Source organism: Priestia sp. SRI_019 (genome assembly GCF_057586255.1).
On the sequence record NZ_JBYCZN010000001.1, the window covers coordinates 115,343 to 173,013 of the forward strand.

At 38.9% G+C, this 57,671-nt stretch carries 54 protein-coding genes and 3 other annotated features (2 of these 57 running past the window's edge); of the genes, 46 read left to right on the plus strand and 8 right to left on the minus strand.

Annotation, left to right across the window (positions count from 1 at the left end; genetic code table 11):
- The 4 genes from ald to AC2YJL_RS00595 form a co-directional block, all read left to right on the plus strand.
- Positions 1-603, plus strand: the 3' portion of a protein-coding gene (gene ald / locus AC2YJL_RS00580; RefSeq protein WP_487374611.1) for an alanine dehydrogenase. Its footprint begins 519 nt before the window's first position; 603 of the gene's 1,122 nt are visible here — the last part of the coding sequence; its start codon lies off the left edge, out of view; the stop codon is at positions 601-603.
- A gap of 113 nt (positions 604-716) precedes the next feature.
- The gene (locus tag AC2YJL_RS00585; RefSeq protein ID WP_195696999.1) at positions 717-1,394 is read left to right on the plus strand and encodes a metal-dependent hydrolase; all 678 of its coding nucleotides are present in this window, start codon (positions 717-719) and stop codon (positions 1,392-1,394) included.
- A 359-nt stretch (positions 1,395-1,753) separates the two neighbouring features.
- Positions 1,754-1,990 (plus strand): hypothetical protein, encoded by a 237-nt coding sequence (locus AC2YJL_RS00590; protein ID WP_195695813.1) that lies wholly within the window; start codon positions 1,754-1,756, stop codon positions 1,988-1,990.
- A gap of 81 nt (positions 1,991-2,071) precedes the next feature.
- Positions 2,072-3,388, plus strand: a complete 1,317-nt coding sequence (locus AC2YJL_RS00595) for a CBS domain-containing protein (protein WP_013059459.1) — start codon at positions 2,072-2,074, stop codon at positions 3,386-3,388.
- Positions 3,389-3,414: 26 nt separating this feature from the next.
- On the opposite strand, the gene AC2YJL_RS00600 is transcribed toward AC2YJL_RS00595, so the two are convergent.
- Entirely contained in the window at positions 3,415-3,711 is a 297-nt protein-coding gene (locus AC2YJL_RS00600) for a YtpI family protein (RefSeq protein WP_013059458.1), read from the minus strand.
- Positions 3,712-3,962: 251 nt separating this feature from the next.
- On the opposite strand from AC2YJL_RS00600, the gene AC2YJL_RS00605 reads away from it, so the two are divergent.
- A complete protein-coding gene (locus AC2YJL_RS00605) occupies positions 3,963-4,901 on the plus strand; it encodes a DHH family phosphoesterase (protein WP_028410518.1) in 939 nt (312 codons plus the stop codon).
- A 38-nt stretch (positions 4,902-4,939) separates the two neighbouring features.
- On the opposite strand, the gene ytrI is transcribed toward AC2YJL_RS00605, so the two are convergent.
- Positions 4,940-5,458: a sporulation membrane protein YtrI gene (ytrI, locus tag AC2YJL_RS00610; RefSeq protein WP_057233227.1), complete on the minus strand. Its 519-nt coding sequence runs from the start codon at positions 5,456-5,458 to the stop codon at positions 4,940-4,942.
- The gene (gene ytrH, locus AC2YJL_RS00615; protein ID WP_013059455.1) at positions 5,455-5,790 is read right to left on the minus strand and encodes a sporulation membrane protein YtrH; all 336 of its coding nucleotides are present in this window, start codon (positions 5,788-5,790) and stop codon (positions 5,455-5,457) included. The genes ytrI and ytrH overlap by 4 nt, the downstream gene beginning before the upstream one ends.
- Before the next feature lie 141 nt (positions 5,791-5,931).
- Here ytrH and dnaE point away from each other — a divergent pair, with 141 nt between their 5' ends.
- From dnaE to AC2YJL_RS00650, 7 genes are all read left to right on the plus strand, one after another.
- On the plus strand, positions 5,932-9,282 hold the full coding sequence (gene dnaE, locus AC2YJL_RS00620; RefSeq protein ID WP_230933674.1) for a DNA polymerase III subunit alpha: 3,351 nt from the start codon (positions 5,932-5,934) through the stop codon (positions 9,280-9,282).
- Between the two features lie 203 nt (positions 9,283-9,485).
- Positions 9,486-10,715, plus strand: coding sequence for an NADP-dependent malic enzyme (ystJ, locus tag AC2YJL_RS00625; RefSeq protein ID WP_013059453.1), 1,230 nt, complete (start codon positions 9,486-9,488; stop codon positions 10,713-10,715).
- A 79-nt stretch (positions 10,716-10,794) separates the two neighbouring features.
- On the plus strand, positions 10,795-11,397 hold the full coding sequence (locus AC2YJL_RS00630; RefSeq protein WP_029320009.1) for a FadR/GntR family transcriptional regulator: 603 nt from the start codon (positions 10,795-10,797) through the stop codon (positions 11,395-11,397).
- Positions 11,398-11,624: 227 nt separating this feature from the next.
- Positions 11,625-12,506 carry an acetyl-CoA carboxylase, carboxyltransferase subunit beta gene (accD, locus tag AC2YJL_RS00635; RefSeq protein ID WP_013059451.1) on the plus strand — a complete coding sequence of 294 codons (882 nt, stop codon included), beginning with the start codon at positions 11,625-11,627 and terminating at the stop codon, positions 12,504-12,506.
- Entirely contained in the window at positions 12,500-13,477 is a 978-nt protein-coding gene (gene accA, locus AC2YJL_RS00640; protein ID WP_195695816.1) for an acetyl-CoA carboxylase carboxyl transferase subunit alpha, read from the plus strand. The genes accD and accA overlap by 7 nt, the downstream gene beginning before the upstream one ends.
- Positions 13,478-13,942: 465 nt before the next feature.
- A complete protein-coding gene (pyk, locus tag AC2YJL_RS00645) occupies positions 13,943-15,703 on the plus strand; it encodes a pyruvate kinase (protein ID WP_195695817.1) in 1,761 nt (586 codons plus the stop codon).
- Between the two features lie 79 nt (positions 15,704-15,782).
- Entirely contained in the window at positions 15,783-16,175 is a 393-nt protein-coding gene (locus AC2YJL_RS00650) for an FxsA family protein (RefSeq protein ID WP_025750656.1), read from the plus strand.
- Positions 16,176-16,214: 39 nt separating this feature from the next.
- On the opposite strand, the gene ytvI is transcribed toward AC2YJL_RS00650, so the two are convergent.
- Complete coding sequence (gene ytvI / locus AC2YJL_RS00655) at positions 16,215-17,324, minus strand: sporulation integral membrane protein YtvI (RefSeq protein ID WP_195695818.1); 1,110 nt, start codon at positions 17,322-17,324, stop codon at positions 16,215-16,217.
- Positions 17,325-17,437: 113 nt separating this feature from the next.
- On the opposite strand from ytvI, the gene AC2YJL_RS00660 reads away from it, so the two are divergent.
- From AC2YJL_RS00660 to AC2YJL_RS00770, 23 genes are all read left to right on the plus strand, one after another.
- On the plus strand, positions 17,438-17,899 hold the full coding sequence (locus AC2YJL_RS00660) for a DUF441 domain-containing protein (protein ID WP_013059446.1): 462 nt from the start codon (positions 17,438-17,440) through the stop codon (positions 17,897-17,899).
- A gap of 360 nt (positions 17,900-18,259) precedes the next feature.
- Positions 18,260-19,378 (plus strand): citrate synthase, encoded by a 1,119-nt coding sequence (gene citZ, locus AC2YJL_RS00665; RefSeq protein WP_016765709.1) that lies wholly within the window; start codon positions 18,260-18,262, stop codon positions 19,376-19,378.
- A gap of 75 nt (positions 19,379-19,453) precedes the next feature.
- Complete coding sequence (icd, locus tag AC2YJL_RS00670) at positions 19,454-20,746, plus strand: NADP-dependent isocitrate dehydrogenase (RefSeq protein ID WP_255255780.1); 1,293 nt, start codon at positions 19,454-19,456, stop codon at positions 20,744-20,746.
- A 28-nt stretch (positions 20,747-20,774) separates the two neighbouring features.
- Positions 20,775-21,713, plus strand: coding sequence for a malate dehydrogenase (mdh, locus tag AC2YJL_RS00675; protein ID WP_195695820.1), 939 nt, complete (start codon positions 20,775-20,777; stop codon positions 21,711-21,713).
- 133 nt (positions 21,714-21,846) lie between these two features.
- A complete protein-coding gene (locus tag AC2YJL_RS00680; RefSeq protein ID WP_195695821.1) occupies positions 21,847-22,323 on the plus strand; it encodes a MaoC family dehydratase in 477 nt (158 codons plus the stop codon).
- Positions 22,324-22,501: 178 nt separating this feature from the next.
- Complete coding sequence (locus tag AC2YJL_RS00685) at positions 22,502-23,218, plus strand: response regulator transcription factor (RefSeq protein ID WP_230933671.1); 717 nt, start codon at positions 22,502-22,504, stop codon at positions 23,216-23,218.
- Positions 23,211-24,983: a two-component system histidine kinase PnpS gene (gene pnpS, locus AC2YJL_RS00690; protein WP_102813835.1), complete on the plus strand. Its 1,773-nt coding sequence runs from the start codon at positions 23,211-23,213 to the stop codon at positions 24,981-24,983. The genes AC2YJL_RS00685 and pnpS overlap by 8 nt, the downstream gene beginning before the upstream one ends.
- Positions 24,984-25,311: 328 nt before the next feature.
- The gene (gene polA / locus AC2YJL_RS00695; protein WP_251568882.1) at positions 25,312-27,939 is read left to right on the plus strand and encodes a DNA polymerase I; all 2,628 of its coding nucleotides are present in this window, start codon (positions 25,312-25,314) and stop codon (positions 27,937-27,939) included.
- Between the two features lie 21 nt (positions 27,940-27,960).
- The gene (gene mutM, locus AC2YJL_RS00700) at positions 27,961-28,794 is read left to right on the plus strand and encodes a DNA-formamidopyrimidine glycosylase (RefSeq protein ID WP_251568880.1); all 834 of its coding nucleotides are present in this window, start codon (positions 27,961-27,963) and stop codon (positions 28,792-28,794) included.
- 60 nt (positions 28,795-28,854) lie between these two features.
- Positions 28,855-29,484 (plus strand): sporulation membrane protein YtaF, encoded by a 630-nt coding sequence (ytaF, locus tag AC2YJL_RS00705; RefSeq protein WP_195695824.1) that lies wholly within the window; start codon positions 28,855-28,857, stop codon positions 29,482-29,484.
- 23 nt (positions 29,485-29,507) lie between these two features.
- A complete protein-coding gene (coaE, locus tag AC2YJL_RS00710) occupies positions 29,508-30,104 on the plus strand; it encodes a dephospho-CoA kinase (RefSeq protein WP_251568878.1) in 597 nt (198 codons plus the stop codon).
- Between the two features lie 218 nt (positions 30,105-30,322).
- Positions 30,323-31,354, plus strand: a complete 1,032-nt coding sequence (locus AC2YJL_RS00715) for a glyceraldehyde-3-phosphate dehydrogenase (protein WP_013059435.1) — start codon at positions 30,323-30,325, stop codon at positions 31,352-31,354.
- 423 nt (positions 31,355-31,777) lie between these two features.
- On the plus strand, positions 31,778-32,158 hold the full coding sequence (speD, locus tag AC2YJL_RS00720) for an adenosylmethionine decarboxylase (protein WP_013059434.1): 381 nt from the start codon (positions 31,778-31,780) through the stop codon (positions 32,156-32,158).
- 93 nt (positions 32,159-32,251) lie between these two features.
- Positions 32,252-32,638 carry a hypothetical protein gene (locus AC2YJL_RS00725; protein ID WP_013085185.1) on the plus strand — a complete coding sequence of 129 codons (387 nt, stop codon included), beginning with the start codon at positions 32,252-32,254 and terminating at the stop codon, positions 32,636-32,638.
- A gap of 243 nt (positions 32,639-32,881) precedes the next feature.
- Positions 32,882-33,343 (plus strand): transcriptional regulator NrdR, encoded by a 462-nt coding sequence (nrdR, locus tag AC2YJL_RS00730; protein ID WP_251568876.1) that lies wholly within the window; start codon positions 32,882-32,884, stop codon positions 33,341-33,343.
- 72 nt (positions 33,344-33,415) lie between these two features.
- Complete coding sequence (locus AC2YJL_RS00735) at positions 33,416-34,843, plus strand: replication initiation and membrane attachment family protein (RefSeq protein ID WP_251568874.1); 1,428 nt, start codon at positions 33,416-33,418, stop codon at positions 34,841-34,843.
- Between the two features lie 32 nt (positions 34,844-34,875).
- The gene (gene dnaI, locus AC2YJL_RS00740; RefSeq protein WP_195695826.1) at positions 34,876-35,808 is read left to right on the plus strand and encodes a primosomal protein DnaI; all 933 of its coding nucleotides are present in this window, start codon (positions 34,876-34,878) and stop codon (positions 35,806-35,808) included.
- 96 nt (positions 35,809-35,904) lie between these two features.
- On the plus strand, positions 35,905-36,762 hold the full coding sequence (ytxC, locus tag AC2YJL_RS00745; protein WP_195695827.1) for a sporulation protein YtxC: 858 nt from the start codon (positions 35,905-35,907) through the stop codon (positions 36,760-36,762).
- A 60-nt stretch (positions 36,763-36,822) separates the two neighbouring features.
- Positions 36,823-37,071 (plus strand) — a binding site (T-box leader).
- A gap of 43 nt (positions 37,072-37,114) precedes the next feature.
- Positions 37,115-39,073: a threonine--tRNA ligase gene (gene thrS / locus AC2YJL_RS00750; protein ID WP_372586386.1), complete on the plus strand. Its 1,959-nt coding sequence runs from the start codon at positions 37,115-37,117 to the stop codon at positions 39,071-39,073.
- Positions 39,074-39,245: 172 nt separating this feature from the next.
- Positions 39,246-39,368, plus strand: a sequence feature (ribosomal protein L20 leader region).
- A gap of 69 nt (positions 39,369-39,437) precedes the next feature.
- Positions 39,438-39,941: a translation initiation factor IF-3 gene (infC, locus tag AC2YJL_RS00755; RefSeq protein WP_013059427.1), complete on the plus strand. Its 504-nt coding sequence runs from the start codon at positions 39,438-39,440 to the stop codon at positions 39,939-39,941.
- A gap of 21 nt (positions 39,942-39,962) precedes the next feature.
- Complete coding sequence (gene rpmI / locus AC2YJL_RS00760; RefSeq protein WP_013059426.1) at positions 39,963-40,163, plus strand: 50S ribosomal protein L35; 201 nt, start codon at positions 39,963-39,965, stop codon at positions 40,161-40,163.
- A 39-nt stretch (positions 40,164-40,202) separates the two neighbouring features.
- Positions 40,203-40,562: a 50S ribosomal protein L20 gene (gene rplT, locus AC2YJL_RS00765; RefSeq protein ID WP_013059425.1), complete on the plus strand. Its 360-nt coding sequence runs from the start codon at positions 40,203-40,205 to the stop codon at positions 40,560-40,562.
- Positions 40,563-40,622: 60 nt separating this feature from the next.
- Complete coding sequence (locus AC2YJL_RS00770; protein WP_195695829.1) at positions 40,623-40,883, plus strand: DUF1294 domain-containing protein; 261 nt, start codon at positions 40,623-40,625, stop codon at positions 40,881-40,883.
- 18 nt (positions 40,884-40,901) lie between these two features.
- On the opposite strand, the gene AC2YJL_RS00775 is transcribed toward AC2YJL_RS00770, so the two are convergent.
- A complete protein-coding gene (locus tag AC2YJL_RS00775) occupies positions 40,902-41,279 on the minus strand; it encodes a hypothetical protein (RefSeq protein WP_016765696.1) in 378 nt (125 codons plus the stop codon).
- Between the two features lie 132 nt (positions 41,280-41,411).
- Between AC2YJL_RS00775 and AC2YJL_RS00780 the strand changes: the two genes are divergently transcribed.
- Together AC2YJL_RS00780 and AC2YJL_RS00785 are read left to right on the plus strand one after the other, a co-directional pair.
- Positions 41,412-41,900: a dUTP diphosphatase gene (locus AC2YJL_RS00780; RefSeq protein ID WP_230933668.1), complete on the plus strand. Its 489-nt coding sequence runs from the start codon at positions 41,412-41,414 to the stop codon at positions 41,898-41,900.
- A gap of 77 nt (positions 41,901-41,977) precedes the next feature.
- Entirely contained in the window at positions 41,978-43,063 is a 1,086-nt protein-coding gene (locus AC2YJL_RS00785) for a M42 family metallopeptidase (protein ID WP_028410532.1), read from the plus strand.
- 56 nt (positions 43,064-43,119) lie between these two features.
- Here the strand turns inward: AC2YJL_RS00785 and sspI are convergent, their stop codons facing one another.
- Complete coding sequence (sspI, locus tag AC2YJL_RS00790; RefSeq protein ID WP_013059420.1) at positions 43,120-43,326, minus strand: small acid-soluble spore protein SspI; 207 nt, start codon at positions 43,324-43,326, stop codon at positions 43,120-43,122.
- A 140-nt stretch (positions 43,327-43,466) separates the two neighbouring features.
- Here sspI and AC2YJL_RS00795 point away from each other — a divergent pair, with 140 nt between their 5' ends.
- From AC2YJL_RS00795 to pheT, 3 genes are all read left to right on the plus strand, one after another.
- Positions 43,467-44,231: a TrmH family RNA methyltransferase gene (locus tag AC2YJL_RS00795; protein ID WP_251568869.1), complete on the plus strand. Its 765-nt coding sequence runs from the start codon at positions 43,467-43,469 to the stop codon at positions 44,229-44,231.
- Positions 44,232-44,279: 48 nt separating this feature from the next.
- Positions 44,280-44,515: a binding site (T-box leader), on the plus strand.
- A 54-nt stretch (positions 44,516-44,569) separates the two neighbouring features.
- Entirely contained in the window at positions 44,570-45,604 is a 1,035-nt protein-coding gene (gene pheS, locus AC2YJL_RS00800) for a phenylalanine--tRNA ligase subunit alpha (RefSeq protein WP_014458064.1), read from the plus strand.
- A 13-nt stretch (positions 45,605-45,617) separates the two neighbouring features.
- Positions 45,618-48,032, plus strand: coding sequence for a phenylalanine--tRNA ligase subunit beta (pheT, locus tag AC2YJL_RS00805; protein WP_251568868.1), 2,415 nt, complete (start codon positions 45,618-45,620; stop codon positions 48,030-48,032).
- Positions 48,033-48,065: 33 nt separating this feature from the next.
- Here pheT and rnhC read toward each other — a convergent pair whose 3' ends face one another.
- Entirely contained in the window at positions 48,066-48,980 is a 915-nt protein-coding gene (gene rnhC / locus AC2YJL_RS00810) for a ribonuclease HIII (protein WP_251568867.1), read from the minus strand.
- 143 nt (positions 48,981-49,123) lie between these two features.
- Here rnhC and zapA point away from each other — a divergent pair, with 143 nt between their 5' ends.
- The 5 genes from zapA (at position 49,124) to AC2YJL_RS00835 (ending at position 54,820) form a co-directional block, all read left to right on the plus strand.
- A complete protein-coding gene (gene zapA / locus AC2YJL_RS00815; protein ID WP_013059415.1) occupies positions 49,124-49,384 on the plus strand; it encodes a cell division protein ZapA in 261 nt (86 codons plus the stop codon).
- Complete coding sequence (locus AC2YJL_RS00820; RefSeq protein ID WP_014458067.1) at positions 49,381-49,938, plus strand: CvpA family protein; 558 nt, start codon at positions 49,381-49,383, stop codon at positions 49,936-49,938. Before zapA ends, AC2YJL_RS00820 begins: the two co-directional genes overlap by 4 nt.
- Positions 49,939-50,136: 198 nt before the next feature.
- Entirely contained in the window at positions 50,137-51,849 is a 1,713-nt protein-coding gene (gene polX / locus AC2YJL_RS00825) for a DNA polymerase/3'-5' exonuclease PolX (protein ID WP_407818570.1), read from the plus strand.
- Between the two features lie 19 nt (positions 51,850-51,868).
- Positions 51,869-54,232, plus strand: coding sequence for an endonuclease MutS2 (locus AC2YJL_RS00830; protein WP_487374612.1), 2,364 nt, complete (start codon positions 51,869-51,871; stop codon positions 54,230-54,232).
- Positions 54,233-54,412: 180 nt separating this feature from the next.
- On the plus strand, positions 54,413-54,820 hold the full coding sequence (locus AC2YJL_RS00835; RefSeq protein ID WP_013059411.1) for a DUF350 domain-containing protein: 408 nt from the start codon (positions 54,413-54,415) through the stop codon (positions 54,818-54,820).
- 150 nt (positions 54,821-54,970) lie between these two features.
- On the opposite strand, the gene AC2YJL_RS00840 is transcribed toward AC2YJL_RS00835, so the two are convergent.
- Positions 54,971-56,077: a 5-methyltetrahydropteroyltriglutamate--homocysteine S-methyltransferase gene (locus AC2YJL_RS00840; protein ID WP_195695836.1), complete on the minus strand. Its 1,107-nt coding sequence runs from the start codon at positions 56,075-56,077 to the stop codon at positions 54,971-54,973.
- A gap of 213 nt (positions 56,078-56,290) precedes the next feature.
- On the opposite strand from AC2YJL_RS00840, the gene AC2YJL_RS00845 reads away from it, so the two are divergent.
- A protein-coding gene (locus AC2YJL_RS00845) for an AMP-binding protein (RefSeq protein WP_195695837.1) crosses the window boundary here: on the plus strand, positions 56,291-57,671 show its 5' portion. It continues 317 nt past the right edge of the window; 1,381 of the gene's 1,698 nt are visible here — the first part of the coding sequence; its start codon is at positions 56,291-56,293; its stop codon lies off the right edge, out of view.

Here is a 57,671-nt window from a genome sequence, read left to right on the forward strand (position 1 = left end):
GGAGGAGGAGTAGCAGGAACCAACGCAGCTAAAATTGCGGTCGGATTAGGGGCTGATGTTACAATGATTGATTTAAACGCTGATCGCCTTCGCCAGCTTGATGATTTATTTGGTAAAGAAGTGACGACATTAATGTCAAATCACTACAATATCGCACAATCTGTAAAAGAGTCAGATTTAGTGATAGGAGCGGTTCTCATACCGGGAGCTAAAGCGCCAAAGCTTGTCACAGAGGAAATGGTTCAAACGATGTCAAAAGGGTCCGTTGTAGTTGATATTGCTATTGATCAAGGGGGGATTTTTGAAACAACTGATCGCATTACCACTCACGATAACCCGACTTATTCGAAGCATGAGGTCTTGCATTATGCTGTTGCTAATATGCCAGGAGCTGTTCCACGTACGTCGACCTTAGCGCTGACCAATGTAACGGTTCCTTATGCTCTGCAAATAGCAAGTCAGGGATATAAAAAAGCGTGCTTAAAAAACCCTTCCCTTCTTCAAGGCATCAACACTCTAAATGGGTTTGTCACTTACGCGGCTGTGGCAGATGCACACGGTCTCACTTACGCTGATGCAACAACTTTATTAGAGCAAGCATAATAAGGCATGTTTTTGCGCAGTTTGTGATATGATAGCCGCGTATTCACTTGTTTTGTAACTAAAACGGACGGGTAGAATATAGAAAATGTTAGTGTAAAAGGAGAGAATAAATGATGCACGTTTCTTATCATGGACATTCTATTGTTAAAATTGAAACAAAAGGAAAAACAATTTTAATTGACCCGTTTATCACTGGAAATGAATTAACAGATTTAAATGCTGAAGATGTAAAAGCAGATGTGATTTTACTGACTCATGGCCATAATGATCATGTAGGCGACACGGTGGAAATTGCTAAGCGCAGCGGTGCACTTGTTGTGGCAGTAGCAGAATTAGCTACATATCTTAGCTGGCAAGGCTTAAACGTACATCCAATGAGCATAGGCGGAGCCTATACATTTGATTTTGGCACGGTGAAATTGACCCAAGCTTTCCACGGTTCAAGTTATACAGAAAATAATGAGAAAATTATTTATACAGGAATGCCGGCTGGTTTGCTTTTAACGATTGAAGGAAAGACAATTTATCATGCTGGAGATACGGCTTTATTTTCTGATTTGAAGTTAATTGGTCGCCATGAGCCTGACGTAGCATTTCTTCCAATTGGAGATAACTTTACAATGGGACCTGAAGATGCAGCTATCGCAGCGGAATGGGTGCAGGCAAAGCTTGTTGTGCCAATTCACTACAATACATTTCCTGTAATTAAGCAAGATCCTCATCAGTTTGTTGAGTCTTTATCTGGCATTGAAGGAAAAGTATTAAAAGCTGGAGAAGGATTGGATCTTTAATCATAGATAGAGGCTGGGACAAAACGATTTCAGTTAAAGTTAAAAAAGAACGAGTAATCGATAATATCGATCACTCGTTCTTTTTTTATTGTTATGGTGAACGTAGGTTTCATATATGTAGCGGCTTCTAGCTGTGGATTGGAGTGCAAGCGCCGAGGAGGCTCACCGGCCGCCCGCGGAAAGCGAAGTCTTGCACGGAAATCAACTGCGGTGTCACAAGCAGTTCAGCTCATGTCTCACATTTGTTCGTCTTTGGATTGAATCGATGCAGTTATGTCTTAATCTCTTTTTATTTGCAAAGAAACGTTCTGCTTTTTTTACTTCCCTGCATACGATAGTAATAATAAGGAGGGAGAGCTATGGAAAAAAATCGAGTTATTTTATCGCTTTTACTATGTGGAGTGATGCTTTACTATGCAATGCCGCACTTAGTGTTAACAACTTCGAGTTTGCAAGGGATTTTTAGTATAAGCTGGTTTACCTTTGCTCTTTTTGTAGCCGGAGGCAATTTGTCATCACTGCTTTATGCACCGCGCCGCAAGAAGGCAGGTATTCAAAAAAATAGTGCGAGAAAGCCTTTGCGTCAAAGAGGTTAGATTGAATCCATTTCACTTCCCCCGTATAATAAAAGAAAAGACATATGAAACGTAAAAACGTTTTAGAAGGGTGAAGTACACGTGGCGACAAAACATGAGCAAATTTTACAGTATATCGATTCGCTTCCAATTGGTGAAAAAATTTCAGTGCGCCAAATTGCCAAAGAACTGAATGTCAGTGAAGGCACGGCGTACCGAGCAATAAAAGACGCGGAAAATAAAGGATATGTTTCAACGATTGAACGAGTTGGGACCATTCGAATTGAACGAAAGAAAAAAGAAAACATTGAAAAGCTCACGTTTGCTGAAGTAGTAAACATCGTGGATGGACAAGTGCTGGGCGGACGTGAAGGCTTGCATAAAACGTTAAACAAGTTTGTTATTGGAGCGATGAAGCTTGATGCTATGATGAGATATACCGAGGCCGGAAACCTTCTTATCGTAGGGAATCGAGTAAACGCTCATGAATTAGCTCTTGAAGCAGGAGCAGCCGTGTTAATTACGGGCGGCTTTGATACGGAAGAATGGGTTAAGAAGCTTGCGGATGATCTTAAGCTTCCTATTATTTCAACGAGCTATGACACGTTTACAGTTGCAACGATGATTAACCGTGCTATTTATGATCAGCTGATAAAAAAAGAAATTGTGCTTGTAGAGGATATTTTAACACCTATCTCTGAAGCGGTTAGCTTGCAGTTAACCGATACGATTGAAAAATGGCATGAATGTAACGATAAGACTCACCACAGTCGTTTTCCTGTAGTGGATCAGCATATGAAAGTTCACGGTATGGTCACCTCAAAAGATGTTATTGGATATGACCTTTCTACTTCAATTGAAAAAGTAATGACGAAAAATCCGATGACGGTTCACGGGAAAACATCGGTCGCTTCTTCTGCGCATATGATGGTATGGGAAGGGATTGAAGTGCTGCCTGTAGTGGATGATTACCACCGGCTAGAGGGCATTATCAGCCGTCAAGATGTTTTAAAGGCGCTGCAAATGATTCAGCGTCAACCGCAGGTAGGAGAAACCATTGACGACATTGTAACCAATCAATTTATGGATGTACAAGAGACAAAAGAAGCACCAGTGTATCGCTGTGAAGTAACGCCGCAAATGACGAATTATATGGGGACTATTTCATACGGAGTTTTCACTACTATTGTAACGGAAGCCGCCAATCGTGTTCTTCGCTTATATAAAAAAGGTGATTTGGTTATTGAAAACATCACCGTTTATTTTATTAAGCCAGTTCAAATTGAAAGCGTAATTGAAATTCGTCCTAAGCTATTAGAACTTGGTCGGAAGTTTGCTAAATTAGATGTAGAAGTCTACAATGCCGGGGTTGTAGTAGGGAAAGCGATGATGATGGCTCAGTTATTGGAAAGAGTATAAAAAAAGAAGCTGCTCTGCAGCTTCTTTTACATTTGATCAGCTTCTTTTATTGCATAAGGCTGATAGTACTTGTAAGCTTTGATACCTGCTAATATGCTGCCTGAACCGAATAATACAAATAGTATGCCGATGATAAGCGAAAGGCTTGTTTCGTAAATAAACCATTGATTGATTCCAAAAAATAATACAAAAGAGCCAAGACAAATACTCGACTTAGCGGAAATCCACTTTCGTTCCATTGGGCGTTTCGAACGTACGTATTTTACTTTTAAATACATGTAGAAAACAAAGGACACAACGATTAAAATCATAAAAAATGGCACAGACGCCCCTCCAGTCCGGTGTATTTCTATCCGTAATGTTTCTAGATGCTAGTAAGCAGTAGTGTTGAAAGTGTTTACAGTAGTATCTATTATTTTACAGGTCGATGACAGAAAATTCTACTATTGATTGATTCTTCTTTTAAAAAAGAGAAGAGATATGATTTAATAAATAATATGGATACAGCGCTGTGGAAATGTAAGTGCACGTGGTGCGTACATAAAATAAGAACAGTCTTGACGGGAGAGAGAAAATGAAAGCACAAATATTAGAAGCTATTAAGCAGTTTGACACCATCATTATTCACCGGCACATTCGTCCAGATCCAGATGCATACGGATCTCAGTGCGGATTAGCGGAATTGTTAAAAACATCTTTTCCGGAGAAGAAGGTATACGTAACGGGAGAAGAAGCGGAGTCATTAAAATTTTTATACCGGATGGATGATATCGCTGATGAGACCTATGAGGGTGCGCTTGTCATTGTTTGTGATACGGCTAATGAAGCACGAGTATCAGATCAGCGCTACGTAAATGGAAAAATGGTCATTAAAATTGATCACCATCCAAACCAAACTCCTTACGGTGATTTGCTTTGGGTTGAGACGTCTGCTTCTTCAACAAGCGAAATGATTTATGAATTTTACTTGGAAGGAAAAGAAAAGGGTTTATCTCTGAATGATGAAGGAGCAAAGCTGATCTTCAGCGGTATCGTCGGAGATACGGGTCGATTTTTATTTCCAAATACAAAGCCGAAAACGTTTTGCTATGCAAGTGAATTGATTCAATATGGTTTCAATTTTAAAGATGTATATGATCAGTTATACAAAACAAAAGAAAACGTCGCTCACTTACACGGATATGTGCTGCAAAATTTTACGATGTCTCCAGCAGGAGTTGCTCATATGAAAATTCCAAATGAAATTCTTCGAAAATATGATGTGACACCAGCTGATGCTTCTCAGCTAGTCGGTTCGTTAGGGCAAATTGATGGAGTAAAAACGTGGGTGTTTTTTGTGGAGGAAGAAAATCAAATTCGTGTTCGCCTTCGTTCAAAAGAGCTTGTCATTAATACAATTGCTAGAAAATACAACGGAGGAGGCCATCCTCTTGCGTCCGGCGCTTCCATTTATTCATGGGAAGAAGTAGAGCCTTTACTACTTGATTTAGAAGAGCTCTGCAGTCAGCAGTAATCTGTAAAATAAGCCGTTGATTTTAAATCAGCGGCTTTTTATAGTACTTTTTCCATCTTTTTAATTCGAACTTCAATCGAAAGCGTTGTATAAAAATAAATTTGATGAACTTCAACTTCATAAATCGTTTTATCGAATTCGTATTTTTTATTTTCAATTGCTTTTTTTAAGATATCCCTGCTTCGATACGCACTTTCAATATCTTGGGCAATTAAGTGCTGTGCTTCTTCGTCGACGCTTTTTTGAATATTGTATTCAACCACAGAGTTTACTTTATAACGATTGCCATTTACTAATTTTACTTTCACATTCTGAATAATCAAATGCTGCTTCATTTCCTTGTTTAATGCTTTTACATCTTCTTGCCATGCGCTAATTTGCAAATTTGCTTTTTCTAGCTTATCATTAGCAATTCGAACTTCCTCTAGCTCTCTATCTCTTGAAACGCCATAAATCGTTAAAAACACCCCCCAGCTAACAATTGCTCCAATGACTATACCGGCAAAAAAACGCTGCCAGTCGGAGCGCTTGAACATTCGCTCGCTGGGTACCCTCATACAAAATGCTCCTGAGTTAACCACTTGATGATAAGAGCCCCGGTCTGAGCTCCTCCCATAGCGGATAGAATTAAAAGGATTTGTTTGAATACATCTTTTGTGGCTCCTTCAAAGAGTCCGCGCTCAAAGCTGTAAAACGTATCAAATGTTCCTCCAATTGCTCCGACAATTGCCCAGATTTTCAAACTATTGCTGAGGGTATGCATGACGTATAAAGGAGATTTTCCAATTAAAAACCCCGCAAATGCTCCAATTAATGAACCGCCTAAAATAATACCTAATGAAGTGAAATAACTCCAAATGAAAAGAGACATAAAAGGCTCTTTTGTCATGACGTGTCCTCCTTTACTAGTTTATCAATGAATCACGCTTCCTACATATATATGGACAAACGCTCAGAGTTATGTAATTTGTCTACGCCGGCAACAAAATTTATAATAAGAATAAAGAATTAAAGAAAGGTGGGAAGTCCTGTGCCTTTTGTTCACTTGCAGCTTCAAAGTTCTTATAGCTTATTAAGCAGTTCCGTTCGTATTCATGAACTTGTAGAAACAGCTAAGAAAATGAACTATGAAGCGATTGCTTTGACTGATGAAAACGTGATGTACGGAGTCATTCCTTTTTATAAAGCCTGCGTGAAAGCAGGGATCAAGCCAATTATTGGGCTCACATTATCAATCCTAGAACATGAAGAAAGCGAGCGAGCGTACCCTTTAGTTTTGTTAGCGGAAAATGATAAGGGATATGAAAATCTATTAAAACTAAGCAGTTTAGTTCAAACCAAGGAAAAACACGGTGTAAATAAAAAATGGCTCCATCATTATAGCGGCGGGTTGATTGCTATTACACCCGGTGTAACTGGAGAAGTTGAAACCCTGCTAGCAGAAAACAAACTTCAAGATGCTAAGCGAGTGCTTCAATTCTTTAAAAAAGTATATTCGCAGTCTTTGTATATATCGATACAGCGCCACGAACAGGATGAAGCTTTTATAAATCAGCAGTTAACGGAACTTGCTGCTGAAGAAAATATCCCGCTTGTTGCGACGAATCAAGTGAAATATTTAAAAAAAGAAGATCGGGATGCGTATGAGTGTTTAGCAGCTATTCGAGACGGAGAGAAATTACATAGCGATGAAGAGGTAAAAAGTAAGAGCAGCGAGTACTATTTCAAATCACCTGATGAAATGGAAGATCTCTTTCATGACCAGCATTTTTTAATAGAAGAAAGTATAAAAATCGCAAGTCGATGCGAGCTCGAAATTTCTCTAGGTGTAATGTCCATTCCAAAATATCCTGTTCCCCCGTCTGTTACATCATCAGCCTACTTGCGCACTCTCTGCGAAAAAGGATTGCAAGAAAGAGTTCAAGTGATCACGGAACAATATGAGGAACGCTTGGATTATGAGCTGAACATTATTGAAAATATGCGCTTTAGTGATTACTTTCTTATCGTATGGGATTTTATGAATTATGCTCATGAACACGGTATCCTAACGGGCCCAGGCCGTGGTTCAGCAGCAGGCTCACTGGTCTCATACGCCTTGCGAATTACAAATGTTGATCCAATTCAGCATCAGCTTTTATTTGAGCGCTTTTTAAACCCTGAACGTATTTCGATGCCTGATATTGATATTGATTTTCCTGATAACAAACGAGATCAAGTCATTCAGTATGTGGCTCAAAAATATGGAGCGCTGCACGTAGCTCAAATCATTACATTTGGAACATTAGCAGCTAAAGCAGCCGTACGTGATGTAGGGAGAGTGATGGGATTTGATCAAGACGCGCTAAACAAAATGTCCAAAGCGATTCCAACTAAACCAGGTACAACGTTGAAAAGCGCTCTTCGTGATTCAAGAGTTCTTCAAGACTATTTATCCGAAAATGAAGCCAGAAAACAATGGTACAACATTGCCATGAAGATAGAAGGACTGCCAAGGCATACTTCTACGCATGCAGCAGGCGTTGTGATTAGTGAGAAGCCGCTGACGCAATCTGTAGCTGTACAAGAAGGACATGATGATGTATATCTGACTCAATATCCAATGGAAGCTCTGCAAGACGTTGGGCTTTTGAAAATGGACTTTTTAGGTTTGCGCAACTTAACCATTTTAGATCATATTTTAAAGAAAATTGAGCGGGACATGAATCGAAAGCTGGCACTGTCTCATATACCGTTTAACGATCAAAAAACTTTTGAACTGCTGAGTAAAGGAGATACGACCGGTATTTTTCAGCTAGAGTCAGATGGAATGAGAAGAGTTCTTCAGCAATTAAAACCTACAGAGCTAGAAGATATTGTAGCAGTTAACGCGCTGTATAGACCTGGTCCGATGGAAAATATTCCAACCTATATTAAGCGCAAGCATGGAGTGGTGAAGGTAATATATGATCATCCTACGCTTAAAGACATTTTACAATCCACGCACGGCGTTATCGTGTATCAAGAGCAAATTATGCAGATTGCTTCAAAAATGGCCGGTTTTTCTCTTGGAGAAGCAGATTTGTTGAGAAGAGCAGTTAGTAAAAAAGAACGGTCAGTGTTGGATCGTGAACGAGCTCATTTTATCCAAGGAAGCAAGAAGAAAGGATATGACCTATCCGTTGCTAATCGAGTGTATGACCTTATTGTGCGTTTTGCTGATTATGGCTTCAACCGAAGTCATGCCGTTGCTTACAGTATGGTAGCCTATCAGTTAGCTTATTTGAAAGCACATTACCCGCTGCAGTTCTTTTCAGCTTTACTAACGAGCGTTATTGGAAACGAAGGGAAAATTGCTCAATATATTAATGAACTAAAAAGAAAAAAAATACAAGTTCTCCCACCTTCTATTAACAAGAGCATGTATTCGTTTAACGTAGAAGGTGAAAGTATAAGGTATAGCCTTGCAGCGATTAAACATATTGGCGCAGCAGCTATGCAGGAAATAACAGAAGAGCGAAAGAAAAAAAGATTTGAAGACTTATTTGATTTTTGTGCCCGTGTTTCACAAAAAGCCGTGAATAAAAAGGCGCTTGAAGCCTTGATTCTGTCTGGAGGCTTTGATGAGTTTGGAGAAAATCGAGCTACTTTATTAGCAACGATTGATGTAGCGTTTGAACATGCAAGCTTGGTACTGCCAGATGATGACTTTGGATTTGGAGATGAATTTTCGTTAAAGCCTAAATATATGGAAAAAGAGGAACTGAAAATAGAAGATCGGCTTCAGTATGAAAAAGATATGCTAGGTTTTTATTTATCAAGCCACCCTGCTTCTCAGTATGAAGCGCTGAATTCCTTTTATTCTGTTGTTTCTCTTCACGATATGAAAGAATACGCTTCAGGAAAAGCGGTCTCTCTTTTAGTATTTGTGTTGGAAATTCGCGTCATTCGAACGAAAAAAGGAGAGCAAATGGCTTTTTTACGCATCACGGATGAAAGTGGAGAAGGAGAAGTTGTTGCGTTTCCCCGCGTATTTGAGCAGAATCGTCTGCTGTTTGAACAAGGTAAGGTTTTACTGATACAAGGAAAGATAGATGAAAGAAATGGGCAGCAGCAAATTGTTTGTCAACGTGCTGAAGCTGCTAGCGAAGCGGTTCAAAAACTACCGTCAGAAGAATTATACTTACGTATAGAAACAAAGCAAGGTACAGAAAAGCTGCTTCATACTATTTACCAGCATTTTCAGTCTCATAGAGGGAAAATCCCCGTAAAAATTTATTATGAGGCAGAACGTCAATTGGTCAAGCTTCCCGTTCACTATTCTATTGAACGAAGCGACGAGTTAATAAACACTTTAAAAGCAATGCTGGGAGAGAAGCACGTTGTGTTCAAGAAGATATAGTCTTTACAGATTTCATGTGATGTTATATGGTAAAATAGTTAAAAAAGTGGTCTGACCACCGTTTTTTATGAAATATACGAATTAGATGCGTTTTTCTTGAAATGAAATGCAATTGGATTTATAACATCATATGAGTAGTGTGGGAAAGAACATGGTTCAGGCGCAGTATTTGTTATCATTTTGTTTATTGGGAGTGAAATTCATTGTCTTTACGTGAAGAAGCATTGCATATGCACCGCATTAACAAAGGTAAACTAGAATCAAAGTCCAAAATTCCTGTTCGAAACGCAGAGGATTTAAGCCTTGCTTATTCCCCTGGTGTAGCAGAACCTTGCAAAGAAATATATGATGATGTAAACAATGTATATGAATATACGATGAAAGGAAATATGGTAGCTGTTGTATCTGATGGCACTGCCGTATTGGGCTTAGGCAATATAGGTCCCGAGGCTGCTCTGCCAGTAATGGAAGGGAAAGCTGTCCTTTTTAAAAGTTTTGCCGGCGTAGATGCATTCCCAATTTGTTTAAACACGACAGATGTGGACAAAATTATAGAAACTGTTAAATTGCTAGAACCTACTTTTGGAGGCGTTAATTTAGAAGATATTGCGGCTCCTAACTGTTTTGAAATTGAAGAGCGGTTGAAAAAGGAAACAAATATCCCGGTTTTTCATGATGATCAGCATGGGACGGCTATTGTTACGGTAGCGGGTCTTCTTAATGCCCTGAAGCTGACAGGAAGAAAAATGTCACAAATCAAAGTGGTAGCGAATGGAGCAGGAGCTGCTGGCATTGCTATTATTAAATTATTATACAGCTATGGAGTGCGCGATATCATTATGTGTGATTCCAAAGGAACGATTTATGACAAGCGTCCTCACGGCATGAACCGTATAAAAGATGAAGTTGCAGCCTATACAAATCGAAGCAAAGTAGAAGGTACGTTAGCTGATGCGTTAGAAGAAGCTGACGTATTTATTGGAGTTTCGGTTGAAGGAGCACTCACACCGGAGATGATTGGAAAGATGAATCCAGACCCAATCATTTTTGCAATGGCAAATCCGGTGCCTGAAATTATGCCAGAAGAAGCTAAAAAAGCTGGCGCGAAAGTAATCGGCACCGGACGTTCTGATTTTCCTAATCAAGTGAACAATGTCCTAGCGTTTCCGGGGATATTCCGAGGTGCACTAGATGTACGTGCTACTCATATTAATGAAAAAATGAAAATGGCTGCAGTTGAGGCCATTGCTAATTTAATTACGGAAGAGGACTTGAATACAGACTATGTGATTCCAGGTCCATTTGATGCACGAGTGGCTCCGGCAGTAGCCGCCGCTGTTGCAAAAGCAGCTATGGAAACAGGCGTTGCCCGAATAAAAGTAAAGCCAGAAGCCGTAGCTGAAAACACACGTCGCTTAGCGATTATTGAATAAGGTTACATCAACTGTTCTTTGACAGGCATGATGCTTCAAGCATGCCTGTTAAAGTAATGTAAAGTGAGTGGTAGTAAACTTGAAGAATGAACGTTCAAAAGTATATGTAGAAATTCTAAAACAAATTCGCCAGCTAATGGAAGACGATCGTTTAACTACGGGGGATAAAATCCCGTCAGAACGAGAGCTTTCTGAACGGTTAGGCGCAGGACGTTCTTCCGTTCGAGAAGCGCTCAGAGCGTTAGAGCTAATTGGGTTGATTGAAACTAGAAGAGGTGAAGGTACGTTTATTAAAGAAGTAGGGGATCATCAATTTATTGATTTATTAGCTACTTTTTTAGTACAAGACGGTAAAACAAAATCAGATTTAATTCAGACGAGATATATTCTTGAAAAGAGCTGTTTGTATTTTGTTTTAGCGGAACAGGACGAAATCAATGTTTCGAAAGCAATTCAAAAGCAGAATGACGATTGTTTGAAGAACTTGTTTGACTATTTGTTTTCTTTGCAGCCTAATCGGCTATTACACCGAATCTGGTTGATTATTTGCCGTTTTTCTCAAACTTTTCAACAAAACTCAGCGCCAAGCGACACTCTGATAAGTGAATTAGTAGAGGCGTTAGCTAAAAAAGATGAAGCAGCTGTATTAAATCTTCACCATCAGTGCTACAAACAAGTGTGAAAGAAGGAATTTGTCGAAAGAGACATGCCATCTTTCTACACAAAATCAAACAGTCATCTAGTAAAGTAAATAGCAACTAATAAAGTGAAGCGAACAATTCGTCCAATTTTTGTCTATCCGTCACTTGATTTGTATTTGAGGCGGATTTTCACAACTTGTAAATAGTAGAAGAAGAGGAAGAATAAAGGTTCTTATGATAAAGAAAAGAACCAAAAGGAGGTTACACCTTGTTACGAGATTTATTTACAAAAAACACAAAAACTCCAAAAAAACGAAAATATGCTACGATTCCTTCTGAGCATATGAGACAAGATGTACCTGAAGGAATTATGACCAAGTGTAAAAAGTGTAAAAAAATAATGTATACGAAAGAGTTAAATAAAAACTTAAAAGTATGCTTAAACTGTGGATATCATCATCAAATGACAGCACCAGAGCGTATCGAAAGCTTAATCGACAGCGGAACGTTTGTTGAATACGACAAAGATATGACGTCAGAAAATCCTCTTGGGTTCCCTGATTATCTCGAAAAGCTCGAAAAAGATCGTGAGAAAACTAATTTGAGTGAAGCGATTGTTACGGGTGAAGGAGATATTGAAGGCATTAAAGTAGTAGTTGCTGTTATGGATTCACACTTCCGTATGGGAAGCATGGGCTCTGTAGTCGGCGAGAAAATTACTCGCGCCATTGAAAAAGCGAAGGAAATGCATGTTCCATTCCTTATTTTTACAGCTTCAGGCGGTGCACGTATGCAAGAAGGTGTTCTGAGCTTGATGCAAATGGCTAAAACTAGCGCAGCTCTTAAAATGTTCAGTGATGAAGGCGGCTTAATCATTTCGATTATGACACATCCTACTACAGGGGGCGTGTCAGCAAGCTTTGCTTCGTTAGGGGATTATAATTTAGCCGAGCCGGGCGCGTTAATTGGCTTTGCTGGAAGACGTATTATTGAACAAACAATTAGAGAAGAGCTTCCAGAAGATTTTCAGACGTCGGAATTTCTGTTGAAGCATGGTCAGCTAGACGGAGTTATTGACCGTCATGATTTAAAAGAAACGTTAACAACTATTTTAGATATACACGTAGCAGGAGGTGACATCGAGTGGTAAGCGAATTAGAATTTGAACGTCCAATTGTCGAGTTGCGAAACAAGATTGCAGAGCTTAAAGAGTTTGCTAAAAACACAGAAGTGGATTTATCTAGCGAAATTGATAAGTTAGAAAATCGCTTAGAAAAAGTAGAAAACGATATTTACAATCATCTAAGCCCATGGAACCGTGTTCAAATTGCTCGTCATCCTGAGCGTCCTACAACACTCGATTATATTTCGCGCTTGTTTACAAACTTTTTAGAGTGTCATGGAGATCGCTTTTATGGAGATGATGAAGCAATCGTAGGAGGAATTGCCAAGTTTAATGGCGTGCCTGTTACCGTGATTGGACATCAGAGAGGTAAAGATACGAAAGAAAATATTCGCCGTAATTTTGGTATGCCTCACCCTGAAGGCTACCGTAAAGCACTGCGTCTAATGAAGCAAGCGGAGAAATTTAACCGCCCAATTGTTTGCTTTATTGATACAAAAGGAGCTTATCCAGGAAAAGCGGCAGAAGAGCGCGGACAAAGCGAAGCTATTGCGAAAAACCTTTTCGAAATGGCTGGCTTAACTGTACCTGTTATTTGCATTGTAATTGGAGAAGGAGGAAGCGGGGGAGCCTTGGCATTAGGTTTAGGAAATCACCTTCATATGCTTGAGAACTCCACGTATTCAGTTATTTCTCCAGAAGGAGCGGCAGCCATTCTTTGGAAAGATTCTTCTCTTGCGAAAAAAGCTGCTGAAACGATGAAGATTACAGCACCAGATTTGAAAGAACTGGGTATTGTAGATGAAATGGTTTCAGAGGTAAAAGGCGGAGCTCACCGAGATATCGATGCACAAGCTGGATACATGGAGGGCATTATCAAGAAATCATTAAAAGAGCTGATGAATTTATCAAAAGAAGAGCTAGTGGAAGAGCGTTATTTAAAATACAAAAAAATCGGACAATTTGCAGCTGAAAACGATGCCATTACTATAAAATAAAGAAACGTGCACTCTTGAAAAATAAGGGTGCGCGTTTTTGTGCGGTTTGTATAGCCCTTCTCTATTGTGTTTACAAGTTCTTCGTGGTATTTTATAGACAGCAAAAACCTTTAAGTAAAAGTAGAAAAAGAGTGTTTTTAAAAAATTTCCTATGGTTATTAGCAGCTGTGCGAGCGTTTGTCTTTTCTCTAAAAGACAAATCAGGCAGCAAGTATTGCTGTATGAATTGCAGGGAATAGTAAAACAAGAAGCAAACGATGAAGAAATTCATCGTTAAAGTGCTGTGTATTTGTTTGCTATTTGATTCAGCGCTACGTAGGTATTTCATAAGTTACACGTAAAGCAAGGTGAACAAGTCAGGGCAACAAAATATTTGTTCATAGCCTGCTAGTACAAGGTTAGTAAAAGAAATAGCTATTTGCCCTATCTAAAGAGTAAATAGTAAATATATAGGAGGAAATTTGAATGCGTAAAACTAAAATTGTATGTACTATTGGACCAGCGAGTGAAAGTGTAGAAAAATTAGTTGAACTAATTAACTCAGGCTTAAACGTTTGTCGTCTAAACTTCTCTCACGGTGACTTTGAAGAGCACGGTGCACGTATTGTTAACATTCGTGAAGCTGCGAAACAAACAGGTAAAACAGTAGGTATCTTACTTGATACAAAAGGACCTGAAATTCGTACAAACACAATGGAAAATGGTGCAATTGAGTTACAAGAAGGCTCTGAAATCATTGTTTCTATGACAGAAGTAGTGGGAACAACTGAAAAATTCTCAATTACATATCCAGGTCTAATTGAAGACGTACACGTAGGATCAAAAATCCTTTTAGATGACGGTTTAATCGGTCTTGAAGTACTAGAAATCAATAAAACTGACGGTGAAATCAAAACAAAAGTACTTAACCCAGGTACATTAAAAAATAAAAAAGGTGTAAACGTGCCAAACGTAAGTGTAAACCTTCCTGGTATCACTGAAAAAGATGCAAGCGATATTGTATTCGGTATCGAACAAGGCATTGATTTTATCGCTGCTTCTTTTGTGCGTCGCGCATCTGATGTATTAGAAATTCGTGAACTACTAGAAAAACACAATGCAGCTCACATTCAAATCATCTCAAAAATTGAAAACCAAGAAGGCGTAGATAACATCAAGGAAATTCTTGAAGTTTCAGACGGTTTAATGGTTGCTCGTGGTGACTTAGGAGTAGAAATTCCTGCTGAAGAAGTACCATTAGTACAAAAAGATCTAATCAAACAATGTAATGCGCTTGGCAAACCAGTTATTACAGCTACACAAATGCTTGATTCAATGCAACGCAACCCGCGCCCAACTCGTGCGGAAGCAAGTGACGTTGCCAATGCTATCTTTGATGGTACGGATGCAATTATGTTATCTGGTGAAACAGCTGCAGGTTCTTACCCAGTTGAAGCTGTACAAACAATGCATTCAATCGCTTCTCGTGCTGAGCAAGCTCTAAACTACTCTGAGATTTTACAACAGCGCAGCAAGCAAGTTGGCCCATCTATTACAGATGCAATTGGACAATCTGTTGTACACACAGCGCTTAACTTAAACGCTAGTGCAATCGTAGCGCCAACAGAAAGTGGTTATACAGCGAAAATCGTTTCTAAATATCGTCCGCAATCTCCAATCGTAGCTGTTGCAGCAAACGATTCTGTTGCACGTCGTCTGTCTCTAGTATGGGGTGTTACACCAGTTGTTGGTGAGCGCGTAAATACAATTGACGATATGTTAGATCACGCTGTAAATGACGCAGTAAAAACAGGCGTTGTAGCACACGGCGACTTAGTGGTTATTACAGCTGGTGTTCCAGTTGGAGAATCAGGTGCAACGAACTTAATGAAAGTTCAAGTTGTAGGTGACGTTCTTGCTAAAGGACAAGGAATTGGTCGTAAAGCAGCAGTTGGTAAAGTAGTTATTGCTAAAACTGCTGAAGAAGCAAATGCAAAAATGACTGAAGGTGCTATCCTTGTTACAAACAGCACAGATCGCGATATGATCGGTGCAATTGAAAAAGCAGGAGCTCTTATTACAGAAGAAGGCGGTCTAACAAGCCATGCAGCTGTAGTAGGGTTAAACTTAAGCATTCCTGTCATTGTAGGCGTAGAAAACGCAACAAGCGTATTCTCGGAAGATCAAGATATTACAGTTGATGCTTCACGCGGTGTTGTATACAACGGACACGCAAGCGTACTGTAAGAACACGTAGATGATAGAAAAAAGAGAAGGGGAACCCTTCTCTTTTTGTTTAGGCAATTCAATAAGCGAAGAGGTGATGATGGTGAGGAAGCTCCTTCCGCTCCTTCTTATTGTACCTGCTGTTGAGGTAATGATTTTGATTTATTCAAGTCATCTCATTGGTGTCATGTCAACATTTTTACTGATTATTGCTACCAGTTTTATTGGTGCGTTTCTAGCGAAAAAACAAGGAACATCTCTTTTTCAAAAAGCACAGCGTCAGATGAGCCAGGGACATGTTCCGAGCGGTGAAATCCTTGATGGTATGTGTGTACTATTTGGCGGACTGTTTCTGCTGTTTCCAGGCTTCTTGACAGATGTTGTAGGCTTTATCTTTTTACTGCCGTTTACACGCAGAATCGTTAAGCCTTTTCTTTTAACGTGGCTAAGAAGATTTTTTCAAGGACGTAATCGAATGACGATTATTCGTTAATTAGAAAGTGTGTGAAAGAAGCTTCTTTCACACACTTTTTCATTTTCCTATAATAAACTGCCACGTTTCTTTAAAAACCCCCGTTGTATGAAGAGTTTTTAGAATAACAAGAATAACAGGGCCAACTATTAATCCGAAAAATCCAATCAGTTGATATCCTACAAATAAAGCAATTAATGTAGCGAGAGGATCAAGACCAATGCTTGATGACAAAATTTTTGGTTCCATAATTTGTCGCTGCACAAGTACTACAGCATATAGTACCGAGAGCCCTACAGCAAATGACACGTTATCTGTTGCAAAGGCATAAATCATCCAAGGAACAAAAACCAGTCCTGTTCCGAGGTAAGGAAGAATATCTACTAAGCCAATTAATAAAGCGACTGTAATAGCATAATCAACCCTAAGAACAAGTAAACCAAAAAGAACGATGATTGTGGTAATCGAAATAAGCGTAAGCTGAGCTTTAATAAAACCAAACAGTGCATTTTTAAGCTCCACAACAACTGTCTGTCCATTTTCTCTTACTTTTTTAGGAATAAACAAGCTGCTTTTAGCCATCAGCTTGTACCAATCTTTACTAATAAAAAAAGTAGCCAGCAATGAAAAAATAATCACAGTCGCTGCATTAGGCAATACGGATAAAAGTACTGGGATGCTTTGCAATACATTTTGCAAAAAATCGCCCACGGTTTGAGCGATATGGTTGCCTACCCCTTTAATGTTCGATAAAATAGTTGCTTGCTGACCGGTATTTAAGTTATTAAACATAGAAGTAATGCGTTCATAAAACGGAAGTATTTGTTCTGTAGCAATATTTTCAATAAATATGACCACTTCTTTGAAATTTGTGGGAACAACTTTCGCTAAATACGTACTTCCTGCAATGATTTCTGTGATAAGTAACGTAATAAGTCCGGCCAAAAGAGAGAAGATAAGAACCATTGACAGTAAAACAGCTAAGTAGCGGGGTAAGCGCAGCTTCAATTCAAATAGATTAACCATAGGGTTTATAAAAAAAGCGATGCAGCAGGCGATAATAAATGGATATATGAGAGAAGAGACATAATAACTAAGAAATATAGATGCTGCAATAATTGCCAACACACAAGCTAAGCGAAATAGTCGGTGTAAATGAAGCTTGTACACAATAAATAGAGGCCTCCTTGTAAACCATAGTTAACAAAAGAAAAAGCTACTCATAAAATATTTACGTCATACGCTTTAGATTTATCACAATAAAAAAAGAAAGGATGAGTAAAATGTTCTCACAACCCATGCTTTTTTTAGCTGTTTTACTCGTAATTGGATTAGTGGCTAAAAATCAATCATTAATCATTGCAGTTGCATTTTTACTTATTTTAAAATTAATCGGGTTAGACGGTAAGGTTTTTCCGTTTCTACAATCAAAAGGAATTAATATTGGAGTAACGGTTATTACAATTGCCGTTCTTGTGCCGATTGCAACAGGAGACATAGGATTCAAACAATTAGGAGAGGCTGTGAAATCTTCTTATGCCTGGATTGCTCTAGGAGCGGGAATTGCTGTAGCAATTATTGCCAAATATGGACTTACACTCTTGGAAGATGATCCGCATATTACGACCGCTTTAGTTTTTGGCACAATTCTTGCTGTGGCGCTGTTTCAAGGGGTGGCAGTAGGTCCGTTAATCGGTGCTGGAATTGCTTATTTATTTATGAAATTAACCGAACTTTTTTCGTAGAAATTTTTGTATAATAATAATTTTTTTAAAATTTCTTCTCTCTTTTGATTCACAAAAGTCAGATAATTGTTTATAATATATTTTGAGGCCGCATCTTTTTACATACAATTGTATGTTTTACCTATAGGGCTGTAACAAAGCAATGACACATGCAGATGTTTTGATTTTGTGTGTTATTGAAACAAATGGAAATGTAAGCATTTTCTTTACGTGGGGTAAAGGAATGTTCTTCCAAGATATATATTCAAAAGAGGCGCTTCGTATATCATTTAATGTCTAGTTGAGCAGAGGCTCAATTTTGTTTTTCACGTTTTACACAGAAAGGTATGGGGAATTTTTTCTGTAAAGGAGTGGAGATTTATGACAGCAACTCGAGGTCTAGAAGGGGTAGTCGCTACAACGTCAGCAGTGAGTTCAATTATTGATGACACTTTAACATATCAAGGCTACAATATTGATGATTTAGCGAATTATGCAACATTTGAAGAAGTGGTGTATTTACTATGGCACGGAAAATTACCTAACAAAGAAGAATTATCTGTGTTTTCTAGATTACTAGCAGAAAACGCTAAATTACCCCAAGAAGTCTTAGATCATTTCAAAACTTATCCAATTAAAGATGTTCATCCAATGGCAGCTTTAAGAACAGTCGTATCACTATTGGGGTTGTACGATCCTGAAGCTGATTTAATGGATGAAGAAGCAAATTATCGCAAAGCTGTTCGTTTGCAAGCACAATTACCAACGGTGGTAACGGCTTTTTCAAGAGTCCGTAACGGATTAGAGCCAATTGAACCAAACGAAAACTATAGCATTGCCGCTAACTTTTTATATATGTTAACCGGCGAAGAGCCAACTGATATCCAAGTAGAGGCATTTGATAAAGCACTTGTCTTACACGCTGACCATGAGCTAAATGCTTCAACTTTTACAGCTCGTGTCTGTGTGGCAACGTTATCCGATATTTATTCAGGAATTACAGCCGCTATTGGAGCGTTAAAGGGTCCTCTTCACGGGGGAGCGAATGAAGCTGTTATGAAAATGTTGTCTGACATTCAAACAGTTGAAAACGCAGAACCTTACATTCGCGAAAAGCTCGCGAAAAAAGAAAAGATTATGGGATTTGGACATCGTGTGTATCAACAGGGTGATCCTCGTGCCAAGCACTTGAAAGAAATGTCTGAAAAACTTACCAAACAAGCAGGAGATACAACGCTATACGATATGTCAGTAAAAATTGAAGAGATCGTAACAGGCGAGAAAAAGCTTCCGCCAAACGTTGACTTCTATTCAGCTTCTGTATACCACAGCTTAGGGATTGATCACGATCTATTTACTCCGATCTTTGCCGTAAGCCGCGTATCAGGATGGATTGCTCACATTTTAGAGCAGTATTCAAACAATCGTTTGATTCGTCCAAGAGCTGATTATATCGGTCCTGGAAAACAAACGTACATTCCGCTTGAAGAGCGCAGCTAAACAATGTGACGAAGGTGCTCACGTTCGTTGAGCACTTTTCCATAAGTGAAAGTAGACAAATTTTTTAAGGAGGTCATTCTCATGACAAAAGGTGAACAAATTTCTGTAGCAAACGGCGTGTTAAACGTACCAAATAACCCAATTATTCCATTTATCGAAGGTGACGGAATTGGTCCGGATATCTGGGCAGCAGCTTCTCGCGTATTAGAAGCAGCGGTTGCAAAAGCATACAATGGTGAAAAAGAAATCGTTTGGAAAGAAGTATTAGCAGGTGAAAAAGCATTTAATCAAACTGGCGAATGGTTACCGGAAGAAACATTAGATGCAATTCGCGAATACATAATTGCAATCAAAGGACCATTAACAACACCAGTAGGCGGTGGAATTCGTTCTCTAAACGTGGCATTGCGTCAAGAATTAGACTTATTCACATGCTTACGTCCTGTTCGCTACTTTGACGGCGTACCTTCTCCAATTAAGCGCCCTGAAGATACAGATATGGTTATCTTCCGTGAAAATACTGAAGATATTTATGCTGGTATTGAATATGCGAAGGGTTCTGAAGAAGTACAAAAGCTTGTTTCATTCTTACAAACGGAATTAGGCGTAAATAAAATCCGTTTCCCTGAAACTTCTGGATTAGGTATTAAGCCTATTTCTTCTGAAGGAACAGAGCGTCTTGTGCGTGCAGCAATCAACTACGCAATTGAACAAGGCCGCAAGTCTGTTACGCTTGTACACAAAGGTAACATTATGAAATATACAGAAGGCGCATTTAAAAATTGGGGCTATGAGCTAGCTGAAAAAGAATTCGGCGATAAAGTATTTACTTGGGCACAATATGACCGCATCGTTGAAAAAGAAGGTGCACAGGCTGCAAACAAAGCTCAAGCAGAAGCGGAAGCAGCAGGAAAAATTATTGTAAAAGATTCAATTGCAGATATCTTCTTACAACAAATTTTAACTCGTCCACGTGAATTCGATGTAGTAGCAACAATGAATTTAAATGGAGATTATATTTCAGATGCATTAGCGGCGCAAGTTGGCGGTATCGGAATTGCTCCAGGAGCAAACATCAACTATGAAACTGGACATGCTATCTTTGAAGCAACTCACGGTACAGCACCTAAATATGCTGGTTTAGATAAAGTAAACCCATCTTCTGTATTATTATCAGGTGTGTTAATGCTTGAACACCTTGGCTGGAACGAAGCAGCGGATTTAATCATGAAATCAATGGAAAAAACAATTGCTTCAAAAGTAGTAACTTATGATTTCGCACGTTTAATGGATGGTGCAACAGAAGTGAAGTGTTCAGAGTTCGCTGATGAATTAATTAGCAATCTAGGAAAACAAGTAACAGTTTAATAGCTATTCATTTAGGGGAGGAATTATAATGGCAAATATGCGTAAAAAAGTATCTGTTATCGGAGCGGGCTTTACGGGAGCTACAACTGCTTTTTTAATTGGTCAAAAAGAGTTAGCTGATGTTGTATTAGTTGATATTCCGCAATTAGAAAATCCAGCTAAAGGTAAAGCGCTGGATATGTTAGAAGCAAGTCCCGTACAAGGATTTGACGCTAACATTACAGGAACAGCCAACTACGAAGACACAGCTGATTCTGACATTGTCATTATTACAGCTGGTATCGCACGCAAGCCAGGTATGAGTCGCGATGATTTAGTAACAACGAACCAAAAGATCATGAAGTCTGTTACTCAAGAAATTGTTAAATACTCACCAAACTGTCATATTATCGTGTTAACAAACCCGGTAGATGCTATGACGTACACGGTATTTAAAGAATCTGGTTTTCCTAAAAACCGCGTAATTGGTCAATCAGGTGTATTAGATTCTGCACGTTTCCGTACGTTCGTAGCGCAGGAGTTAAACATTTCAGTAAAAGATATCACAGGTTTTGTACTTGGTGGACATGGCGATGATATGGTACCTCTTGTACGCTACTCATATGCTGGCGGTATTCCTCTTGAAACGCTTATTCCAAAAGCGCGCCTTGAAGCAATTGTTGAACGAACACGCAAAGGCGGCGGCGAGATCGTTAACTTATTAGGTAATGGAAGTGCGTACTACGCTCCTGCTGCTTCTTTAGTGGAAATGACAGAAGCGATCCTAAAAGATCAGCGTCGCATTTTACCAGCGATTGCTTACCTAGAGGGTGAGTATGGTTATAACGGCATCTACTTAGGTGTTCCAACCGTATTAGGAGCCGCAGGAATTGAGCAGGTAATTGAATTAGAACTGACTGATTCTGAAAAAGCTTCTTTAGATCAATCAGCAAAATCAGTTAAAACTGTCATGGGTGTATTAGCTTAATACCATAAAATAGGTTTGAGTATAGGTTTTTATCAATATTCAAACAATATTCACAAGGAAAATTCGAGGGAAACCTCGAATTTTTCTTGTATATAAAGAAAAGCTATTACTTTATACAAAAGGTGGAATGATGATGGTATTAGGTAAAAAACAAAAAATAGGCCGAAGTATTGAAGATATAAAAGTTGGAGAAAAATTAACGCTAACGGAACGAATTGAAGATAAGGATATCTTATTGTACTTAGGGCTGACAAATGATTCGAACCCTTTATACATTCAGCATGATTACGCATCTCAGACCCCTTTTAAAAAACCTATTGTGCCAAGTATTATGATTACCGGTATTATGACAGCAGCCATTTCAAAGTATTTGCCCGGACCTGGAAGCCACGTTGCAGAACATACGGTAACCTTCCCCAAAAAGATTCACCATTATAGCACGATTGAATTTTTATTTGAAGTGACAGAGGTAGATGTTTCTTCTAAAACTGTTACGATTGAGGTGGAAGCGGTCAATGAGCAAAAAGAGAAAGTAGTAACGGCGCGGTTTCTTGTGTATCCGCCGTTTAGACTTCCATCAGTAGAGACACACGACTTTGAAAATTTTTAAAACACCTTAAATATTTATAAATATAGAAGAAACTGTTTGATCATATTTTCTGAAAATGTTGAAATGTATTGGAGAACGAGGCTAAAACATTGTATGATAAGAGAAGATAAATAGAAAATAATATCATTTGGATGAAGCTGCGGTTTAATTTAACTAGATGGAGGCTTATATCGTTAATATGGGTAAGAAATTATTAGTCGTAGATGATGAACAATCAATTTCAACATTATTACAATATAATTTACAACAAGCTGGCTTTACAGTAGAAACAGCTGAAGATGGGGAAGAAGGATACAACAAGGCACTAGAAGGAAAACCGGATTTAATTGTGTTAGACTTGATGCTTCCTAAGATGGATGGAATTGAAGTTTGTAAAAAGCTTCGTCAGCAAAAAGTGATGACGCCTATTTTAATGTTAACTGCAAAAGACGATGAGTTCGACAAAGTATTAGGGCTAGAGCTTGGCGCAGATGACTACATGACGAAACCATTTAGTCCTCGAGAAGTAGTGGCGCGTGTAAAAGCCATTTTACGCAGAACACAAATTATTGCTCAGGAAAATGAACAAGAGGAAGATGGCGAGCGCATCACGATCGGTGATTTAAAAATTCTTCCAGATCATTATGAGGCCTACTTTAATCAAGAGCAGCTTGAGCTTACTCCAAAAGAATTTGAGTTATTATTATATTTGGCAAAATACAAAGGGCGGGTATTAACTCGTGATCAGCTACTAAGTGCAGTGTGGAATTATGATTTTGCCGGAGATACGCGAATTGTAGATGTGCACATCAGCCATTTGCGTGAGAAAATCGAACACAATACGCGAAAACCTGTTTATATAAAAACGATTAGAGGATTAGGATATAAGCTGGAGGAACCAAAGGTAGATGAATAAATTTCGTTCAAGGCTACTTTTGGCTCTATTAGTACTTATTATTATTGTATTAGTAGGTCTTGGCCTGCTGCTGGGACAGTTGTTTAAAAACTTTTATTTTCAGACGTTTCAAGAGCGAATGGAAAAAGAGGCAAAGCTTGTAGAAATGTACATTAGCGAAGAAGGTATCACAAGTCCTGCTTTAAAATCTAAAGTTGATCAAATCAGCCATTCGTTAAGTGTACGAACGACTATCGTTCAAAAAGACGGAAAAATATTAGTTGACTCAAATCCAGGTAGCAAGCAGCAAAGAATCGAAAAAAGTATCGTAATCCAACAAGTATTAAAAAAGCAGTTAAACAGTAAAAAAAGCTTTGATCAAATTAAAGAAGATTACGACTTATATTACTATGGTATCCCGCTTATTATAGAAGGTAAGCAAGAGGGATTTGTTGTGCTGAGTACATCGTTTGATTCATTGAAACAAGTAAATCAGCAAATTTGGGGCCTTCTTATTGGAAGCTTAGGTTTAGCTTTGATTGTGATTTTACTCTTAGGTGTAAAGATTATGGGACGCTATACCCGTCCTATTGAATCGGCAACCAAAGTGGCTATGGAACTTGCAAAAGGGAATTATAAAGCTCGTACATATGAAGATTATGTAGATGAAACAGGGATGCTGAGTCAGTCTATTAACGCACTTGCTCGTAATCTGCAAGAGTCTATCACTAATCAAGAAATGCAGCAGGACAGGCTGCGCACGCTAATTGAAAATATGGGAAGCGGCATGCTTCTTATCGATAGTCGAGGCTATATAAACTTAGTAAATCGAGCTTATAAAGAGCAGTTTCATATACATCCGGATGACTTCCTTTATCATTTGTATTACGAGGTATTTGAGCATAAAGAAATCATTAAGCTTGTGGAAAAAATATTTATGACGGAAGTAAAGGTTCGAAAACAAGTGGTTCTGCCTTTAAATATTGAACGAAGATATTTTGATGTTTACGGAGCGCCGATTATTGGCTTAAACGATGAATGGAAAGGGATTGTGCTTGTTTTCCATGATATTACCGAGCTGAAAAAGCTAGAACAAGTTCGCCGTGACTTTGTAGCAAATGTGTCTCATGAACTAAAAACTCCTATTACGTCTATAAAAGGGTTTAGTGAGACATTGTTAGACGGTGCCATGGAAGATCCACAGCTGCGCCAGCAGTTTCTATCTATCATTTTAACGGAAAGTCAGCGCATGGAGAGCTTGATTCAAGATCTTTTAGATTTGTCTAAAGTTGAACAGCAAGGGTTTAAGCTAAGCATTCATTCAGTAGATTTGAATACCCTTCTCTATGAGGTCATAACAGTGCTATCAAACCGAGCGACTGAAAAAGAAATCACGCTAACGTTAGATACGCTTCCTGAAGAAGCGTGGATTGATGGTGACAGTCAGCGCCTTATGCAAGTGTTTGTTAACTTAATCGGCAATGCGCTCATGTATACAATGCCTGGAGGAACTGTTCACGTTTCGCTTGAAGAGGAAGAAGAAACGATTACAGTTCATGTTCAAGATACAGGTATCGGTATTGATTCTGATGAAATTTCACGTATTTTTGAGCGCTTTTACCGAGTAGATAAAGCAAGAAGCCGTAATTCCGGAGGAACAGGTCTTGGATTAGCAATTGTTAAACATCTTGTTGAAGCTCATAAAGGGGAAATTGAAGTGAAAAGTGAAGTCAATAAAGGGACAACTTTTTCGGTCAAGCTGCACAAGTATTTGCCGCAGATGTAAAATGTTTACGTTCCTTTTACAATTTATTTAATGTAGCTTAATAATTAATTGATACAATTTTTCATGGAAACCCCTTCATCCAAGGAGCCAATGTGTAAGGCGAAAATAGCTTTAACCGTGCTATTTTCGCCGATTCTTTTTGACATTTTCTATCCATTCACATGTTACACCGCCTAAAATAACTAGGCGGTGTTTTTATTTTATGATGGACAAATCTTATCACCACATGAAAATAAAACGTTGAATTCAAGAGTACTTTTTGTCCTTAAAGCTTATTGTTTGCTAAAATAAAGGTAAGATAAGAAGAGAGCGAAATGGAGGAACATGAATGACACAAAAACTAGTATTAATTGACGGGAATAGTATTGCCTATCGTGCATTTTTTGCTTTGCCGCTTTTAAACAATGATAAAGGAATACATACAAATGCCATATATGGCTTTACTACAATGCTGACACGTATCTTAGAGGAAGAGAAGCCGACGCATTTACTTGTGGCATTTGATGCAGGGAAAACAACGTTTCGCCACAAAACATTTACAGAATACAAAGGAGGAAGACAAAAGACGCCTCCTGAACTTTCAGAGCAGTTTCCCTTTATTCGTGAGTTATTAGATGCATATGGGATTAAGCGCTATGAACTCCCTGATTATGAAGCGGATGATATTATCGGTACGCTTTCAAAACAAGCTGAACAAAAAGGAATGGCCGTAAAAGTCATTTCTGGGGATAAAGATTTACTTCAGCTTGTGTCAGAACATGTAACCGTAGATATTACGAGAAAAGGGATTACGGATGTCGATTCCTATACGCCTGCAGCCATTGATGAAAAGTATGGTATTACGGCTGCACAAATTATTGATATGAAAGGCCTTATGGGGGACAGCTCGGATAATATCCCAGGCGTGCCTGGAGTCGGCGAAAAAACAGCCTTAAAGCTATTAAAAGAGTTCGAAACGGTTGAAAATGTATTGAAATCTATCGGTCAAGTCAGCGGTAAAAAATTAAAAGAAAAGCTAGAAGATAATCGTGAATCAGCCATCATGAGTAAAAAGCTTGCAACAATTTATTGCGAAGCGCCTCTTGAAGTATCTGTAGAAGATGCAAAGTATGACGGGTTTGAATCTTCAAAGGTCATCTCATTATTTAAAGAGCTTGGGTTTAATTCTCTGCTTGCTAAATTTGGTGAATCAGCAGAAGAGGAAGCAGATTTTGAAGAACTGACGTTTGAAATAGCGCAGGAAGTTCACGATGATATGTTAACAAGCGAAGCAGCTCTTATTGTAGAAGGATACGAAGAAAACTATCATCACAATCAGCTGCTCGGTTTCGGAATCAGCAACAAAAATGGCCACTATTTTATTGATAAAGATACAGCTCTTTCATCTTCTAAATTTAAAGCATGGTTAGAAGATGAACATGTAAAAAAGACGGTGTTTAATGGAAAACGTACGATTGTATCGTTAAAATGGGCGGGGCATGAAATTAAAGGAATTGAACATGATGTAATGATTGCTTCTTACATCTTGAATCCTGCTGAGGCAAATGATGACCTAGCGACAATTGCAAAATTAAAAGGGTATCATCAAGTGCAATCAGATGAAGCTGTGTATGGAAAAGGAGCTAAGCGAAGCATTGCGGAAGCTGATCAGCTAGCTGAGCATGTTATAAGAAAAGCAGCCGCCGTCGCTTATTTAAAAGAAGTGTTAGAAAAAGAATTGGTTGAAAATGAACAGTTTGAGCTGTTTGAGAAGCTTGAAATGCCTCTTGCCATTGTCCTTGCTGATATGGAATATCAAGGGGTGAAAATTGACCGGGCGCGTTTAGATGAAATGGGCGAAGATCTTCGAGAACAGCTTGAAAAAATTGAAGCGAAAATCTACGAATACGCTGGACAAGAATTTAATATTAATTCGCCAAAGCAGCTAGGAGTTGTTCTTTTTGAAAAAATGCAGCTTCCAGTCATAAAGAAAACAAAAACAGGCTATTCCACATCAGCTGATGTATTAGAGCAATTAGCTAGTACCCATGATATTATCCCAGAGATTTTACAATACCGTCAGCTAGGAAAATTACAGTCTACGTATATTGAAGGATTAAAAAAGGTTATTCATGAAAGCGATGGAAAAGTTCATACCCGCTTTAATCAAACATTAACTCAAACGGGAAGATTAAGCTCAGTAGATCCTAACTTGCAAAACATCCCGATTCGTCTTGAAGAAGGTAAAAAAATAAGAGGTGCGTTTGTGCCTTCACAGCCTGATTGGTTAATATTTGCGGCGGATTATTCACAAATTGAGCTGCGCGTACTGGCTCATATTGCAGATGATGAAAAGCTAATCGATGCGTTTAAGCATGACTTAGATATCCATACGAAAACAGCGATGGATGTGTTCCACGTCGAAAGAGAAGAAGTAACGTCGAATATGCGCCGTCAGGCTAAAGCAGTTAACTTTGGAATCGTCTATGGCATCAGTGATTACGGTTTATCGCAAAGTTTAGGAATTACGAGAAAAGCAGCGGCTACTTTTATTGAACGCTATTTAAAAAGCTTCCCTGGTGTACAGGAGTATATGGATACGATTGTACGCGATGCAAAAGAAAAGGGATATGTAACAACGCTCTTGCACCGCCGACGTTACTTGCCTGAAATCACGAGCCGAAACTTTAACCTCCGCAGCTTTGCTGAGCGTACGGCGATGAATACGCCTATCCAAGGGACGGCAGCTGATATTATAAAAAAAGCAATGATTGAAATGGATAAGCGCTTAAAAGATGAAAATCTTCAGGCTAAGCTGCTGCTTCAAGTACACGATGAGCTGATTTTTGAAGCCCCAGAAGAAGAAATTAAAATTTTAGAGAAAATCGTACCAGAAGTAATGGAGAACGCTTTAGAGCTAGAAGTTCCGTTGAAAGTAGATTATTCTTACGGAAAGACTTGGTACGAAGCAAAGTAGTGGAAAAAGGATGTGACAAACGTGCCAGAATTACCAGAAGTTGAAACCGTCAGACGTACGTTAATTGAATTAGCCAGTGGAAAGACCATTGAGCGTGTAACAGTTAAATGGCCCAATATTATCAAACGTCCTGAACAAGTTGAACAGTTTTGTGACGCGCTTGTTGGACAAACTATTCGAGATGTTGAACGCAGAGGTAAGTTTTTGAAAATTGTGCTCGATGATTATACGATGGTTTCTCATTTACGTATGGAAGGTAAATATGCTCTCCATGAGAATGCAGAAGAACCAGATAAGCATGTACACGTCTTTTTTCACTTCACCGATGGAACAGAATTGCGATACCGGGATGTAAGGAAGTTTGGTACTATGCACTTATTTAAAAAGGGAGAGGAAGATCTGTTTCCTCCTCTTATTGGCCTTGGACCTGAACCGTTTGACGAAACATTTAATCCAAGTCAATTAAAAATGCGAATCGGCAAAACTTCTCGAAAAATCAAGCCGGTTTTACTCGATCAAAATGTCGTGGTTGGGCTTGGGAATATTTATGTAGATGAAGCACTGTTTCGCTCAGGGATTCATCCTGAACGAGTGGCCAGCCAACTAACAGACGAAGAGTATGGAAAATTGCACGAAGAAATTGTAGCGACTCTTCAAGAAGCTGTGAAGCAAGGAGGCAGCACAATTCGCACGTATGTAAACACACAGGGACAAATAGGCATGTTTCAGCAGCAGCTTTATGTGTACGGAAGAAAAGGCGAATCTTGTAAAACGTGCGGTACTCCAATTGAAAAATTTGTTGTAGGCGGTAGAGGAACACATATCTGCCCAAATTGTCAGCCGGCTAAAAAATAACAATGGATGGGCTCCTTTCATATACTACGTATAGACAGAAAGGAAAGGAGTCCTCTCATCATGATAACATTTTCTTTAGTTATTCTTGCTTTTGCCGTAAGTCTTGACAGCTTTAGCGTTGGCCTGACGTACGGACTTCGAAAGGTGAAAATCCCGCTGAAATCCATTTTTATTATTTCATGTTGCTCAGCATTTTCTTTAATGTTTTCTATGTTTTTAGGAAAAGTACTTACGCATCTATTTTCAGTGGATGTACTAAATAAAGTAGGCGGAGGTATTCTTGTTCTGCTTGGGATGTGGATTTTATACCAGTTTTTTTGTCCGGCAGATTCACCTCGAGTGAAAGAAGAAAAAACATTAGTGAAAATTGAAATTAAGTCAATTGGCCTAGTCATTAACGTATTGAAAAAGCCAATTGCAGCAGATTTAGATAATTCAGGTTCCATCAATGGTATTGAAGCATTTATACTTGGAATTGCATTATCTCTTGATGCATTTGGAGCGGGGTTTGGAGCGGCTTTATTAGGTTATTCGCCGTATGCTCTAGCAATTGCTGTAGCTCTTATGAGTTCTCTTTTTTTAAGTGCGGGCATACAGTTTGGCAAGGTTTTTTCACGTTTATCATGGATGAAAATGTTCTCATTTGTACCAGGAGTTCTGCTCATTATTTTAGGTATTTTTAGATTTTAAATAAAGAGATAAAGGAGAGGCCAATGTCAATTGTAATTGGATTAACAGGCGGAATTGCAAGCGGGAAAAGCACGGTAACCGGAATGCTACGAGATATCAGTATTCCAGTAATCGACGCTGATCACATTGCAAAAGCCGTCGTAGAACCAGGAAAAGAAGCATACAAACAAATTGTCGAGACGTTCGGCCGTGCTATTCTTCACGAAAATGCGGAGATCAATCGAGCGGCTTTAGGGGAAATTGTGTTTTATCAAGAGGAAGAACGTAAAAAATTGAATGCAATTGTACATCCTGCCGTAAGAAAAGAAATGCTTTCTCAAAAGGAAAGCTATATAGAGGAAGGTTACGAAGCCGTTGTATTAGATATTCCGCTACTGTTTGAAAGTGACTTGACACACTTAGTCGATAAAGTAGTGGTTATATATGTCGATGAGTCTGTGCAGTTAGAAAGGTTAAAATCGCGTAATAATCTCTCGACGGAGGATGCCTATGCGCGTATCCATGCACAGCTGCCTTTGATTCAAAAAGTAGCCTTAGCCGATGCGGTGATCAATAACAACGGTCCTGTAGAGGAAACAAAACAACAGCTTTTAAGTATATTAGCCCTATGGCTAGATTAAAGAGTGAATGATTGCATTCACTCTTTTTTTATTGGGAATATTTAAGGGCTTCTAAAAAAGAATGTGTTAAATATCTGTTCTCGCTATATACATATAGTAAAACTTAATTAAAATAATTTATTAAAAAAAATTAATATTATTCACTTTTTAAATATTTATGTTATACTATTAAATATAAAAAGTTAAATAGTATAACACATATAGAGAGGGGTATAGCCATGAAAGCACGTATTGCCATTAATGGTTTTGGGAGAATAGGAAGAATGGTGTTTCGCACAGCGATTATAGAGGAAAATTTAGATATTATTGCAATAAATGCATCTTATCCAGCAGAAACGTTAGCACATTTAATCAAATATGACTCTATACACGGACCATTTAATGGAGATGTCAAATGTGATGATGATGCGCTAATTGTTAACGGTAAAAGAATTCAGCTATTAAATTCACGTGATCCGCTGAATTTGCCTTGGAAAGAGCTTGGGATTGATTTAGTTGTTGAAGCAACGGGGAAATTTAATTCAAGAGAAAAAGCGCAGTTACATATTGAAGCAGGTGCGAAAAAAGTTGTGTTAACGGCACCGGGTAAACAGGAAGATATTACTATTGTGATGGGCGTAAACGAACGAGAGTTTGATGTGAATCAGCATAACATTATTTCTAATGCCTCTTGTACGACAAATTGTCTAGCTCCAGTTGTCAAGGTACTAGACGAAGCGTTCACAATTGAAAACGGTTTAATGACGACCGTTCATGCATATACAAATGATCAAAAGAATATCGATAATCCGCATAAAGATTTGCGAAGAGCCCGTGCATGTGCTCAATCAATTATTCCTACAACAACTGGCGCAGCCAAGGCACTTTCATTAGTTCTTCCTCATTTAAAAGGAAAGCTTCATGGAATGGCGCTTCGTGTACCAACGCCGAACGTATCGCTTGTTGATTTAGTTGTGGATGTAAGGAAACCTGTGACGATGGAAGATGTTAATTTAGCATTTATTAAAGCTGCTGAAGGACCATTAAAGAACATTTTAAATTTAACAATGGAACCACTCGTATCAATTGACTTTAATACAAATCCTCATTCAGCTATTGTAGATGGACTATCCACGATCGTAATGGAAGATCATAAAATTAAAGTGTTAGCTTGGTACGATAACGAGTGGGGCTACTCTCAGCGCGTAGTCGATTTGGTAAGATATATTGCTGCAGAAATGCGTAATGGATCAAAAATAAGAGTAAGCTAAGAAAGCTATTGATTGCTTTTAAAAAAACAGGGAGCTATCGCCCTGTTTTTTTTTGTTTTTATTCAAAAGAATAGGGAAAAGCAATAAGATAAGCATGCAAAGGGGTGTTTATTTTCCTCAATTTTAATAAAAAATTAATAGTCGTTTAGAAGCTTTTACACACTGTCTCACGAGAATACAGGGGTAATTTGTATAGGTCTATCTGCAAGAACAATCTTTAATAAAATCAAAACACGTATTGCAAAATAAATGTAAACAAAGTATACTATGTTTCGTGAACTTCTTGTGTACCTTTCGGTGATGTGGCTACTTAAAGGGTTAGGACCTCTTTGGACTAACTTTCCCCCGTGGTAGTTAACATGCTATATGGCGAAAGAACTTCATGTTTAACGATTAAAAATTGTTAAAGGGGGAAATATCATTATGGAAACAATGGGTCGTCATGTCATCTCAGAATTATGGGGATGCGATTTCGATAAGTTAAATGATATTGATTATATTGAAAAAACGTTTGTTGATGCAGCTTTAAAATCTGGTGCGGAAGTTCGCGAAGTAGCGTTCCATAAATTTGCACCTCAAGGTGTAAGTGGCGTTGTTATTATTTCAGAATCACATTTAACGATTCACAGCTTCCCAGAGCATGGTTATGCAAGTATCGATGTTTATACTTGTGGTCATTTAGATCCTACAATCGCAGCAGATTATATTGCAGATGCTCTAAGTGCACAGACACGTGAAACAATTGAATTGCCACGTGGAATGGGTCCTGTTCAGGTAAAACAAACTAAAGCGAATGCACTTTAATAGTGTCGATTGATTACGTAAGTTAAGAGGTGTATTACACACCTCTTTTTAGTATATAAAATTTTAATACGCAAAAACAAAGGGGATAACAACATGGGGGTAGTACAAGCAGTTAAATCTTTATTTTCTAATCATGTAGAAACAAGCGATCACCATTCAGATCCGACTCTAAAAACGCATTATTATAAAACAACGGCTGGGAATGCATTTAAGCAAGTTCATGAAATGTTGAAGCACATGCAAGGGATAGAGATACTTGCTGCATATGAAGAGCGAGGAGAAATTAGCTTAAACGTTGTAAAAGGAAGAAAAGCTTTTGTTGTGATTACCATTATTAACGTACGTCCTCTTGAAACCGCTATCGATTTTTCTGCTACAACAGAATCAAAAGTGGTGCCGGTTGATTTTGGTTTTAGTAAAGAACTTGTACGTACGCTTTATAAGAGCTTTGATCAAAAACTTATTCCTCTTTCTTCGTAAGTTCCTTATCATTTTTGAATTTCAGGAAATAAAATGGGGAAATTCCTTTTCCTTTACTTGTATTCAAGCCTTGTTTTCTATAAGATGGAATAAAGCAAATCCTTTAATACAGCATCGTGTTTGTTAAAGGAAATGATGATAAAAATCATAATAAATGGCGAATAGCCGGCTAACATAGATGGAAATTAACTTATATAAGAGAAAATAAAAAGAAAAACAAGGTTTATTATTGGAGCTGAGAATATGAAGTGCCCATCCTGTCATTACAATGGAACGAGAGTGCTGGACTCGCGCCCTGTAGAAGAAGGCCGCTCTATTCGTAGAAGACGTGAATGCGAAGAGTGTCACTATCGTTTTACAACTTTTGAGAAAGTAGAAGAACTTCCGTTAATTGTTGTAAAAAAAGATGGAGCGAGAGAAGAGTTCAGCAAAGACAAAATCCTTCGAGGGTTAATTAAGGCGTGTGAAAAACGCCAAGTAAGCTTAAAACAATTAGAAGATACCGTATACGATATTGAAACAGAGCTGCGCAGTCAGGGTACATCAGAGGTGCAGTCAGATGTGGTAGGAGAAATGGTGATGGAGCGATTAGCTGCTATCGATGAAGTCTCTTATGTTCGATTTGCTTCTGTATACCGACAATTTAAAGACATCAATGTATTTATTGATGAATTAAAAGATTTAATTAAGAAGGAACGACTGTAAAAGAGCTATTGAAGTATTCTTTAGGCTCTTTTTTTGTCATTTCTATTACTTTAAAAGTAGGTAGGGAACGACATGAAAGAACAACATTGGAAAGAAATGATACCCGTCGATCGTTATGTTGTTCGTTCGAACGGCATACTGCAGGAATACGACCGAAAGATTTTAACCATGCTCTATCAGCCGTTGGTGGGTACGACGTGCTTTGGTCTGTATATGACGCTATGGAGCGAGCTGGAACAAGACCGTTTATGGGGGAAAGAGTCTACGCATCATCATCTAATGTCAATGATGCAAATTAATTTGAAAGCTATTTACCATGAGCGGTTAAAATTAGAAGGCATTGGTTTGTTAAAAACATATATTAAGGAAGAAGATGATGTTCGTGTGTTCATTTATGAGCTCATTCCTCCTCTTATGCCCCATCAGTTTTTTAACGATGGTGTGTTAAATGTATATTTATATAACCGACTTGGAAAATCCATCTTTCAAAAAGTGAAAAATTATTTTTCGGATTCACTCGTCGATGACCAATCGTTCAAAGATGTCACGCATTCATTTAACGATGTATTTAAATCAGTTAAAGCAACAGAGCTGGCTCCGAGTTTTCAGTCTGAAAGCAAGGATGTATTTTCTCCTGATGATCAAACGGACTTTGTGGATTCCTCCAAACGCGCTTCTATTGAGATGAGCCCGGACTCCTTTGATTTTGATTTATTTTTAGCAGGTCTAACAGATTCAATGATTTCGAAAAGGTCCATTACATCTAAAGTAAAACAAGCGATTGAAAAGCTAGCTTTTTTATATGGTATCGATCCTCTTCAAATGAAAAATGTGGTGCTCGATTCACTAAATGAGAACGATCAAGTTGATATTGAATTACTTAGAAAAGCAGCACAGTCCTTTTACCAATTTGAAAATGGAGAAGCACTTCCAAACCTAAGCGAACAAATTCAGCCGCCCATGCTTCGTACTATGCAGGAAAAGCAGCCGCAGACGAAAGAAGAGCAGCTTATTCAACAGCTTGAAGTGACTTCTCCTCGACAGCTTTTGATCGAGTTTTCCGGGGGAGCAGAGCCTTCAAAAGCGGATTTGCAAATGATTGAAGAAGTGATGTTTAACCAAAAACTTTCACCAGGGGTAGTAAATGTTCTGATTTACTATGTTATGCTAAGATCCGATATGAAATTGTCTAAGAGCTATGTAGAGAAAATTGCTGGACACTGGGCGCGCAAAAAGGTCCAAACTGTTCAAGATGCCATGAATTTAGCTAAAAATGAACAGAAAGAATATCAGAACTGGACCGAAGCAAAGCAAAATAAAAAAACGGCTGGACGAAAGATTGTGCGTAAAGAAATGGTGCCAGAGTGGCTGAGCGATGAAGAAAAAGAAGAGAAAAAGCAGCCTTCAAAAGAAGTGGACGGATTTGAAGAAGAAAAACGAAAGCTACAAGAAGAGCTCAAGCAGTTAGATCAAGAGCTAAAACAAAAGCATAAAGAATAAAAAGCAGGTATGATAGAGACGAGGTGAAAAAGATGAAGCCTATCAATGATTCACTAAATCAGTTAGTGAACAAAAAAGATTTTAAAGCACGCTTAGAAGCATTAAGAAACAGTATCCTGTCTGATCCTGAAGTTAAAACATTTTTGCAAGAGCATCGCCATGAGTTAGATGAGCAAATGGTCGACCGAGGTCTGATGAAGATGCATGAATTTATCGACCAAAGCAAATGCTGTGACAAGTGTCCTTCTCTGCAAAGCTGTGTCAACATGGTGAAGGGATACCACCCTCAGCTGGTTGTAAAAGGCCGTAATATTGATTTACAGTATGAACGCTGTCCTAGAAAAGTACAAGAAGATGAGCGAAAAGAACAAGAATCTTTTATTCAGTGTATGTACGTGCCGAAAGAAATTTTACAGGCAACAATGTCTGATATCGAAATTGAGCAGGGAAGATTTGAAGCCATTAAACTAGTAAGAGATTTTGTGCGAGAATATGAGCCAAATAAGAAAATGAAAGCTTTATATTTACACGGTTCGTTTGGTGTGGGGAAAACGTATTTTCTTGGAGCAATTGCCAATGCGTTAGCCGAAAAGAAAGTGAAATCTACCATTCTGTATGTTCCGGAGTTTTTGCGTGAGTTAAAAGGTTCGTTTCAAGATCAAAGCTTCAATGAGAAAATAGAGTATGTCAAAAAAGTACCGGTTCTTATGCTTGATGATCTCGGAGCAGAATCCGTAACGAGCTGGATGCGAGACGATGTGCTCGGAACCATTTTACAATTCCGCATGCTCGAAAATTTGCCGACATTTTTCAGCTCGAATTTAAATTTTAAAGAGCTTCAACATCATTTGACTTATACCCAAAGAGGCGAGCAGGAAGAGCTCAAAGCCGCTCGTGTCATGGAACGAATTAAGTCTCTAGCCATTCCTGTTGAAATGAATGGAGAGAATAAACGAAATAGATGAGCAGGTCGTTTTACATTTCTTGTAACGACTTGCTCATTTTTTTGCATGTTGCCCCATATACATTAATAAAGCGTGTCCAAAGGGGGGCTATGAGGAATGAAAATATTCTTTAAATATGTAGAAGACGCAGTCGTTGTATATGAGTCTTTATGCGCGAAGCGAAGCGCTTTATCATATGGTTCACAGTGCTTGAAGCTAGTGAATAATCAGCTTTTAGTCATTGATGAGACATACCATAGAGAGGCCATTTTACAAGACATGGTGATACCGGTATTAACCCACGTAATTTTAAAAAAGAAAGAAAAAAAGATGATGGTAAACATATTAAAAGAACAATTTTTCTATTCAGAAGAGGAAGAGCAAGATTTGCTGCTTCAAATTATGGGGGGGATTATGGAAGGAGAGAGAGGCGAAATTCCGCAAAAAACATTTTCTCTTCCAAGAGAATTACTTATCCGCCAGGCTCTTCAAGACTTCTTCATTCATAATGTAACATTCACCTTTGAGTCTTTTCTCCAATTCCGTTTAAAAGAATATCAAGAGCGGCTGCGCTATTATGCCGAGCTGGCGATTGATGAATATAAGCTTGAACAAGACTATCAAATTCTTATTCATCAGCTGCGTCAAGCAGCTAATGAAAGACAGTCATCTACAGGTGATGTGTACGTAATGCACTTGAATAAAAACAGGTTTGTGTTGTACGACAATAGTAGGTATGTTCCTGAACGTGAATGTGCAGCTCTAGCAGAGGCCTTTTTATCTGAACAAGAATCATTATACATAGACTCAACTATTATCGCGCCTTTGCTAAGTTTATCTCCAGCTGCTATTCATCTGTATAGCGACCAGCATGATCATGATTTTGTTTATACCATTCAAAATATTTTTCAAGAAAAAGTTATGTTATACGAAAAAAATGAATTTCCGTTTGATCAAAAGCAAAATATAACGTGAAAGGTTGATTTCTATTTTGAAAATGAATATAATAAATGCATATTGAAAAACAGCTATATGTCACAAGTTATGATGAGGACATGAGTGTATATTTACGGTTTATAGAGAGGGAGATCTAGGCTGAAAATCTCCTAACACGGAATATATTCTTACCACCTCTAAACTTCAGTAGTAAACGAGCAGTGTCTCTAGTAATTACTGACGGAATTTCCGTTATAAAACCTCGAGCCGCTTCGGGTTCTTTGGGTTATCCAAGATACGAAGAGGAAACAAGGGTGGTACCGCGTGTATACACAACTCGTCCCTTTTGATAAGGGACGAGTTTTTTGTTTTTACAAAAAGTTTATTAGTTATGTTAAAGGAGTGGAAAGTTGTGTCAGAAGTAATCAAAATGACATTTCCTGATGGAGCTGTGAAAGAGTATCCAAAAGGATCATCAACAGAAGATATTGCGGCTTCTATTAGCCCGGGATTAAAGAAAAAAGCATTAGCAGGTAAAGTAAACGGCGAGCTGCTGGATTTACGTACGTCAATCGAACAAGATGGCAGTCTTGAAATCATTACGCAAGATGCTCCTGAAGCGCTTGAAATTATGCGTCACAGTACAGCGCATTTAATGGCTCAAGCAATCAAACGTTTATACAAAGATACAAAAGTACAGCTAGGTGTAGGGCCGGTTATCGAAAACGGTTTTTACTATGACATCGATATGGAAGAATCAATTACTCCTGAAGATTTAGGTAAAATTGAAAAAGAAATGAAAAAAATCGTTAATTCAAATATTGAAATTGAACGAAAAGAAGTTTCTCGTGAAGAAGCCATTCAACTTTTTAAAGAAGTTGGCGATGAACTAAAGCTTGAATTGATCGATGCGATTCCAGCAGGTGAAAAGGTTACGATTTACCAACAGGGCGAATTCTTTGACCTTTGCCGAGGCGTGCACGTACCGTCAACAGGTAAAATTAAAGAATTTAAACTATTAAGCGTGGCGGGTGCTTATTGGCGCGGAGACAGCGATAATCAAATGCTGCAGCGTATTTATGGTACAGCATTCTTTACAAAAGCAGATTTAGACGAGCATCTTCGTCTTCTTGAAGAAGCAAAAGAACGTGACCACCGTAAACTTGGTAAAGAGTTAAACTTATTTACAAATTCTCAAAAAGTAGGACAAGGTCTGCCTTTATGGCTTCCAAAAGGTGCGACGATCCGCCGTATTATCGAGCGTTATATCGTAGATAAAGAAGTAAGCCTTGGTTATCAGCACGTTTATACTCCAGTGCTTGGAAGTGTAGAACTTTACAAAACGTCTGGTCACTGGGAGCACTACCAAGATGACATGTTCCCTGCAATGGAAATGGATAACGAAGACCTTGTTCTTCGTCCAATGAACTGTCCTCATCACATGATGGTTTACAAACAAGGTATTCACAGCTATCGTGAGCTTCCAATTCGTATTGCTGAGCTTGGAACGATGCACCGCTATGAAATGTCAGGAGCATTATCAGGACTTCAGCGTGTTCGAGGCATGACGCTGAATGATGCGCATATCTTTGTACGTCCGGATCAAATCAAAGAAGAATTTATTCGTGTAGTTCGCTTAGTTGAAGCGGTTTATAAAGATTTTGGATTTGAAAATTATTCATTCCGTCTATCTTACCGTGACCCTGAAGATACAGAAAAATACTTTGATGATGATGCAATGTGGGAAAAAGCACAAAGTATGTTAAAAGACGCAATGGATGAGCTTGATCTTGATTATTATGAAGCTGAAGGCGAAGCGGCATTCTACGGTCCAAAACTAGACGTTCAAGTTAAAACGGCTCTTGGTAAAGAAGAAACGCTATCTACGGTTCAACTGGATTTCTTACTTCCTGAACGCTTTGACTTAACGTATGTAGGGGAAGACGGAAAACAACATCGACCGGTTGTTATTCACCGCGGTGTGGTGTCAACAATGGAACGTTTTGTAGCTTTCTTAATCGAAGAATACAAAGGAGCTTTCCCAACGTGGTTAGCACCTGTACAAGTTCAAGTGATTCCGGTATCAACTACGGTTCACCTTGAGTATGCAAAAGAAGTGCAAGAACAGCTTCAGCTTGCGGGTATTCGCGTGGAACTTGATTCTCGCGATGAGAAAATTGGCTATAAAATCCGTGAGGCTCAAATGCAAAAAATTCCTTATATGCTTGTTGTAGGGGATAAAGAAGTAGAGGATAAAGCAGTAAACGTACGTAAATATGGTGAGCAGAATTCAGAAACAGTGGATTTCCAAGCCTTTTTACAAAATGTAAAAGCAGAAGCATCTCGTTAATGAAGAAAGCAGAGAATTGAAATTCTCTGCTTTTTTATCTAACATTTATAAAAAACTGTTGCATAAATGTTTTTCCTTTGATACAATAACTTTTGTTGTTAAAAAAAGAACGAAATCATTGACTTTTGTCTTTGTTGATACTATAATAGCTTAAGTAATTGAATACTTGTTTATACAGAAGAAGAAGCACCCGCTTCTCACCTGAGTGACGCATAGAGCAGTTAGCAGGTACATCGTATCTTAATTAAAACGATAGAAGTGTGGGTGCAGTATGTACTCACACTTTTTTGTGTGAGTTAATAATCGGTCTAAGCAAGCGTATTCGCTCATTAAACCTTGGAGGTGGCTACTTATTAGCAAGGACATGATGGTAAACGAGGGCATTCGAGCTCGCGAAGTTCGTCTAATTGATCAAAACGGTGAACAATTAGGAATTAAATCAAAAAATGAAGCATTAGAAATTGCTTCACGAGTAAATCTTGACTTAGTAATGGTTGCTGCAAATGCGAAACCGCCGGTATGTCGTATTATGGACTACGGTAAATTCCGCTATGAGCAACAACGTAAAGAAAGAGAAGCTCGTAAAAACCAAAAAGTTGTAAACTTAAAAGAAGTTCGTTTAAGTCCAACAATTGATGAACATGATTTTAACACTAAACTTCGTAACGCACGCAAGTTCCTTGAAAAAGGTGACAAAGTGAAAGCGTCTATTCGCTTTAAAGGTCGTGCCATTACTCATAAAGGGATTGGCCAAAAAGTACTTGAACGTTTTTCACAAGCTTGCGAAGATGTAAGTTCAGTTGAATCGGCTCCTAAAATGGAAGGCCGCAGCATGTTCTTAGTCTTGGCACCTAAAAACGAGAAGTAATAGAACGAGGAGGAACACCCCATGCCAAAAATGAAAACACATCGTGGCGCTGCAAAGCGTTTCAAAAAGACTGGAAGCGGTAAATTAAAACGTGCTCGTGCTTACACAAGCCATTTATTCGCTAACAAATCTACAAAACAAAAGCGTAAATTACGTAAAGGTTCTTTAGTAAGCAAAGGTGACTTCAAACGTATCCGTCACTTATTAGATAACATTAAGTAATTTGGGTTGAGATAGAAACAATACAGGAGGTAAACAATTATGCCACGCGTAAAAGGCGGTACAGTAACACGCAAACGTCGTAAAAAAGTTTTAAAATTAGCTAAAGGTTTCTTCGGTTCGAAGCATAGATTATATAAAGTTGCTAATCAGCAAGTTATGAAATCTCACATGTATGCTTATCGTGACCGTCGTCAGAAAAAACGTGATTTCCGTAAATTATGGATCACACGTATTAATGCAGCTGCTCGTATGAACGGTCTTTCTTACAGCCGTTTAATGCACGGTTTAAAATTAGCAGGTATTGAAGTTAACCGCAAAATGCTTGCTGACTTAGCTGTAGCTGATGAAAAAGCATTTGCTGAATTAGCAACTGCTGCTAAAAAAGGCTTAGATAAGTAATGAATATAAAGTCTCGTCATCTTTAGATGATGAGGCTTTTTTGCTATCGGAGGACATATCATGAATGAACTGCTGCTTACCTATTTTATTGTTATTAATATCGTAGGGGTAGGAATGATGTATAGAGACAAACAAAAAGCGAAAAGACATGAGTGGAGAATTGCCGAAAGCACACTGTGGACGGTAGCTGTTGTCGGAGGAGCCATCGGAGGACTGATTGGTATGTATTGCTATCGTCATAAAACGAAGCACACATCGTTTAAAGTAGGTTTTCCTATTCTTGCTGCTCTTGACTTACTTTTCTTTTTTGTTATCAGCTGAGCACAAATGATTTTGTGCTCAGTGTAAAAATTCTCGAACGGGGCTTTTCCAGCGAATAGGAGCATTTGGATACATGTCGTGTACGTGGCTTTCCAGCAGCTTGAAATCTTGTTTTTGCAGTTCATGTAATCGAGATGGATCTGTTAACACCATTGTAATTGACAAAGATTCTGGTTCATTGGGATTGCTGTATTTTTCTCCTTCAAATAAAATACCTTTATACGTTAGTAGAAAATTTTTGCGGATATTCGTTTTTTCGTCAACAACAAAAAATTGCTGATGTTCCTGAGCTGCTACAAGCTTCCGCTTTGGACTGCGAAAATGCTGAACCAGCTTTAATAGTGTGTAAGCAACAAGCGCGAAAATGAACACGCGAACGATAACAATAACAAACATAACGCTCCCTCCTTTACAAGGCACAGTTTTCTTACTTTACGTTCGAGTTTCTAAAAAGTTTCATGATTTTTGATATAATTTCTTTATTGGTTTAAAAAGAAGAAGATATACATAATTACAGGAGTGATTACATTGAATTTACAACAGCTATTTACCATGCAGCGCCAGCTGGATCAGCATATAGAGGACAAGCATGAGCTTCATAAGGAAAACTTGGTTCCGAGAAAGCTTTTAGCACTGCTTGTCGAAATCGGAGAGCTGGCAAACGAAACGCGCTGCTTCAAATTTTGGAGCGTCAAACCTCCGGCTGAAGACGCTGTTATTTTAGAAGAATTTGTGGACGGCGTACATTTTATCCTTTCTTTAGGGATTGAAAAAGGATACGCTGATTTAACTGAGTTACCAAATGCAAAAGCAAGCGATTCAAAAACAGCACAATTTTTACAGGTATTTGCACAAGTTGCTGCTTTCGAGCAGGATCAGTCGAAAGAAAACTATGTGGACATGTTTGTATCTTACATGACGCTTGGCGATATGTTTGGTTTTTCCGCTGAACATATTGAAGAAGCGTACGTCTCAAAAAATGAAGTGAATTTTAAGCGCCAAGAACAAGGATACTAGAAATAAAGGGATGGGAAATTTTACTTCAACCTCTTTTTAGCTATAATAGAGGTATACATATGAAAGGGGTAATCCATATGACAAAGTTAGATGAAACATTGACAATGCTTAAAGCACTAACAGATGCAAAAGGAATTCCTGGAAATGAGCGTGAACCGCGTGAGGTTATGAAGAAATATATTGCACCTTATGCAGATGAAGTAACGACGGATGGGCTAGGCAGTTTGATTGCAAAAAAAGTAGGCAACGAACAAGGACCTAAAATTATGGTAGCCGGTCACTTAGATGAAGTAGGCTTTATGGTGACTCAAATTGATGAACGCGGCTTTATTCGTTTTCAAACGGTAGGCGGATGGTGGTCGCAAGTTATGCTTGCTCAACGCGTAACCATCGTTACATCTAAAGGAGAGGTAACGGGGATTATTGGCTCAAAGCCTCCTCATATCCTGCCTCCAGAAGTTCGTAAAAAGCCAGTTGACATTAAAGATATGTTCATCGATATTGGCGCTTCTAGCAGAGAAGAAGTAGCGGAGTGGGGAGTGAAACCTGGTGATCAGGTTGTACCTTATTTCGAATTTACGGTTATGAACAATGAAAAGATGCTGCTAGCGAAAGCATGGGATAACCGTATCGGCTGTGCAATTGCTATCGATGTATTAAAAGCTTTAAAAAATGAAAAACATGAAAATGTTGTGTATGGTGTGGGAACGGTGCAAGAAGAAGTTGGACTCCGAGGTGCAAAAACATCCGCTAACTTTATTGAACCGGATATTGCATTTGCTGTTGATGTCGGTATCGCTGGAGATACACCTGGTGTTTCTGATAAAGAAGCATCTTCTAAAATGGGAGATGGTCCGCAAATCATTTTATATGATGCTTCCATGGTTTCTCATAAAGGACTTCGAGATACAGTGGTAGATGTGGCAGATGAATTAAATATTCCATATCAATTTGATGCAATCGCTGGAGGGGGTACGGACTCAGGTTCTATCCATATTTCAGCTAACGGGGTGCCTGCACTTTCAATTACGATCGCAACTCGTTATATCCATTCTCATGCAGCGATGCTTCATCGTGATGATTATGAAAATGCAGTCAAATTAATTGCCGAAGTAATTAAACGTTTAGACCGAAATACGGTTAACGCAATTACGTATAATTAAAAAAAGCTCATTCTCCTAGGAGAATGAGCTTTTTGCTGTACATAGGAAAAGGCTATTTATTTTAAACCGTTTTCAAGCGTTGTCAGAATTTCTTCTTTTTCTGATTCTGGAGACTTTTCCCAAAGCACCTCAAATAAAACACCAAGTCCAGGGAGCATTTTTTCTTCGCCGCTTTGAATAGCGTCAGAAATTGTAGCTTCAAGCTCTTCTTTTGAGTTTCCTGAAACGTTTGCAATAACAGCATTTCGTAAATTAAGATCCATCATTTTCACCTCAGCTATCGTAAAGTTACCAATAGTTTTTGTTTTCTTTGCGATTTCTATGTACAATAAAGTGAAACTTATCTAATGATTATTGAGCAAAATGTAATCGAACTATTTATTTTTATATAGATAAAGGAGTTATGTTTGTGAAACAAATTGATTCAGTTAAAAATCCACAGGTAAAAGCGTGGAAAAAGCTGCATAATAAAAAAGACCGTGATAAGCAGGGCCTTTTTATGGTAGAAGGCTTTCATTTAGTCGAAGAAGCTATCAAAAATGAGGATTGCGTAAAGGAACTAATTATACGCGAATCGATCGAAGTGCCAGCACAGTGGAACATAGACGGTATCGAAATAACCGTTGTTAACGAAGCAATAATCAAATTATTATCTGACACCGAAACACCTCAAGGAATTATCGCTGTGTGTTTTCAAACGAAGCATGCAGAAATCATTCATACAGCGCAGAAAGTATTGCTTTTAGACGCGGTGCAAGATCCAGGTAACCTAGGTACGATTATTCGAACCGCTGATGCTGGGGGAGTGGACGCTATTATCGTTGGAGAGGGCAGCGTGGATGTGTACAACCCAAAAGTCGTTCGTTCAACGCAAGGAGCGATTTTTCATCTTCCAATTGTAAAAGGTGATTTACTCGAAATGATTTCACTGTTAAAAGAAAGAGGGATAGCGATTTACGGCACGTCGCTACAAAATGGAAAGGTCTATACACACATAAAACCTTCAAACGAATTTGCGCTGATTGTGGGAAATGAAGGAAACGGCGTAAGCGAGAAAGTGCTGGAACAAACGGATCAGAATCTGTACATTCCCATCTATGGAAAGAGCGAGTCGCTAAATGTTGCCATCGCTTCTGGAATCTTACTTTATTATTTACGCGGAATGTAGTTGCATCGAGAACGTGTTTTCACTATAATAATACAATAGTTACATATGTAAAAAACGATGAAAGAGAGCAGTAGCTTATGTCCGTTTATGCAGGGAGAAAATGCCGTGACTGAAAGCATTTTTATAAATGTAATAAGTGAATTCACCTCTTGAGTTGACACTTAGACCATCTTACATAGATGTAAAGGTGTTCCGGAGATTCCGTTAACTTGAATGAAGTGAACTGTATACGTCTGCGTATATAGTTAACAAGGGTGGTAACGCGACTAATCCTCGTCCCTTTTTTGGGAGGAGGTTTTTTTATTTGTCATTTTTTACGTTAAAAGGAGGAATAAGTGATGAAAGAACGTTTACAAGAACTTCAACAAGAAGCAATTGCAAAAGTCGAAGCAGCAAGTGCTTTAAAAGAATTAAACGACGTACGCGTAGCTTATTTAGGAAAGAAAGGCCCTATCACAGAAGTACTTCGCGGTATGGGAAAACTTTCAGCCGAAGAGCGTCCTGTAATGGGAGCACTTGCAAATGAAGTGCGTGAAGCTATTGCATCTAAAATTGAAGAAAAACAAACGGCGTTAGAAGCAGCTGAGGTAGAGCGTAAACTTGCTTCAGAAACAATCGACGTAACGCTGCCAGGACGCCCTGTTAAAGCAGGTACGCATCACCCGCTAACAAGCGTGGTTGAAGAAGTAGAAGATTTATTCTTAGGAATGGGCTATGAAGTAGCAGAAGGACCGGAAGTAGAGCAGGACTACTATAATTTCGAAGCGCTGAACTTGCCAAAAGGTCACCCAGCACGTGATATGCAAGATACGTTCTATATTACGGAAGAAACGCTTCTTCGTACGCATACATCAACTGTTCAAGCTCGTGTTATGAACAAGAATGAAGGCAAAGGACCTGTTAAAATTATTTGCCCGGGTAAAGTGTATCGCCGCGATGACGATGATGCTACGCATTCTCATCAATTCATGCAAATTGAAGGTCTTGTAGTAGACGAAAACATTCGTATGAGCGATTTAAAAGGCACGCTTGAAGTATTTGTGAAAAAGATGTTCGGTGCAGACCGTGAAATTCGTCTTCGTCCAAGTTTCTTCCCATTCACTGAGCCGTCTGTAGAAGTAGACGTATCGTGTGCAAAATGTGGAGGTAAAGGCTGTAATGTATGTAAACAAACAGGCTGGATTGAAATTTTAGGAGCAGGCATGGTTCATCCAAATGTCCTTGAAATGGCTGGATACGATTCAACTAAATATCGTGGATTTGCTTTTGGAATCGGTGTAGAGCGTATTGCTATGTTAAAACACGGCGTGGATGATATTCGTCATTTCTATACAAATGATGTTCGTTTCTTAGATCAATTTAAACAAGTATAAAGGAGGGACTACGATGTTTGTATCTTATCGTTGGTTACAAGAGTATGTTGACTTATCAGGCGTAACGGCAGAAGAGTTAGCAGATAAAATCACAAAAAGTGGAATTGAAGTTGAAGGTGTAGAAAACTTAAATAAAGGCATCAGCGGAGTAGTAATTGGTCACGTTGTAGAACGTGAACAGCATCCAAATGCTGATAAATTAAGCCGCTGTCAAGTAGATCTTGGCGGAGGAGAAATCGTTCAAATCGTGTGCGGAGCACCGAACGTGGCACAAGGTCAAAAAGTAGCGGTTGCAAAAGTGGGAGCTGTACTTCCAGGTAACTTTAAAATCAAGCGTGCTAAGCTTCGCGGTGAAGAATCGAACGGTATGATTTGTTCTCTTCAAGAGCTTGGCATTGAAAGCAAGCTTGTGGCAAAAGATTATCAAGAAGGCATCTTCGTGTTCCCAAGCGATGCTGAAGTAGGAGCGGATGCGCTAGATGCATTAAACTTAAACGATGAAGTATTAGAACTAGGGCTAACACCAAACCGTTCAGACTGCTTAAGTATGTTAGGTGTAGCACATGAAGTGGCTGCTATTTTACGTCGTGAAGTGAAGTATCCGTCAGTAAACGTGCAAACGTCTGATGAGCAAGCAGCTGATTATATTTCCGTTAAAGTAGAGGCAAAAGCAGACAATCCCCTTTACGTAGCGCGCGTTGTGAAAAACGTAAAAATTGCTCCGTCACCATTATGGATGCAAACGCGTTTAATGGCAGCTGGTATTCGACCTCATAACAACGTTGTTGATATTACCAACTATATTTTGCTTGAATACGGCCAGCCGCTGCATGCTTTTGACTATGATCGTCTTGGTTCAAAGGAAATTGTTGTACGTCACGCGTCAGAAGGCGAGAAGTTTGTAACACTTGATGACCAAGAGCGTGTATTAAAAGGCAATCAGCTTGTCATTACAAACGGAAGTGAGCCGGTAGCTCTTGCAGGTGTAATGGGCGGAGCGAACTCCGAAGTAAAAGACGATACGGTAAATGTTCTCATTGAATCAGCTTACTTCAAAGGCTTAACGGTTCGCCAAGCTTCAAAAGACCACGGTCTTCGCAGTGAGGCAAGCGCTCGTTTTGAAAAAGGAATTGATCCTAACCGTACGCGTGTAGCTGCTGACCGCGCAGCAGAATTAATGGCTGAATACGCTTCAGGTGAAGTGGTAAGCGGTAATGTAGAAGTAGATACACTAACTGTGGAACCTGCTGTTGTAGCTGTGTCACTTGGACGTATTAACGATGTGCTTGGTACAGAGCTATCAATGGAAGAAGTACAAGACATTATGAACCGTCTTCAATTTGAAAACAAAGTGGAAGACGAAACCATTGTTGTAACAGTGCCAACTCGTCGAGGCGATATTACAATTGAAGAAGATATCGTCGAGGAAGTAGCGCGTATGTATGGCTATGACAACCTTCCTACAACACTTCCTGTAACAGTGGCAACTCCAGGGAAGTTAACGGAGTATCAGCTTGGACGCCGTAAAGTTCGCCGTTTCTTAGAAGGTGCGGGACTAGCACAAACAACAACATATTCGTTAACGAGCGCTGAAAAAGCTACTCAGTTTGCACTAAATGCAACAAGTACCATTGGTTTAGCAATGCCGATGAGTGAAGATCGCAGCATCCTTCGTCAAAGCTTAGTGCCTCATTTGCTAGAAGCAGTGAAGCATAATAATGCTCGCCAATCGGATTCTATTGCACTATACGAAACAGGCTCAGTGTTCTTGTCTAAAGGTGAAGGAGAATTACCGGATGAGCAGGAGCGTGTAGCTGGGGCAATCACAGGTCTATGGCATGCTCACGGCTGGCAAGGTGAAAAGAAAGTCGTTGATTTCTATGTGATTAAAGGTGTACTAGAAGGGTTATTTGCACAGCTTGGTTTGGAGAAACGAATCTCATATGCTCCCGTTAAAAAAGACGGTATGCACCCTGGACGTACAGCGGCTGTATGGTTAGATGAAAAAGAAATTGGATACGTAGGTCAAGTTCATCCTGTTGCTCAGAAACAGTATGGTCTTCGTGAAACGTACGTATTTGAATTACACCTTCAAGAGCTATTAGCTGCAGATGTCGAAGAAGTTCGTTATTCAGCTATTCCAAGATTCCCATCTATTACACGTGATATTGCACTTGTGGTAGATAAAAACGTTCTTGCAGGAGAAGTTCAGCGCGTCATCTATGCGGTGGGCGGAGAACTTTTAAAAGACGTGACGGTATTTGATCTATATGAAGGAGAGCGTATGGAAGAAGGCAAGAAATCTGTAGCTTTCTCTTTACGTTACTTAGATCCTGAACGTACATTAACAGATGAAGAAGTAGCAAAAGCACATGGTGCAGTGTTAGAGGCTGTAGAAAAAGAATTTGGTGCAACACTTCGTTCATAAGAATAAGAAAAGAGATGTGGATTTCCACATCTCTTATTTTTTAGCTAATTTTAAAGCTTTTTCTGTATTAGCAAAATGAATTTTAGCTAAGGAGTTCAGCGCATTCACGCCATGTTTCTTAATGATTTTAGCAGCGGCGATATCAACTTGTGCGCCAGCTCCGCGAGGAATAACCATCCCGGTCTTTTCCGTCAGCAAATCCATTTGTTTTAAAAATGCGTATCTGGCAATAATGGAAGCAGCAGCTACAGATAAATGAACGCTTTCTCCTTTTGTGCTGAAAAAGACATTTTCTTTGATAATTTCTTTTTCCTTTGCCACATGTTTATAATAGGTGTTTTTTTCGACAAACTGGTCAATCAAAATGGCATCGGGTTTTTCAGGGTCCAATTTTTTTAACACGTTGGATAAAGCTTTGTTGTGTAACAGAGCTTTCATTTTACCTTGTGACATGCCTTTTTCTTGAAATGCATTATACTTTTCGTTATGTAAAACAAGCAAACTATAGGGAATAAACGAAACAAGCTGCTTGGCAATTTCAATGATCTTAGCATCCGTTAACTCTTTTGAATCTCGTACTCCTAATTCTTTTAACAAAGGAAGCTGCTCTTTTTGAACATAGGCAGCAACTACGGTCATAGGACCAAAATAATCTCCCGTCCCTACCTCGTCAGAACCGATGACAGATAGTGAGCTGAAGTTTGATGGGAGGTGTGAGACAGGAGCCTTTTTCGCAGCATCTAAAGGGCCTCCCCACTTAGCCGCTTCTGTTTCAGCTTCTTTTCCTTGAAAAAGTACTTTTCCAGAGCGATACGCAGTGATGGAACAGCCGGGAGTTTTAGCTGCAAAAATACTTCCCTGCGGAAGTTTGGGCTGTAGATAGGATGTGTAATGAATCTTCATTTTAGCTATTTGATCAGCTGATACCTTAATAACAGCATGTGACATAATGCTTCACTCCTTTCGGGGTATTTTAGTTTACTTTATAAGCACTATCCCTTATGATAGCTTAAATATAGATATGTTTCCATTGAAGTCTTCTTCGTGGTATGATAGGGATTAGGATTTTTCGTGGAACGGAGGATTTTCTCGTGTCAAGACAAGATAAAACACGTGCGACAGTTGACATCTTTGGTCAGCAGTACAGCATCGTCGGTAGCGAAAGTACAAGCCATATTCGACTTGTCGCCTCTATAGTGGATGAAAAAATGCGTGAAATCAGTACTAAAAACCCTTCTTTAGATATCAATAAATTAGCAGTATTAACAGCTGTGAATGCTGTACACGAATATATAAAACTGAAAGAAGACTATGAGAGACTTGAACAAAAACTTTATGGAAAAGAGGAATGACTGAGTCAATGCTTAATATCATTTTAATTATATTGCTTCTTTTAGGCTTTGTAACAGGTCTTAAAAGAGGATTTATTTTGCAGCTCATTCATATTGTCAGTTTTGCGGTTTCGTTTATCGTCGCTTATATGTTTAGTGGAGATTTGGCAAGCCGACTTCGCTTGCTGATTCCGTTTCCGGACAATATTCAGCAGCAAAGTGTCGCATCGTTTGTATTTGATTCTGGAACGATAGAAGACGCTTTTTATCGAATGATTGCATTTGCGATTTTATTTTTTGCTACTCACATTGTACTTCGCCTTGCAGGCTCTGTTTTAACGGCTTTAACCGAACTGCCAATTCTGCGCCAGTTAAATAAATGGGGCGGAGGTGCACTTGGATTCGTTGAAGTGTATATCATCGTTTTTATTTTGTTATACATTGGAGCCGTGATTCCTGTAAGTGAAATTCAAACGCCAATTCAACAGTCTTCAATTGCAATCAATATCGTACAAAATACTCCATACTTATCGTCTGCGATTCAAGATTTGTGGACTCAGTATGGTGTAATGTAATGAAATTACAATAGCTTGTTGAGAGGGTGTGTCGAAAGTGTCATAATACTTTTGAGATACCCTCTTTTTTTATCGCAGTCTGACCTGCGGTTTTCACGAGGATAAAAATATGTCTAGATGAAAATTTGGGAGAGTACATATGTCACTCATCATGTTTTTGAAAGTTTCGTTATTATGATAATAGGCTGGTGAAAAGAGATGAATAAAAAGGATATTATTAAATTGTTAGAAACAATTGCTACATATATGGAATTAAAGGGAGATAACCCTTTTAAAATTTCTGCTTTTCGAAAAGCAGCTGCAGCGCTAGAAACGGACGAGAGAACGCTGACAGAGATTGAGGATTTTACCAAGCTCCAAGGGATTGGAAAAGGAACGGCTGCAGTCATTACAGAGTATATGGAAACAAATGAGTCAAGCGTATTAGAAGAACTAAAGCAAGAAGTTCCTGAAGGACTTATTCCTTTGCTTAAGCTGCCGGGGCTTGGAGGTAAAAAAATCGCTAAATTATATAAAGAGCTAGATATTCAAGATATGGAATCACTGCATCAGGCCTGTATGGAAAATCGAGTGCAGGGACTAAGCGGTTTTGGTAAAAAGACAGAAGAAAAAATTATCGCTGCTATTGAAGAGTTTGGGAAGCGTCCTGATCGTTTGCCTCTTGCTTTTATGCTTCCAATAGCAGAAGAAATTTTAGAAGCCCTTAAACAGATGCACAGCATTGAGCGTTTTTCTCAAGCAGGGAGCATTCGCCGCATGAGGGAAACCGTAAAAGATCTTGATTTTATTATTTCAACAGCTGAGCCTCATGTTGTCCGTGAACAGCTAGTATCGCTGCCAAATGTGAAGGATATCATTGCAAATGGAGATACAAAAGTATCGGTAACGTTAGCCTATGAGTACGATGTGTCTGTGGATTTTCGTCTTGTAGAAGATAAAGCGTTTGCCACAACGCTTCACCATTTTACAGGGTCAAAAGATCATAATGTGCGTATGCGTCAATTAGCAAAAGACCGCAGTGAAAAAATTAGCGAGTATGGCGTTGAAAATGCGGAGACAGGCGAAGTCATGACTTTTGAGTCTGAACAAGCATTCTATGAACATTTTGGGCTGTCTTTTATTCCGCCGGAACTTCGTGAAGATGGAACGGAAGTAGATGCATTTGTAAAGCCTCAAACGCTTGTGACCTACGGTGCCGTAAAAGGTGATTTGCATATGCACTCCACGTGGAGCGATGGGGCGTATTCAATTGAAGAAATGGCGGAAGCATGTCGCGCACGAGGCTATGAGTACATGGCGATTACAGACCATTCTCAGTATTTAAAAGTAGCGAACGGTCTAACGCCTGAACGCATTCGTAAACAGCGTGAAGAAATTAATCGTTTAAACGCACAGTTCGATGATTTTACAATACTAGCAGGAATTGAAATGGATATTTTGCCTGATGCAACACTTGATTATGATGATGAACTGCTAGCTGAGCTAGATTTTGTTATTGCGTCCATTCACTCTAGTTTTTCGCAATCACGCGAAGAAATTATGAATCGCTTAAAGCAAGCGTTAAACAATGTTCATGTAGATTTAATCGCTCATCCGACCGGTCGTTTGATTGGTCGCCGCAACGGATATGATGTAGATATTGATATGCTGATTGAATTAGCTAAAGAGACAAAAACGGCTCTTGAACTAAACGCGAATCCAAACCGTTTAGATTTAGCTGCTGAGCACATAAAAAAAGCCCAAGAGGCAGGAGTTAAAATTGCTATTAATACAGATGCTCACAATCTAGACATGCTAGAGCATATGGAAATTGGAATATCTACGGGAATTAAAGGCTGGCTTAAACCAGAAACGGTATTAAATACGTATAGCCTCAAAGAATTAACCGCCTTTTTAAATCGACATAAATAAGCAACAGGAGGAATCAGTTTTGCAATCACGTATTTTTCATGTACTAGAGTTTAATAAAGTTAAGGAACAGCTTCAGAAAAAAGTAGCTTCTTCTTTAGGCCGAGAAAAAGTAGCGAATTTGATTCCCTCGACTCAGTATGAAGAAGTAGTCAAATGGCAGGAAGCAACAGATGAAGCGACAACCGTGCTGCGATTGCGTGGCAACGTACCGCTAGGGGGCATTTTTGACGTTCGATCTAGCGTGAAGCGCGCTGAAATTGGGGGAACGCTAAGCTCTAATGAACTTCTTGATGTAGCAAGCACTATTTATGCTGCAAGACAAGTCAAGCAATTTATTGAGCAAGTAGTGGAAGACGAAGATTTACAGCTTCCAATTATAACTGAACATATCGAAAAATTAATGCCTCTTCCTGAGGTAGAACAAACAATTAAAATGAGCATTGATGAAAATGGCACAGTGCTAGACGGTGCAAGCGACCAGCTAAGAGGCATTCGTCAAAAACTTCGCTCAACGGAGTCTCGTATTCGCGAAAAACTAGAAAGCCTTATTCGCTCCTCGTCTGCTCAAAAAATGTTGTCAGATGCGATTGTTACCATTCGAAACGAACGTTTTGTTATTCCTGTTAAGCAAGAATATCGCAGTGCGTATGGAGGCATTGTGCACGATCAGTCTTCATCCGGAGCAACTTTATTTATTGAGCCTCAGGCGATTGTGACGTTAAACAATGAGCTTCAAGAAGCAAAAGTAAAAGAAAAACAAGAAATTGAGCGTATTCTCATTGCTTTAACCCTTCAGGTAGCGGAAGTGGCAAATGAACTCCGTCAAAACGTGTATCTGTTAGGTGAGCTGGACTTCATGTTTGCTAAAGGACGCTATAGCCATGAGCTAAAAGCTTCAAAACCTAAAATGAACGACCGAGGCTATATTAAGTTAGTGAAGGCAAAACATCCTCTTATTGCACAGGAAGACGTCGTTGCGAATGATATTGAGCTAGGTGATCAATATACGTCTATCGTTATTACAGGACCCAATACCGGCGGTAAAACCGTAACGTTAAAAACACTTGGATTATTTACGTTAATGGCTCAAGCGGGTTTGCAGATTCCTGCGCTGGACGGATCGGAAATGGCTGTGTTTAAGCACGTATTTGCTGATATTGGAGATGAGCAGTCGATTGAACAAAGTTTGAGTACCTTTTCATCCCATATGGTCAACATTGTAGATATTTTACAAAAAGTAGATCACGAAAGTCTGGTCTTGTTCGATGAATTGGGAGCAGGAACGGATCCTCAAGAAGGTGCAGCGCTTGCGATTTCGATTTTAGATCAAGTATATGAAAAAGGAGCTCGCGTAGTTGCGACTACTCACTATCCTGAATTAAAGGCGTACGGCTATAATCGTGAAGGAGTGGTCAATGCTAGCGTAGAGTTTGATATTGAAACATTGAGCCCTACTTACAAGCTGCTGATTGGTGTACCCGGCCGAAGCAATGCGTTTGAGATTTCAAAACGTTTAGGTTTAAGTGCTGAAGTAATTGAACGTGCCAAAGGCTATATTGGCTCAGAAACAAATAAAGTAGAAAATATGATTGCCTCTCTTGAAGATAGCCGCCGTCAATCTGAACACGAGCTAGAAGAAGCTGAAGAGCTAAGAAAAGAGGCTCAGAAGCTTCATAAAGAATTACAGAGTCAGATTATTGAGTTTAATGAAAAACGAGATAAGCTGTACGAAAAGGCTGAAGAAAAAGCTCAAGCCACAGTTAAAGCAGCATCTGAAGAAGCAGAGAAAATCATTAGCGATTTGCGTAAAATGAGTCAAAAAAATCATGCGCTTGTAAAAGAGCATGAATTGATTGAAGCGCGTAAACGTCTAGAAGATGCAGTTCCAACTCTTGAAAAAAGTAAAAAGAAACCGGCTGCGCCGAAAAAACAAGAGCACACTCTTCAAGCTGGAGATGAAGTGAAAGTCTTAAGCTGGGGACAAAAAGGAACGCTTGTAGAACGAGTAAGCAATAATGAATGGCAAGTACAAATGGGGATCATGAAAATGAAGGTGAAGGAAAAAGATCTCGAATATATCAGTTCTCCAAAACCTGTAGAAACCAAGCCGCTTGCTACGGTAAAGGGAAAAGATTATCATGTAAATCTAGAATTGGATTTAAGAGGAGAGCGCTATGAAAATGCGCTGATCCGAGTTGAAAAATATATTGATGATGCTTTGTTAGCCAACTATCCGCGCGTTTCGATTATCCACGGTAAAGGAACTGGAGCTCTTCGTAAAGGCGTACAGGAATATTTAAAAAATCATCGTTCTGTTAAAAATATTCGTTTCGGAGAGGCTTCTGAAGGAGGTTCTGGCGTTACGGTTGTGGAATTTAAATAAAAGAACGCTGAAATAAAGGTATCAGTCGATGCGCTGAACAAGCATATATGAAGATAGAAAATCCGACATGGCCATGGACTATGCTGGGTTTTTTATCTCTTTTAAGAACGATACAAGTAAAGGAAAGAGACCTGTCAGTTCATTACGTGAAGTGTAATATAAATTAGGAGTGATGCAAAAATGAGGGATTTTTGGAAAGACCCGTATATTGAATCTGCCGCTTATTACAGCGTGGTTGTCTTGAGCATTGTCGTCTTTCTTGTTGTGTTTGAGCTCGTTACTAAGTATAAGAATTGGGAAGAGATTCAAAAAGGAAATATGGCTGTTGCGATGGCAACAGGTGGGAAAATATTTGGATTAGCTAATATTTTTCGCTATTCAATTGAGCATAACGACAATTTGTTAAGAATGCTCGGATGGGGAATATATGGATTCGTTCTTTTACTAGTCAGCTATTTTATTTTCGAATTTTTGACGCCGAAATTTCGAATCGATGATGAAATTGAACAAGATAACAGAGCCGTTGGGTTTATTTCACTTGTTATTTCAATCGGTATGTCCTATGTAATAGGAGCAGGGATAGGATAGGAGAGAGTGATGGAGAAGTTAGCGAAAATTTTACTCGTTTTATGCGGAGTGTTTATGCTTATTGGTCTTATCTATTTATCTATATAGCTTTTCCTAACATTATGATGACAGCAAAAAAGCTGGCCTTCAAGCAGGTCAGCTTTTTTATGATTACTTCCATACGTCTTCAGCAATTGAAATCACGTGCTTTACTTTATCCCACTGCTGCTCTTCAGTAAGTAAATTTCCTTCTTCTGTAGAAGCAAATCCGCACTGGGGACTTAAACAAATTTGATCAAGAGAAACAAATTCTGCCGCTTCAGCAATTCGTTTTTTCACTGCTTCAGGATCTTCTAAATCTCCAAATTTTGATGTGATAAGACCAAGGACAATCTGAAGATCATCTCGCTTTACATGTCGAAGAGGTTCGAATCCTCCTGAGCGTTCATCATCAAATTCTAAAAATAGTCCATCTACGTTTAACTGACTGAAAATAGCTTTTGACGCATTTTCATATCCGCCGCTTGCTGTATAAGTAGACTGGAAATTCCCTCTGCAAATATGCATTGTAATGACCATATCATCTGGCTTATGCGCAATGGATTCATTGATCGCATCCGTAAAACGTTTCAGTAATTCTTGGGGGGTGAAACCTTTTGAAGCGATTTGTTCTTGTCCTTTTTCTGAGAAAAAGACTGCCCACGCAGTATCATCTAACTGTAAATAGCGGCATCCGGCATCATAAAATGCTTGAATGGCTTTTTGATATGTTTTAACTAAATCAGCAAAAAATACATCCGTATCCGAGTAAGCAGACTCTTCAATATGACCTCTGAAAAACAGCATATTAGGACTTGGAATGGTGAACTTAGCTACGTGTTCTTTTCCAGCAGCTTGATGAAGAAATTTATAATCTTCAATCATAGGGTGGTGATTAAAATCTAGTTTTCCAGTCACTTTTATGCCGTGAGCTTTTGTTTGGACTCCGTGAAACTGAATTCCCGTCTCTGCTTCGTAAAGTTCTACGCCAACAAGCTCTGACAGAAAATCAAAGTGCCACCACGCACGGCGAAACTCACCGTCTGTGACGGCTTTTAATCCAATTTGTTTTTGCTTTTCTACGAGTTTACGAATTTCTTCATCTTCAATTGCTCGAAGCTGTTTCTTTGTCATTTCCCCGTTTTCCACTTGTAATCGTGCTTGCTTGATACGCTCGGGACGCAAAAAGCTTCCAACGTGATCTGCTTTAAACGGTCCTTTAGTCAATGTTGTTGTCAATTCATACAGCTCCTTAAAAAAATCTAATTTTTATTATATACAAAAAATTCGGATAATGTACAGGGGTAAATCCAATTTTTATTTATTACGCTGCAGGATGAAAGAGTGATTAGGTAGGAAAGAGAACATTGAATAACGATTGCATCTAAAAAAAGAATGAACTATAATTTTAATTAGAAAAATCTAATTTTTTATTTTTTTTTGAGGGAGAGGATGCGTGTGGAATCCACCGAAAAGATATGGCTTTCTCAATATCCGGATGAAATACCTGCTATGCTTCATTATGAACAAAAAAATTTAGCACAGCTTTTTGAAGAGGCAGTTCAAAAGGATCCTAAAAAAAGCGCAATCTATTTTCTAGGGAAAAAAATGACGTTTTCCCAGCTGCATCAAGATTCTCTAAAGCTGTCATCTTACCTTATTGAACTGGGATTAAAAAGAGGGGATAGAGTAGCCATTATGCTTCCAAATTGCCCTCAAGCAGTCATTTCCTTTTATGCTGTTCTTCTTGCCGGAGGAGTAGTGGTTCAAACAAATCCTTTGTATACGGAAAGAGAGTTAGAGTATCAGCTTAATGATTCAGAAGCGACCATGATTATTGCACTCGATTTGCTATATCCGCGTGTAGTAAAAATGAAAGCGTTAACAAAAGTGAAACACGTAGTCATCACCTCTATTCAAGATTATCTCCCATTTCCCAAAAACATAATGTATCCATTTATTCAGCGCAAGCAGCAGAAGATAAGCGTGGATGTGAGTCATACGGAGACTACTCATTTATTTAAACGTATTATAAATGAATCCTCTCCCGCAGTATGTAACGCTGAGGGAATTTCAGACGAAGATATCGCGATTTTACAATACACCGGGGGAACAACAGGTTTTCCAAAAGGAGTCATGCTTACTCATAAAAACTTGGTAGCCAATGCAACAATGTGTTCACATTGGTTATACCGCTGCAGGCATGGAGAAGAAAAAGTGCTTGGAATTATTCCATTTTTTCATGTGTATGGTTTAACAACGGTTCTTGTTCTATCGGTTTTGCAAAACTATGAGATGGTTCTTCTGCCTAAATTTGATGCAAAAACGACGCTCAAAACCATCCATAAGCAGCAGCCTACTTTATTTCCAGGTGCTCCGACAATTTACATCGCATTATTAAATCATCCTGATTTAGCAAAATACAACCTATCTTCCATTGATTCATGTATGAGCGGTTCGGCTCCCCTTCCTGTAGAAGTGCAGGAGCAGTTTGAAAAGATCACCGGAGGTAAACTGGTAGAAGGATATGGATTAACAGAAACCTCTCCTGTTACTCATGCTAATTTTCTTTGGGAAGAGAGAATACCAGGAAGCATTGGAGTGCCTTGGCCAGACACGGATGCCAAAATTCTCTCGTTTGAAACAGGTAAAGAAGCTGCTGTAAGCGAAGTAGGAGAAATTGCGGTTAAAGGTCCTCAGGTCATGAAAGGATACTGGAAGCAGCCTGAAGAAACGGAGGCTGTTATGCGAGACGGATGGTTGCTAACAGGTGATGTTGGCTATATGGATGATAAAGGTTATTTTTATGTAGTAGACCGAAAGAAAGATATTA

Excerpts from the sequence above, each read along its gene's own strand:
- AC2YJL_RS00585 (WP_195696999.1), top strand. The coding sequence starts at position 717 with ATGCACGTTTCTTATCATGGACATTCTATTGTTAAAATTGAAACAAAA.
- AC2YJL_RS00590 (WP_195695813.1), top strand. The coding sequence starts at position 1,754 with ATGGAAAAAAATCGAGTTATTTTATCGCTTTTACTATGTGGAGTGATG.
- AC2YJL_RS00605 (WP_028410518.1), top strand. The coding sequence starts at position 3,963 with ATGAAAGCACAAATATTAGAAGCTATTAAGCAGTTTGACACCATCATT.
- ytrI (WP_057233227.1), bottom strand. The coding sequence starts at position 5,458 with ATGAGGGTACCCAGCGAGCGAATGTTCAAGCGCTCCGACTGGCAGCGT.
- ytrH (WP_013059455.1), bottom strand. The coding sequence starts at position 5,790 with ATGACAAAAGAGCCTTTTATGTCTCTTTTCATTTGGAGTTATTTCACT.
- pyk (WP_195695817.1), top strand. The coding sequence starts at position 13,943 with ATGCGTAAAACTAAAATTGTATGTACTATTGGACCAGCGAGTGAAAGT.
- AC2YJL_RS00650 (WP_025750656.1), top strand. The coding sequence starts at position 15,783 with ATGGTGAGGAAGCTCCTTCCGCTCCTTCTTATTGTACCTGCTGTTGAG.
- AC2YJL_RS00660 (WP_013059446.1), top strand. The coding sequence starts at position 17,438 with ATGTTCTCACAACCCATGCTTTTTTTAGCTGTTTTACTCGTAATTGGA.
- citZ (WP_016765709.1), top strand. The coding sequence starts at position 18,260 with ATGACAGCAACTCGAGGTCTAGAAGGGGTAGTCGCTACAACGTCAGCA.
- mdh (WP_195695820.1), top strand. The coding sequence starts at position 20,775 with ATGGCAAATATGCGTAAAAAAGTATCTGTTATCGGAGCGGGCTTTACG.
- AC2YJL_RS00680 (WP_195695821.1), top strand. The coding sequence starts at position 21,847 with ATGGTATTAGGTAAAAAACAAAAAATAGGCCGAAGTATTGAAGATATA.
- AC2YJL_RS00685 (WP_230933671.1), top strand. The coding sequence starts at position 22,502 with ATGGGTAAGAAATTATTAGTCGTAGATGATGAACAATCAATTTCAACA.
- pnpS (WP_102813835.1), top strand. The coding sequence starts at position 23,211 with ATGAATAAATTTCGTTCAAGGCTACTTTTGGCTCTATTAGTACTTATT.
- polA (WP_251568882.1), top strand. The coding sequence starts at position 25,312 with ATGACACAAAAACTAGTATTAATTGACGGGAATAGTATTGCCTATCGT.
- ytaF (WP_195695824.1), top strand. The coding sequence starts at position 28,855 with ATGATAACATTTTCTTTAGTTATTCTTGCTTTTGCCGTAAGTCTTGAC.
- coaE (WP_251568878.1), top strand. The coding sequence starts at position 29,508 with ATGTCAATTGTAATTGGATTAACAGGCGGAATTGCAAGCGGGAAAAGC.
- AC2YJL_RS00715 (WP_013059435.1), top strand. The coding sequence starts at position 30,323 with ATGAAAGCACGTATTGCCATTAATGGTTTTGGGAGAATAGGAAGAATG.
- speD (WP_013059434.1), top strand. The coding sequence starts at position 31,778 with ATGGAAACAATGGGTCGTCATGTCATCTCAGAATTATGGGGATGCGAT.
- AC2YJL_RS00725 (WP_013085185.1), top strand. The coding sequence starts at position 32,252 with ATGGGGGTAGTACAAGCAGTTAAATCTTTATTTTCTAATCATGTAGAA.
- nrdR (WP_251568876.1), top strand. The coding sequence starts at position 32,882 with ATGAAGTGCCCATCCTGTCATTACAATGGAACGAGAGTGCTGGACTCG.
- AC2YJL_RS00735 (WP_251568874.1), top strand. The coding sequence starts at position 33,416 with ATGAAAGAACAACATTGGAAAGAAATGATACCCGTCGATCGTTATGTT.
- dnaI (WP_195695826.1), top strand. The coding sequence starts at position 34,876 with ATGAAGCCTATCAATGATTCACTAAATCAGTTAGTGAACAAAAAAGAT.
- ytxC (WP_195695827.1), top strand. The coding sequence starts at position 35,905 with ATGAAAATATTCTTTAAATATGTAGAAGACGCAGTCGTTGTATATGAG.
- thrS (WP_372586386.1), top strand. The coding sequence starts at position 37,115 with ATGTTAAAGGAGTGGAAAGTTGTGTCAGAAGTAATCAAAATGACATTT.
- infC (WP_013059427.1), top strand. The coding sequence starts at position 39,438 with ATGATGGTAAACGAGGGCATTCGAGCTCGCGAAGTTCGTCTAATTGAT.
- rpmI (WP_013059426.1), top strand. The coding sequence starts at position 39,963 with ATGCCAAAAATGAAAACACATCGTGGCGCTGCAAAGCGTTTCAAAAAG.
- rplT (WP_013059425.1), top strand. The coding sequence starts at position 40,203 with ATGCCACGCGTAAAAGGCGGTACAGTAACACGCAAACGTCGTAAAAAA.
- AC2YJL_RS00770 (WP_195695829.1), top strand. The coding sequence starts at position 40,623 with ATGAATGAACTGCTGCTTACCTATTTTATTGTTATTAATATCGTAGGG.
- AC2YJL_RS00775 (WP_016765696.1), bottom strand. The coding sequence starts at position 41,279 with ATGTTTGTTATTGTTATCGTTCGCGTGTTCATTTTCGCGCTTGTTGCT.
- AC2YJL_RS00785 (WP_028410532.1), top strand. The coding sequence starts at position 41,978 with ATGACAAAGTTAGATGAAACATTGACAATGCTTAAAGCACTAACAGAT.
- sspI (WP_013059420.1), bottom strand. The coding sequence starts at position 43,326 with ATGGATCTTAATTTACGAAATGCTGTTATTGCAAACGTTTCAGGAAAC.
- AC2YJL_RS00795 (WP_251568869.1), top strand. The coding sequence starts at position 43,467 with ATGTTTGTGAAACAAATTGATTCAGTTAAAAATCCACAGGTAAAAGCG.
- pheS (WP_014458064.1), top strand. The coding sequence starts at position 44,570 with ATGAAAGAACGTTTACAAGAACTTCAACAAGAAGCAATTGCAAAAGTC.
- pheT (WP_251568868.1), top strand. The coding sequence starts at position 45,618 with ATGTTTGTATCTTATCGTTGGTTACAAGAGTATGTTGACTTATCAGGC.
- rnhC (WP_251568867.1), bottom strand. The coding sequence starts at position 48,980 with ATGTCACATGCTGTTATTAAGGTATCAGCTGATCAAATAGCTAAAATG.
- AC2YJL_RS00820 (WP_014458067.1), top strand. The coding sequence starts at position 49,381 with ATGACTGAGTCAATGCTTAATATCATTTTAATTATATTGCTTCTTTTA.
- polX (WP_407818570.1), top strand. The coding sequence starts at position 50,137 with ATGAATAAAAAGGATATTATTAAATTGTTAGAAACAATTGCTACATAT.
- AC2YJL_RS00835 (WP_013059411.1), top strand. The coding sequence starts at position 54,413 with ATGAGGGATTTTTGGAAAGACCCGTATATTGAATCTGCCGCTTATTAC.